Below are 55,944 nucleotides of genomic sequence, written 5' to 3'. Positions count from 1 at the left end.
ACCTCGCGATGGTGGTCGACGAGTACGGCGGCATCGCGGGCCTGGTGACGCTCGAGGACCTGATCGAGGAGCTCGTCGGCGACATCTCCGACGAGTACGACCGCGAGGTCGACCTCTTCGAGGAGACGGCGCCCGGGGTCTACCGCGTCTCGGCGCGCCTGCCGGTGGACGAGCTCGGCGAGCTGTTCGAGCTCGACCTCGAGGACGACGACGTCGACTCGGTCGGCGGACTGCTGACCAAGGCCTACGGGCGCCTCCCCGAGCGCGGCGCGACGGCGCGGATCGGCGGAGTGCTGCTCGAGGCCGAGCAGGCGGACCCGCGCCGTGGGACCATCTCCACGGTGATCGTCCGCCGCGATCCCGATCTGGACACCGCCGGCGAGCCCGGCACCGGCCCCGTCGCGATCATCGCGGACGGCGGCACCACTACCCCCAGCCCGAGCACGGCTCCCACCCGCGGAGCCACGGGCGATCAGCACGAGGACGCACGATGACCGACACCACTCCCGCCGCCGCTCCCTACCGGGCGGGCTTCGTGTCCTTCGTCGGCCGCCCGAACGTGGGCAAGTCGACGCTCACGAACGCCCTCGTCGGCGAGAAGATCGCCATCACGAGCTCGAAGCCCCAGACCACGCGGCGCGCTATCCGCGGAGTGGTGCACCGCACCGACGGCCAGCTGATCGTCGTCGACACCCCCGGCATCCACCGGCCGCGCACGCTTCTCGGCGAGCGGCTGAACTCGCTCGTCACCTCGACCCTCGGCGACGTCGACGTCATCGGGATGCTGTTCCCGGCGGACGAGCCGATCGGCCCCGGAGACCGCTTCATCAACGAGCAGCTCGACTCCTTCCCGCGCGCCCGGAAGGTCGCGATCGTCTCGAAGGTCGACCTCTCCTCGAAGAAGTCCGTGGCGAAGCAGCTGCTCGCCGTCTCGGAGCTCCGCGAGTGGGACACGATCGTGCCGATCTCGGCCGTGACCGAGGAGCAGCTGGACGTCCTGGCCGTCGAGCTCCTGCGCCTGATGCCGGTCTCGCCCGCCCTCTACCCGGAGGAGGCGGTGACCGACGAGGACCTGTCCTCGCGGATCGCCGAGTTCATCCGCGAGGCCGCCCTCGAGGGCGTCTCGGACGAGTTGCCGCACTCCCTCGCCGTGACGCTCGACGACATGGTCGAGCGCGAGGACGGCTCGCTGGTCGACATCTACGCCAACGTCTTCGTGGAGCGCGACAGCCAGAAGGGCATCATCATCGGCAAGGGCGGCCAGCGCCTGCGCGAGGTGGGAGCCGTCTCCCGCGAGCAGATCGAGCGCCTGCTGGGCCGCCGCGTGTTCCTCTCGATCCGGGTGAAGGTCGCCAAGGAGTGGCAGCGCGACCCGAAGCTCCTGGGGCGCCTGGGCTTCTGACGCCGGAGGGACGACGGCGGTCACCCTCCAGGACGACGCCCCCGGGCGCACGGACCCGTAGCGTGGTCCTCATGCGCGCCCTCCTCGACCGACCGGCGGCCCTGCCGATCGCCGGGGCGGTGCTCGCCGCGCTCCACCTGCTGCTCGGGCTCACCGGGGTCACTCCGACCGAGCGGATCGCCGGCGGCCTCGTGCTGGCGCTGGCCCTCGCGGTCGCGGGCTTCCTGCCCGCGCTCGCCCCCTCGCTCGTCGCGGTCGGCGCGCTCGCCGACGGGGGCGTCCTCCTGGGCGGCATCCCCGTCGACGGGGTGCTCGTCGGCCTGGTCGTCCTCTGGCAGACGACCCGCCGCGTGGGGCCCTGGACCCGTGCCCTGGCGCTCGCGGGCGGCCTCATCCTCGCCGGGATCGGCGGCGTCACCGTCGCGCTCGGCCTCTCCGGTCCGCTCGATCCGTCCGGGCTCCCCGCCCGCGTGGAGTTCGTGGTCCTCGCCCTGGTCGCCCTCGCAGTCGCCTCCGTGCTCGGTGCGGCGAAGGTCCTCGTGTACCTCAACGCGCTGCGGGCGCCGGTCCTCGCGGGCGATCGGATCGACGCGCTGCTGACCCGGGTCGCCGGCCCGCAGGACCCCTTCGCGGTGGGGGTCGCCGGCGGTCAGGCGCTGGTGCTCCTCCTCGTCGCCGGCCTCCCGTTCGCCGGGGTGGACGGCGCGATGCAGCTGCTGGTCGCGGGCGTGCTCGCGGTCGCGCTGGTACTGCACCGGCGGTCACCGGTCCTCGCCCTCTCGATCGCCTGGGCCGGTGCCGCCCTGCAGATGAGCGCGAGCCTCACTCCCGGACCGGCGGATCTGGCCATCCTGGCCGTCCTCTTCGGCGCCGGCGCGTCGGAGTCGCGACGGGTGCGGATCGCGGGCGCGGTGTCGGCCGTCCTCGGCGCCGTGGTCGCCGTGGTCTACCTCGTCCTCGTCTTCGACCTCGTCGCGAGCGCCTACGACGGCCTGCTGTCGGCCGGAGCCACCTTCGGCGGGATCCTCGCGACGCTCGGCCTCTCCTGGACCATCGGCCTGCTCTCGCGGGCGGTCCGCCGGGCCCGGGAGGGCCAGACCCTGCGCGCGCAGGCCGAGCAGGAGCGCGCCCGAGCGCAGCGCGAGCTCGACACCGTGGAGGAGCGCAACCGGATCGCCCGCGACATGCACGACGTCGTCGCCCACTCCCTCGCCGTGGTGATCGCGCAGGCCGACGGCGCGCGCTACCTCGGCGCCACGAGTCCCGAGCAGACCGACGCCGCCCTGCTCACCATCTCCTCCGTCGCGCGGGACGCCCTCGGTGACGTCCGCGTGCTCCTCGCGCAGCTGCGGCACTCGCAGAGCGACGGTCCGCAGCCCGGCGCACGCGATCTGCCGGCCCTCCTCGACAGCGTGGGCGGCGCCGGCGCCCCCGTCCGCGCCGAGCTCGACGTCGACCTCGAGGCCGTGCCGCGCGCCGTCGGGCTCGCCCTCTACCGCATCGCCCAGGAGGCGACCACGAACGCGCTCCGGCACGGGCGCCCGGGCTCCCCGCTCGACATCGCCCTGCGCCAGGACGGCGGCCAGCTCGCCCTGACGGTGCGGAACGCCCGGTGCGCCGACGCCGAGCGCGACTCCCTGCCCGGTGAGGGCCACGGCCTGGTCGGCATGCGCGAGCGCGCCGCGCTCGTCGGGGGAGTGCTCGCCGCCGGCCCGGTCGGGGACGACTTCGTCGTCGACGCGCGCCTGCCCTCCTCCCCGTCCCTCGCCCGCACCGCCCTACCCCTCGCCTCCGGAGGCAGCCCCGCATGACCGACACCATCCGCCTCGTCCTCGTCGACGACCAGGCCCTCTTCCGCGCCGGCATCCGCATGCTGCTCGGCTCGCAGCCCGACCTCGAGGTGGTCGGCGAGGCCTCGGACGGGGCGGAGGGCGCGGAGCTGGTCGCGCGGCTGGCCCCCGACGTCGTGCTGATGGACATCCGGATGCCGGGCGTCGACGGGATCGAGTCGACGCGGCGGATCCTCGCGGACGCGCAGGAGCGGCGGGTCGAGCCTCCGCGCATCCTCGTGCTGACCACCTTCGACCTCGACGAGGCCGCCGCGCGCGCCATCCGGGCGGGTGCGAGCGGCTTCCTCCTGAAGGACACGGAGCCCGGCTTCCTCCTCGCCTCCGTCCGCACCGTGCACGCGGGGACCGCCGTGGTCGCCGCCTCCGCGACCCGCGAGCTCTTCGAGCACTTCGGAGCGGCGGGCAGCGGACGCGAGACCCCGCCCGCCTTCGCGACCCTCACCGACCGCGAGCGCGAGATCTTCCACCTGGCCGCGCGGGGGATGAGCAACACCGAGATCGCGCGCGCCGAGTTCCTGAGCGAGGCGACGGTGAAGACGCACATCAGCCGCACCCTCGGCAAGCTCGGCCTGCGCGACCGCGTGCAGCTGGTGGTCTACGCCTACGAGAACGGCCTGGTCTCCTAGAGCGGGACGCCGGGGTGACGCGCCGCGGGGGCGGTGCTACCCTGACCGGGTGCGCTTCGGACAGCTCCTCCTTCTCCGCCGCGACGAGATCTGATCCTCAGGCCATCCTCGTCGCGGAGTCCGTCGTCGGCTGAACCATCCCTCGCCCGCGAGGTCGATCCGCATCCGGATCCCCGCGAGACCGCCCGACCGGCACCGCCCACCAGCGGAGCCGCACGCGAGCGGGATCGGTCACGAGCGAGAACAGACACGTGCGCACCACTGCGCCGGGAGAGCACCTCATGCTGAACAACCAGAAGCCGTCGCCCATGCCGATCGGCAAGTACCGTCCCTTCCACGAGCTGATCGCCGTGGACCTGCCCGACCGCACCTGGCCGTCGAAGCGCATCACGACCGCGCCCCGCTGGTGCGCCGTGGACCTCCGCGACGGCAACCAGGCGCTCATCGACCCGATGAGCCCCGAGCGCAAGCGCATCATGTTCGATCTGCTGGTCCGGATGGGCTACAAGGAGATCGAGGTCGGGTTCCCGAGCGCGAGCCAGACCGACTTCGACTTCGTGCGCAGCCTCATCGAGGAGGGCGCGATCCCCGAGGACGTCACCATCCAGGTGCTGACCCAGGCCCGCGACCACCTGATCGAGCGCACCTACGAGTCGATCCGCGGCGCGCGCCAGGCGATCGTGCACCTCTACAACTCCACGAGCGTGCTGCAGCGCGAGGTCGTGTTCCGCAAGGACCGTCAGGGCATCATCGACATCGCGCTGGCCGGCGCCCGCAAGTGCCGCGAGATGGAGTCGACCGTCCCCGGCACGGCCGTCTACTACGAGTACTCGCCCGAGAGCTACACCGGCACCGAGCTCGACTTCGCCCGCGAGATCTGCGACCGGGTCGTCGAGGTCTTCGAGCCGACTCCCGAGCGCAAGGTCATCCTGAACCTGCCCGCCACCGTCGAGATGGCCACCCCGAACGTCTACGCAGACTCGATCGAGTGGATGAGCCGCAACCTCGCGCAGCGCGAGAACATCGTGCTGTCGCTGCACCCCCACAACGACCGCGGCACGGCCGTGGCGGCGGCCGAGCTGGGCTACCTGGCCGGTGCCGACCGGATCGAGGGCTGCCTCTTCGGCAACGGCGAGCGCACCGGCAACGTCGATCTGGTCGCGTTGGGCGTGAACCTGTTCACCCAGGGGATCGACCCGCAGATCGACTTCAGCGACATGGACGGCATCAAGCGCACCGCCGAGTACTGCAACCAGCTGCCCGTGCCCGAGCGCAGCCCCTGGGCGGGCGACCTGGTCTTCACCGCCTTCAGCGGCTCGCACCAGGACGCCATCAAGAAGGGCTTCGAGGCGATGCAGGCTGAGGCCGAGCGGACCGGCCGCAGCGTCGACGAGCTCACCTGGGCCGTGCCCTACCTGCCGGTGGACCCGAAGGACCTGGGCCGCTCCTACGAGGCGGTCATCCGCGTCAACTCGCAGTCCGGCAAGGGCGGAGTCGCGTACCTGCTGAAGACGGACCACGCGCTCGACCTGCCGCGCCGGCTGCAGATCGAGTTCTCGGGCGTCGTGCAGGCCAAGACCGACGCCGAGGGCGGCGAGGTCACGAGCGAGCAGATCTGGACGGTGTTCCAGGACGAGTACCTGCCCGCGCCCGCCGAGCGCGCCGACGAGAAGTGGGGCCGCTTCGAGCTGCTGCGCACGAACACGTCGAGCGATCTGGGCGGCAGCATCGCGCTGGACGCGGTCCTCCGGGTGGGCGACGAGCGCGTCTCGGCCAGCTCGCGGGGCAACGGCCCGATCAACGCCTTCGAGGCCGTGCTGGAGCAGCAGGGCGTCGAGGTCCGGGTCCTCGACTACGTCGAGCACGCGCTCAGCGCCGGCGGCGACGCGCTGGCCGCCTCGTACGTCGAGTGCACGGTGAACGGCCGCACCCTGTGGGGCGTGGGCGTGGACGCCGACATCTCGACCGCCTCCCTCAAGGCCATCGTCTCGGCCGTCAACCGCGCCCTGCGCGAGGAGGTCCCGGTCCGCGAGCTGGCCGGCGCCTCCGCCTGATCGGGCCCGATCCCCGCCGGGGGAGCCGTGATGCGTCGCGGCTCCCCCGGCGTTCCCGTGCGCGGACCGCGCGGGACTCCGCTCCCTGCGTCCGGGTCGGCCGCCGCTAGGTCCGGCGGCGCCAGCGCAGGCGCGGCACCCCGCTGAGCGCGCGCTGCTCCGGCAGGCTCCAGCCGTAGCGGACCGCGAGCAGGCGGATGACCGTGGTCACGCCCACCGCGAGCGGCGCGGCGAAGTCGATCGTCACTCCGAAGCGCAGCGCGAGGACCAGGACGCCCGTGCCCACCGAGGCGGCGACCGCGTAGAGCGAGCCGACGTGCATCAGCGCGATCGGCCGGTTCAGCAGGATGTCGCGGACGACGGATCCGCCGACGGCCGAGACGGTGCCGACGAACACGGCCGGCACCTCCGGCACGCCGAGCGACAGGGCCTTCGTGGTGCCGATCGCGCCGAAGAGTCCGAGGGTCAGCGCGTCGAGGGCGGTGATCGTCCCGTCGACCCGGTTCAGCAGGTGCTGGAGCAGCATCCCGAGCAGGGAGGCGGTCACCGCGACGATCAGGTACGCGTCGGTGTGCAGGGCCACCAGGGGCGTCTGGAGCAGCAGATCGCGGAGCACGCCGCCGCCGAGGCCGGTGGCCGTGCCGATGATCGTGACGCCGAGCAGGTCGATCCGGCGGTCGCGGAACTCGCCCGCGAACATCGCGCCCTGGAGGCAGCCGATGGCGATCGCGAGCAGGTCGGCCCAGGCCGGGATCTCGAAGAGGGAGGCTGCCACCCGGACATCGTTCCACGGCGCGGGCCCTGCTCCGGCCGGGCTGCCAGCCGGGTGTCGGGGGTCGGGGGGATAATCGGAGGATGCCCACCTATCGCGACGAAGCCGTGGTGCTCCGCACGCACAAGCTGGGCGAGGCCGACCGCATCGTGACGCTGCTCTCGCGCAGCCACGGCAAGATCCGCGCGGTGGCGAAGGGCGTGCGCAAGACCGGCTCCAAGTTCGGCTCGCGGCTCGAGCCGTTCATGGTCGCCGACCTCCAGCTCTACGAGGGCCGGAGCCTCGACATCGTCACGCAGGCCGAGTCGCTCGGCGCCTACGGTGCGCTGATCGCGGCCGACTACGACAGCTACACGGCGGCGAGCGCGATGGTCGAGACGGCGGACCGCCTCACCGACGCGGACGCCTCCCTGCAGCAGTACCTGCTGCTCGTCGGGGCCCTGCGCTCGCTCTCGAAGCACGAGCACGAGCCGGTGCTGACGCTCGACTCCTACCTCCTGCGGGCGCTCTCGATCGCGGGCTGGGCGCCCAGCTTCGAGGACTGCGCGCGCTGCGGCGCCCCCGGGCCCCACGGCGCGGTCGTGGTGCAGCTCGGAGGCGTCGTCTGCGCCGACTGCACGCCGCCCGGAGCACCGCGGGTCGCTCCGGAGGTCGTGGTCCTGCTGGGTGCGCTGCTCACGGGAGACTGGGCCCACGCCGAGACCACCGAGCCGACCACGCGGTCGCGGGCGAGCGGAGTGGTCGCCGCCTACACGCAGTTCCACCTCGAACGCGGTCTGAGATCCCTGGAGCACGTCACCCGATGAAGCCCTTCACCCACAAGGACGCCGAGCCGTACCGCCCTCTCGACTGGACCGGGATCCATCCGCCCGCGATCCCGCGGAAGGCCGTTCCGGGGCACGTCGCCATCGTGATGGACGGCAACGGCCGCTGGGCGAACTCCCGCGGCCTGACTCGGATCGAGGGGCACAAGCGCGGCGAGACGGCGCTGCTGGACGTCGTGGCCGGAGCGATCCAGATCGGCGTGAAGCACCTCAGTGTCTACGCGTTCTCGACCGAGAACTGGAAGCGCTCGCCCGAGGAGGTGCGCTTCCTGATGGGCTTCAACCGCGACGTGCTGCACCGCCGCCGCGATCAGCTCAACGAGTGGGGCGTGCGCATCCGCTGGGCCGGCCGGAAGCCGCGCCTGTGGGCGTCGGTGATCAACGAGCTGCAGTTCGCCGAGCGGATGACCGCGGACAACGACGTGCTCACCCTCACCATGTGCGTCAACTACGGCGGGCGCACCGAGATCGCCGACGCGGTGCAGCGGCTCGCCGCCGAGGTCCAGGCAGGGCGGCTCAAGCCCTCCGGCATCTCCGAGAAGACGATCGCCAAGGCGCTCTACGTGCCCGAGATGCCGGACGTCGACCTCTTCGTGCGCTCCTCCGGCGAGCAGCGCACCAGCAACTTCCTGCTCTGGCAGAGCGCCTACGCCGAGATGGTGTTCCTCGACCGGCTCTGGCCGGACTTCACGCGGACCGACCTCTGGGACGCGATCGAGCACTACTCCGGCCGCTCCCGTCGCTTCGGCGGCGCGGTCGACGTGCCGGGGGCCTCCTCGTGATCCGGGCCGGGATCGTCGGCTTCGGGCTCGCCGGCAGCGTCTTCCACGGTCCGTTCCTCGCGGCCGACCCGGCGTTCGAGGTCGTCGCCGTCTCCACCCGCGACGCCGGTCGGAGGGCCGCGGCCTCCGCCGCGCATCCGGAGGCCCGGATCGTGCCCGACCTCGACGCGGTGCTCGCCGAGCGGCCGGAGCTGGTCGTGCTCGCCTCGCCGCCGTCGGTGCACCGGGAGCAGGCCGTCCGGGTGCTCGAGGCCGGGGTCGCCGTCGTGATCGACAAGCCCTTCGCACCGAGCACGGCCGACGCGGACGCGATCATCGCCGCCTCCGAGCGGAGCGGTGCGCCCGTCTTCGTCTTCCAGAACCGGCGCTGGGACGCCGATCTGCTCACGCTCCGCCGCCTCCTGGGCGAAGGGGTCCTCGGCGAGGTCCTCCGCTTCGAGTCGACCTTCGAGCGCTGGAGCGCGCCGAAGACGGGCCGGTGGCAGAGCGAGACGGGTCCGGCCGAGGGCGGCGGGATCCTCTTCGATCTCGGCAGCCACCTGGTCGACCAGGCGCTGCTGCTGTTCGGCCCGGCGGTCGTCACGGCGGCCGAGACCCGGACCGTCCACGAGGGCTCGGCGAGCGAGGACGACGCGTTCGTCTCGCTCCTGCATCACAGCGGCGTCCGCTCCCACCTCACCATGAGCCGCGTCGCCCGGGCGACCGGCCCCCGCTTCCGCGTGCTCGGCACCCGCGCCGCCTTCAGCGTCGACGGTCTCGATCCGCAGGAGACCGCGCTCCGCACCGGCGGCGCCCGACCGGACGACGACGGCTTCGGCGAGGTCGCGCCGGAGGGATGGGGCGTCCTCGTCGACGACTCCGGCGCACACCCCGTGCCGAGTGAGCGGGGACGCTACGCCGCGTTCCTCGAGCAGGTCGCGCGGTCGCTCCAGGACGGCGCTCCCTCGCCGGTCGACGTGCGCGAGGCCCGCGAGGTCGTCGCCGTGCTCGAGCAGGCGCACGCCCTCGCCGCCCGCTGACCGGGCCCGCCGCCGACGCGCCCGGTCGCTCCCCGGTCTTGGCGATCCGGCTCCGGAGCGTCATCCTCGAGAGGTGAGCACCGCACTGCCGAACTCCGCCGACCTGCGCGCGCGCTTCGCCGGTGCCCGCGGCTACCACAACGCCTGCACCCTCGGCCTGCCGCCGCGGGAGACCGTCGAGGCGCTGCGGGCGGACCTCGACGGCTGGTCGTCCGGGGAGAGCACGGCCGCCGCCTACGGCGCTGTCGCCGAGCGCGCGCGTGCCTCGTTCGCCGCGATCGCCGGCGTCCCGGTCGACCGTGTCGCGATCGGCTCGCAGACCTCCGCCATGGCCGCCGTGCTCGCCGCCTCGCTGCCCGACGGGGCCCGCGTGCTCTGCGTGGACGGCGACTTCTCCTCCATCGTGTTCCCCTTCCTCGCCCAGGCGCACCGCGGAGTGACCGTGCGCTCCGTCGCGCTCGAGGCGCTGGCCGACTCCGTCGAGGACGGGGACGACCTCGTCGTCTTCTCCGCCGTGCAGTCCAGCAGCGGAGCGCTCGCCGATCTCGACGCCGTCCTCGAGGCGGCCGCGCGCCACGGAGTGCGGACCGCGTGCGACCTCACGCAGGCGGCCGGCGTCCTGCCGGTCGACGCCTCCCGCTTCGACGCGACCCTCACCCACGCCTACAAGTGGCTGTGCTCGCCGCGCGGAGTGGCGTTCCTCACCGTCTCGCCCGCCTACGCGGCCGAGCTCGTCCCCGTGCAGGCGGGCTGGTACTCGGGGGAGGACGTGTGGTCGTCCTGCTACGGACCGGCCATGCACCTGGCCGAGAACGCCCGCCGCTTCGACGTCTCGCCGGCCTGGCAGGCGTTCGCCGGCGCCGAGGCGTCGCTCGCTCTGTTCCGCTCGCTCGACCTCGACGCGGTCTGGGCGCACGCCTCCGGCCTCGGCGACCTGCTGTGCGAGCGGCTGGACCGGGAGCCTCAGCACCGGGCGCTCGTGTCCTGGCCGGACGAGGGGGGAGCGGACCTGGAGCTGCTGCAGGCCGCGGGTCTGCGCGTCTCGGGCCGCGGCGGCCGGCTCCGCATCGCCTTCCACCTCTGGAACGACGAGTCCGACGTGGACGAGCTCGTCCGCGTGCTGCGGGAATAGCGGGGCGCCCCCTCCGTTGTCCTGGGGGTGAGTGCTGAGCCGAGCCCCCTGTCCGTCGACGTCTGGTCCGACATCGCCTGCCCCTGGTGCTACATCGGGAAGCGCCGGTTCGAGCGCGGTCTCGAGGCCTTCCGCGCCGCGCACCCCGAGGCTCCGGAGGTCGTCGTGGAGTACCGCAGCTTCGAGCTCTCGCCGGACACGCCGGAGGACTACCGCGGGGGAGAGGCGGCGTTCCTCGCCGAGCACAAGGGGATCCCGGAGGCGCAGGCGCAGCAGATGCTCGACTCCGTCACGGCGATCGCGGCGGGCGTCGGCCTCGACTACCACTTCGAGTCGGTGCGCCACGTCAAGACGGTCACCGCCCACCAGGCGCTCCACCACGCCAAGGAGAACGGACTGCAGCTCGAGCTCGTCGAGCGTCTCCTGAGCGCGTACTTCGTCGAGGGCCGCGACCTGGCCGATCCGGAGGTGCTCGCCTCGCTCGCCGGCGAGGTCGGGCTCGACCCGGCGGAGACGCGTCGCGCTCTCGAGGACCGGCGCTACCTCGGGCGGGTGCAGTCCGACATCGCCCAGGCCCGCGAGTACGGGATCTCGGGGGTGCCGTTCTTCGTCCTCGACGGGCGCTTCGGCGTCTCCGGCGCCCAGGAGCCGGCGGCGTTCACCGAGGTCCTCGAGCACGTGCTGGAGCAGCGGGCGGCCGTCGCGTGAGCGGGCCGTTCGAGATGCTGGGCGACTCCGGCGGGCCGTTGTGCGAGGACGGCGTCTGCGCCGTGCCGCCGGCCACGGAAGCGGAACCGCAGGCCGAGGTGCCGCCGATCAGCGCGGAGGCTCCTCCACGGTGATGTCGGCCACGGTCGCGCCGTAGGCGGCCACGAGGGCGTCCGCGTCGACGAAGGCGCTGCGCCCGTCGGCGCCGGCTCCCATCGCGACGCGGCGGCCGAGGATCCGCTCGTCGGCGTAGACCGGCCAGGCCGTCGTGGAGCCGATCGGGGTGATGGTGCCGCGCCGGTAGCCGGTCGCCTCGAGGGCGGCCGTCTCGTCCGGGAGGCGGAGCTTGTTCACTCCGACCACCGCGCGCAGCTTCGGCCACGCGATCTGCCGCCCGCCGGGGACGAGGGCGAACAGGTAGCCGCCGTCGTGGCGCTTCACCACGAGCGACTTCACGATGTCGCCGGGCTCGATGCCCAGCAGCGCGGCCGCCTCGTGCAGGCTGCCGGCAGCGGGCCTCTCCACGATCTCGACCGCCAGGCCGCGGGCGGACGCGTCCGCCTCCAGCCGCTGCGAACCGTCCTCCACAGGTGTGCTCCCGTTCATCTCTCCACCTCTCTGCTCGTCACTCCGCCTTCCCCAACACAGGATCTGGGAGAATCGATACCGATGTCCTCCACTCTCACGGCCGCCCCGCCCGCGCGCACCGCGCCGGCGCTCCGGATCGGCCCCCTCGAACTCGACGCGCCGGTGGTGCTCGCCCCCATGGCGGGCATCACCAACACGGCGTTCCGCCGCCTCTGCCGCGAGTTCGGCAACGGCCTCTACGTGAGCGAGATGATCACCTCCCGCGCGCTCGTCGAGCGCACGCCGGAATCGATGCGCCTCATCCGCCACCACCCCAGCGAGTCGGTGCGCTCGATCCAGCTCTACGGAGTGGACCCGGTCACCGTCGCCGAGGCGGTCACCATGCTCGTCGCCGAGGACCGGGCCGACCACATCGACCTCAACTTCGGCTGCCCCGTGCCCAAGGTCACCCGGAAGGGCGGGGGAGCGGCCCTGCCGTGGAAGCTCCCGCTGTTCCGGCAGATCGTCGAGGGCGCCGTGAAGGCCGCCGGCGACGTCCCGCTCACCGTCAAGATGCGCAAGGGCATCGACCCGGACCACCTCACCTACCTCGAGGCCGCCCGTGCCGCCGAGGGCGCCGGAGTCGCGTCGATCGCGCTGCACGCGCGCACCGCCTCCGAGTTCTACAGCGGGCACGCCGACTGGTCGGCGATCGCCACGCTCAAGGAGACGGTCACAAGCGTGCCCGTGCTGGGCAACGGCGACATCTGGTCGGCCGAGGACGCGCTGCGGATGATGGCCGAGACGGGCTGCGACGGAGTCGTCGTCGGTCGCGGCTGCCTCGGGCGCCCCTGGCTCTTCGGCGACCTCGCCGCCGCGTTCGCCGGCTCCGACGAGCGGTTCCGCCCTTCGCTCGGACAGGTCGCCGAGGCGTTCCGCCGCCACGCGGAGCTGCTCGTCGACTTCTTCGAGAGCGAGGAGCGCGGCTGCCGCGACATCCGCAAGCACGTCGCCTGGTACTTCAAGGGCTACGCCGTCGGCGGCGACCTCCGCGCTCGCCTGGCCACCGTCGAGTCGCTCGCGCAGCTCGACGAGCTCCTGGCGACGCTCGACTGGACGCAGCCCTATCCGGGCGAGGCGGCCGAGGGGCAGCGGGGCCGCGCCGGCTCGCCCAAGGTCCCCTCCCTCCCGGACCGCTGGCTCGAGTCCCGCGAGCTCGACGCCGGGCAGCGCGACGCGGTCTCGGCCGCCGAGATCCACAACAGCGGTGGATGACCGCGCGCTCTGGGGGTATTCGCTCGTCGACACCGAGCGATTCCTGCCGGAGGACCACTCGACCCGCCGCTCCGACTTCGCCCGCGACCGCGCCCGGCTCTTCCACTCCAGCGCGCTCCGCCGCCTGGCCGCGAAGACCCAGGTGCTCAGCCCCACGGCGGGCGTCGACTTCGCGCGCAACCGCCTGACCCACTCGCTCGAGGTGGCGCAGATCGGCCGGGAGCTCGCCACGAGCCTCGACCTCGACCCCGACGTCGTCGACACGGCCTGCCTCGCGCACGACATCGGGCATCCGCCGTTCGGGCACAACGGCGAGCGCGCGCTCAACACCTGGGCCGAGGGGATCGGCGGCTTCGAGGGCAACGCGCAGACCTTCCGGCTGCTCACGCGGCTCGAGCCGAAGGTGTTCGGCGACGACGCCCGCCCCTACGGGCTGAACCTCACCCGCGCCAGCATCGACGCGAGCTGCAAGTACCCCTGGCCCGACACGCGCTCGGTCGCGGACCCGTCGGGGCGCGCCAAGTTCGGGTTCTACGCCGACGACGCCCCCGCGTTCGCCTGGATGCGCGAGGGCGCCCCCGAGGGGGTGCGCTGCATCGAGGCCGAGGTGATGGACCTCTCGGACGACATCGCGTACTCCGTGCACGACTTCGAGGACGCGGTGGTCTCCGGCTACATCGACGTCGAAGCACTCGGCTCCCGCGCCGACCACGAGGACCTCGTGCAGTCGATGCACTCCTGGGTCGGCGGGGAGGTCGGCCACGACGAGCTCGTCGCCGCCTTCGACCGTCTCGACTCGCTCGACGTGTGGGTCTCCTCCTGGGACGGCTCCCGCCGCGACCAGGCCCGGCTCAAGAACCTCACCAGCCAGCTCATCGGCCGCTTCGCCGCCGCCGCCACCGAGGCCACCCGCGAGGCGTACCAGCACCCCGACCTCGTCCGCTTCGGCGGCCACGTCGTCGTCCCCCGCGAGCAGCAGGCCGAGATCGCCGTGCTCAAGGGGATCGTCGCGACGTTCGTGATGTCGCGGAACACCCGCCAGCCCATCTACGCCCAGCAGCGCGAAGTCCTCACCCGCCTCGCCGACACCCTCCTCGACCGCGGCCCGGGAACCCTCGAGCCCGGCTTCGCCGAGGATTGGCACGCCGCCCCCGACGACGACGCCCGCCGCCGCGTCGTCGTCGACCAGGTCGCCAACCTCACCGACCAGAGCGCCCTCGCCTGGTTCGAGAGGCTGTGCTGATGCGCTGAGCCGGGCGGCGCCCGGCTCAGCTGTGCCGCCGGTCCCTGCCCGGCGTCACCGCGGTCGGCTTGTCGAGGTGGTGCGTTCCAGGGAGCGGGGTGCGTCCGCCTAGGGCGATCCGCTGTTGCGCGGATCGGCCGTTCGGCGGTGCTCGATCCCACGCCGGTCCTCGCCCGGCGTGGCGCGGTCGGCTTCTCGGGGTGGTGCGGTTCGTGGAGCGGGGTGCGTCCGCCTAGGGCGATCCGCTGGCACGCGGATCGGCCGTTCGGCGGTGCCGGTGGCACGCCGGTCCCTGCCCGGCGTGGCGCGGTCGGCGGTGCTCGATTCCACGCCGGTCCCTGCCCGGCGTGGCGCGGTCGGCGGTGCTCGATTCCACGCCGGTCCCTGCCCGGCGTGGCGCGGTCGGCTTGGCGACGTGGTGCGTTCCGTGGAGCGGGGTGCGTCCGCCTAGGGCGATCCGCTGGCACGCGGATCGGCCGTTCGGCGGTGCCGGTGCACGACGGTCACCGCGAGGCGTCACCGCGGTCGGCTTGTCGGGGTAGTGCGATTCGTGGAGCGGGGTGCGTCCGCCTGGGGCGATCCGCTGGCACGCGGATCGGCCGTTCAGCGGTGCCGGGGCACGCCGGTCACCGCCAGGCGTCACCGCGGTCGGCTTGTCGGGGTGGTGGGTTCCAGGGAGCCGGGTGCGTCGTCTGAGGCGATGTGCTGGTGTGCGGGTCGGCCGGTCGGCTCGGAGGGCGGGGAGGGCACCGCACCGCGAGGCGCGGAGGGGCGCGGGGCGGCGGGTACGGTGAGGGCGTGGGAGCGGAGCGGACACGGCAGCGGATCCTCGAGGCGGCGACGGAGGAGTTCGCGGCGGACGGGCTGGCGGGAGCGCGGGTCGACCGCATCGCGGCACGGTCGGCGATGAGCAAGCCGATGCTGTACTCGCACCGGCCGACGGCGCGCGACGCCGTCGCCGCCGTCGTCCGCGTCAGTGCGGAGGGGTACTCCGCGCCCGGCACTCCTGCCGGCTGCTTCGTGCTGAGCGAGCCGCGGCTCGAGGCCCGTCGCCGCGAGATGGAGGCGCTCGTCGCCGCACGAGTCGAGCGCGGGATCGAGGAGGGCGACGTGCCGCCGGAGACGGACGCCGGATCCGTCGCCGCCTTCGTCGTCGTCGTGCTCAGCGGGATGTCGACGCAGGCCCGCGACGGAGCACCGGCGGACCGCATCGCGGCCATCGGCGAGCTCGCACTCGGCGCGCTGCCGGAGGCCACGGGCGTGCGAGCCGCAGGGCGCACGCCGGGAGCTCCCGGATGAGGCCGCGTCGGCCCCGTCTCGGCCTCCTCGCCCTGGTCGTCGCGGGGCTGCTGCTGATCCAGCCCGCCGCGGCCTCGGCGGCACCGCTGCTCCCTCCCGCGAACGGCGTCCTCGACTACCAGCTGGGAGGCGCCTACGCTCCGGCGTCGAGCGTCACCATCGTCGACCGCGACCGCACGGACGCGCCCGCCGCCGGCCGCTACAGCATCTGCTACGTGAACGCCTTCCAGACCCAGCCCGGCGAGAGCGCCGCCTTCGCGAAGCGGCACCCCGAGCTCCTGGTGACGCGAGCGGACGGGAAGCCCCTCGCCGATCCGGGCTGGCCGGACGAGTACCTCTTCGACGTCTCGACCGCCGCGAAGCGGACCGCTCTGCTCGCGATCGTCGGCGCCTGGATCGACGGCTGCGCCGAGGACGGCTTCGACGCCGTCGAGGCCGATAATCTGGACAGCTACACCCGCTCGGGTGGGAGGCTGACCAAGTCGCAGGCGCTGGCGTTCGCCACCCTCCTGACGGCGCGCGCTCACCGCTCCGGCCTGGCGATCGGCCAGAAGAACGGAGCCGATCTCGCCGCTGCCGGGAAGGGGACGGTCGGCTTCGACTTCGCCGTCGTCGAGGAGTGCCAGGTCTACGACGAGTGCGCGGCGTACACGGACGTCTACGGGCGGCAGGTCTACGAGATCGAGTACACCGACAACGGCCGGTCCGCCTACTCCGAGGCCTGCGCCGCGCAGGGCCGGAGCATCTCGGTCACCCTCCGCGACCGCGACGTCGTCCCCCGTGGCGCACCGGGCTACGTGAACCGGCACTGCTGACGCCGGGCGGACGCTACCGCAGGGCTCCCAGCACGACGGCCGCGGCGCGGGCGACCAGCGCGTCGTCGTAGTCCGCCTCGGGGTCGTTGCGCGTCGAGAGGATCGACAGCACGACCGCGTCCCGCCCGGGAGGCGTCACCACGGCGACGTCGTTGCGGATCCCGCCGGCGCCCCCGGACTTGTCCGCGACGCTCCAGCCGGCCGGAGCGCCCGCCCGGACGAGAGTGTCGCCGGTCGCGTTGCCGCTCATCCAGTCGAGCAGGAGTGCCCGGTCCTCCGCGGACAGCACGTCACCTGTGGCGACAGCGGCGAGGTCGGCCGTGAACGCGGCCGGGGTGGTGGTGTCGTCGATGCTGCCGGGCTCGATCGTGTTCAGAGCGGGCTCCTCGCTCACCACCTCGGTGGTGGTGTCGCCGAGAGCCTCGAGTCCACGGTCGAGGGCGGAGGGTCCGCCGAGGCGCCGGAGGACAAGATTCAGCGCTGTGTTGTCGCTCCGGCGGACGGCCGCCTCGGCGAGCTGCGACAGCGGCAGGCCGGTGGCGGTGGCCTCCTCCGTGACGGGGGAGTAGCCCGCCGCCTCGACGTCGGCCACGGTCCAGGTGACCACCTCGTCCCGCTCGGCGGCGGGGACGGTGCGCAGGAACTCCGCCGCGGCGAGGGCTTTGAGGCTCGAGGCGAAGCCGAAGCGCTCGTCGGCCCGGTGATCGACCCGGCGACCCGAGCCGGTGTCGACGGCGCTGACGCCGATCCGGGCGTCGAACTCGTTCTCGAGCACGGCCAGCTCGGCGGAGACGTCGATCGGAGGAGGGGTGGCGGAGGACGCCGACGACGGCACGGAGGCGGACGACGGCGGCGCGACCGGGGCGTCCGCGGTGGTGGTGCATCCGGCGAGGGCCAGGAGGAGGGCGGAACCCGCGAGTGCGCGGAGGGTCCGCGACGACCCTCTCGAACGCTTCACAGCGCGGAGTAGACGACGAAGAAGGCGACGGCGGCCGCCGCGGTGACGCCGAGCGCCGCGAGCGAGACGAGTGCGCGCGGCCTCTTCCGCACGACGGCCAGGACGAGGAAGCCCGCGCCCAGGACGATCTGGAGCCACCAGTACACCGGACTCGTGGTGTCGGCGACCGCGCCCAGCGCCCAGACGCCCTCGCCGATCAGCACGCCCGAGAGCGGCGCGACAGCCAGGACGCGCCACGTCCTCGAGCCGTGGAGGGTGAGCGCGGCGGCGGCGCCCAGGATCGGCCCCGCGGGGACGGCGAGCAGCCAGAAGACGTCCGTGAAGGGAGGCGCGTAGCCGAAGCCGCGCGCCGCGGTCACCAGGTCGTAGCCCTCGAGCAGCGCCCAGAAGCTCAGCAGGCCGAGAGCGGTCGCCGCCGCCGGTCGGGCGCCGCCGAGGCGCGAGAGCGCGAACACGAGCATGGACCAGCCCCCGGAGGAGTTGGCGAACGAGCTCACCGACGGCGGGAGGGAGCCCTGCAGCAGGCTGGTGAGCCCGCCCAGGACGAGACCGCCGAGCAGGGCGACGAGCAGAGCACGCAGGAGAGGCGGGCGGGAGGCGGCAGGGGGCATGGGTCGATTCTCGGAGACGGCGGGCGGGTGCGGATCAGGGATGACCCTGATCTCGGGGTGCGGGTGGATCACAGGTCTCGGGGTGATCCGCGCCGCCCTGGTGCAGTTCTCCCCACCCCGGCTCGGCGGCCCCGGCGGCCGATACGATGGACCCCATGCCTCGGATCCGACAGTCAGATGTCGAGGAGGTCAAGGCGCGGGTGAACATCGGCGACGTGATCGGCGAGTACGTCACGCTGAAGTCGGCCGGCATCGGCTCGCTGAAGGGCCTCTGCCCCTTCCACGACGAGCGCAGCCCCAGCTTCCACGTCCGCCCGCAGGCCGGCTTCTACCACTGCTTCGGCTGCCAGGAGTCGGGCGACGTCTACAGCTTCATCATGAAGATGGACCACAGCTCGTTCAGCGAGACCGTCGAGCGCCTCGCCGGTCGGATCGGCTTCCCGCTGCAGTACGAGGACGGCGACGGCCGCGCGCCCGAGACCGGCGGGCGAGCGCGCCTCCTCGCCGCGAACGACGCCGCGGAGGAGTACTTCCGCGAGCAGCTCGCGACCCCGGGCGCCGACGTCGGCCGGCGCTTCCTCGGCGAGCGGGGCTTCGACCGCGCCGCCGCCGACCGCTTCGGCGTCGGCTTCGCACCCGACGGCTGGGACGGGCTCACGACCGCGCTCAAGCGCCGCGGCTTCTCGGAGGAGGAGCTGACCACGGCCGGCCTGGTCAGCAGCAACAACCGCGGCGGCGTCTACGACCGCTTCCGCGGCCGCCTCGTCTGGCCGATCCGCGACGTGACCGGCCAGACCGTCGGCTTCGGCGCCCGCCGCCTCCTCGAGGAGGACAAGGGCCCCAAGTACCTCAACACCCCCGAGACGCCCGTCTACCACAAGTCCCAGGTGCTCTACGGGCTCGACCTCGCCAAGCGGGACATCTCCCGCGGGCACCGGGTGGTCGTCGTCGAGGGCTACACGGACGTCATGGCCTGCCACCTCGCCGGCGTCACCACCGCGGTCGCCACCTGCGGCACCTCCTTCGGCGTCGACCACATCAAGGTGCTGCGCCGGGTGCTGGGCGACGACAGCGGCGTCGGCGAGGTCGTCTTCACCTTCGACCCCGACGCGGCGGGCCAGAAGGCGGCGATGCGCGCGTTCCAGGAGGAGCACCGCTTCGCCGCGCAGACCTTCGTCGCCGTCGCGCCCGAGGGCCTGGACCCCTGCGACCTCCGCCTGAACCGCGGAGACGACGCCGTCCGCCGCCTCATCGACGACAAGAAGCCGATGTTCGAGTTCGTTATCAGGCAGCTGCTGGACCGCTACGACCTCGAGACGGTCGAGGGCCGGATCGCGGCCCTGCGCGCGGCCGCCCCGGTCGTCGCCGAGATCCGCGACCCGGCGCTGCGGCCCGGCTACTCCCGCGAGCTCGCCCGGATGCTCGGCCTGGACATGGCCGAGGTCAACTCCGCCGTGCGCTCCGCCGGATCCCGGCCCCGCTCCTCCGGACCCGAGGGCCGCGACCAGCAGGGCGGGCGGGGCGGCGGCGAATCGTCCGCGGCCGAGGCGCCCCTCGGCGCGCGCATCGCCGACCTCCCCGTCGACGTCGTCACGCGCATCGAGCGCGAGGCGCTGATGGCGATGCTCCAGCTTCCGCAGGCGATGGGTCCGGAGCTCCTGGCCCGGGCGGCGCACGCGGCGGTCACCAACGAGACCCTCCGCGTGGTCCGCGACGCCGTGGTCGCGAACCTCGAGCGGGCGGAGGACCGCGACTGGGTCGAGCACGTCGCCGACGACGTCCCCGGCCCCTTCGCCTCGCTGGTGCACCAGCTCGCGGTGGCGCCGATCCCGGCCGCCGACGAGGAGGGGCTCGCCCGCTACTCCCGCGACGTGGCGATCTCGCTCATCGAGCGCGACCTGCTCCGCGAGATCGCCGAGCTGCGCGGGGCGCTCCAGCGCGCGTCCGCCGATCCGGTGATGGCGCGCGCGGTGCAGGTGCGCCTGGTCGAGCTCGAGCGCGAGAAGCGGGCGCTGCGCACGGAGTGAGCGTGTTGCGGTCGTGTGAAGAAATCGGCCGCACGCCCGTGCCGGTTCGGAGAGCGCTTCCAACTGTGTTACCTATGAGGAACAGCAATGCGGGCGTCCAGTGTCGTGACGCCACAGCCCACAGGAGATCTGTGCGCCGAGAGTCCGCGCGCCCGGAGCGCGCCCGCATCCCATCCTTGACAGGAAGAGGCAGACGGAGATGAATTCCGCATCCACTCGCGGCACCCGTGCACTGGCCGCCGCCGCAGGCTTCGCCGCGGTCGCGCTCGTGCTGACGGGCTGCGCCGCCGGCGGGAACGACTCGTCCGGCGGCAGCGCCGGAGGGGCCCTGACCATCGGCACCACCGACAAGATCACGACGCTCGACCCCGCGGGCTCCTACGACAACGGCTCGTTCGCCGTGATGAACCAGGTGTTCCCGTTCCTGATGAACACCCCGTACGGCAGCCCGGACGTCGAGCCCGACATCGCCGATTCGGCGGAGTTCACCGCTCCCACGGAGTACACCGTGAAGTTGAAGGAGGGACTGAAGTGGGCCAACGGCCACGACCTCACCTCCTCCGACGTGAAGTTCTCCTTCGACCGCCAGGTCGGCATCGCGGCCGAGAACGGCCCGTCCTCGCTCCTGGCGAACCTCGACAGCGTCGCGGCTCCGGACGACACGACCGTGGTCTTCACGCTGAAGTCCGAGAACGACCAGACCTTCCCGCAGATCCTCTCGAGCCCCGCCGGCCCGATCGTGGACGAGGAGGTCTTCTCGGCCGACGAGCTGACCGCGGACGCCGACATCGTCTCGGGCGACGCCTTCGCCGGCCAGTACACGATCGCGAACTACGACGTGAACAACCTCATCCAGTACAAGGCCTACCCGGACTACCAGGGCGTTCTCGGCGAGGCGAAGACGGACACCGTCAACGTCAAGTACTACGCGGACTCGTCCAACCTCAAGCTGGACATCCAGGAGGGGAACATCGACGTCGCGTTCCGCAGCCTCTCGGCGACGGACATCGACGACCTCCGCGGCAACGACACGGTCAAGGTCGTGGACGGCCCCGGCGGCGAGATCCGCTACATCGTCTTCAACTTCGACACCCAGCCCTTCGGCGCGACGACCGGTGAGGCCGACAGCGCCAAGGCCCTCGCCGTGCGCCAGGCCGTCGCCGACCTGATCGACCGCGACGAGATCGCCGACCAGGTCTACAAGGGCACCTACACCCCCCTCTACTCCTACGTCCCCGCCGGCCTGACGGGCGCGGTCGAGCCGCTCAAGTCGCTCTACGGCGACGGCAACGGCGCGCCCGACGCGGACAAGGCGAAGGCGACCCTCGAGGCCGCAGGCGTCACCGCTCCGGTCACCCTGAACCTGCAGTACTCGAACGACCACTACGGTCCGTCCTCGGGCGACGAGTACGCGCTGATCAAGGACCAGCTGGAGTCGACCGGCCTCTTCACCGTGAACCTGCAGACCACGGAGTGGGTGCAGTACTCGAAGGACCGCTCGAGCGACGTCTACCCGGCGTACCAGCTCGGCTGGTTCCCCGACTACTCCGACGCCGACAACTACCTCTCGCCGTTCTTCATCAAGGAGAACTTCCTCGCGAACCACTTCGACGACGCCGAGGTGCAGAGCCTGATCGCGCAGCAGGTCTCGACCACCGACGCCGACGCGCGCACCGCGCTGATCGAGCAGATCCAGGAGAAGGTCGCGGCGCAACTCTCGACCGTCCCCTACCTGCAGGGCTCGCAGGTCGCGGTCGTCGGCAGCACCGTGAGCGGAGCCGAGGACACCCTCGACGCCTCGTTCAAGTTCCGCTACGCGGCACTCAGCAAGGGCTGATCCACCCCCTCGCGGCCGGCGCCTCCCCGACAGGAGGCGCCGGCCGTTCTCCACGAAAGGCATCACGTGACGACAGCCACGACGGCTGCGGCGACGGCGCCCACCCGGCGACCGCGCGGCTCCGGGGGCGGACTCGGGCGCTACCTGCTCGTCCGCTTCCTGCTCATCATCCCCACCGTCTTCATCCTCGTGACGCTGGTGTTCCTCCTCATGCGCTCCACGGGCGACCCGATCACGGCGGCCCTCGGCGGCCGCCTGACCGCGGACCAGCTCGCCGAGCGTGTGGCCGCCGCCGGCTACGACCGGCCGCTGATCGTGCAGTACCTCGAGTACCTCGGCAAGCTGCTGACCGGCGACTTCGGCACCACTCTGAGCGACAACCGCCCCGTGACCGAGGTGCTCCTCACCTACGGCGCCGCGACGGTCGAGCTGGCCTTCTACGCCCTGATCGTGGCGTTCCTGGTCGGCATCCCGCTCGGGATGCTCGCCGCCTACCACCGCGACCGCACGCCCGACGCGGTGCTGCGCATCTTCGCGATCCTCTGCTACGCGACCCCGGTGTTCTTCGCGGGCCTGCTGCTGAAGCTGGTGTTCTCCGTCTGGCTGAAGTGGTTCCCCGTCGCCGGGCGCGCCTCGACGAGCACCGAGCTCTCGCTCCAGTTCCTCGAGAACAAGACCGGCATCTACCTGATCGACGCGATCCAGACCGGCGACCCGGCCGCGATCTCGGACGTGCTCTCTCACGCGGTGCTCCCCGCCGTCGCGCTGGGCCTGCTCACCGCGGGCATCTTCCTGCGCCTGGTGCGCACCAACGTGATCGGCACGCTCGGCACCGATTACGTGGACGCGGCGCGCTCGCGCGGCGTCAGCGAGTTCCGGCTCGTCCGCACCCACGCCTACCGGCCGGCGCTCATCCCGATCATCACCGTGATCGGCCTGCAGATCGCCCTGCTGCTCGGCGGCGCCGTCCTCACCGAGACCACCTTCGAGTGGAAGGGCCTCGGCTTCCAGCTCGCCGAGTACCTCCAGGCCCGCGACTTCGTGGCCGTGCAGGGCATCGTCGCCCTGCTCGCCGTCATCGTGGCGCTGACCAACTTCATCGTCGACGTCATCGCGGCGCTCATCGACCCGCGAGTGAGGTACTGAGCATGAGCACCACCTCCCCGGCGCGTCCGCGCCGCCGTCTCGTCGACCATCTGCCGGTCGTCCACCAGCTCCGGCAGAGCGTCGGCCTCCAGCGAGGGATGCTCGTCACCGGCCTGATCATCACCGGCGCGTTCCTGCTGGTGGCCCTGTTCGCGCCCCTCATCGCGCCCTACGGATACTCGCAGCTGCGCTCGGGCGGCGAGTCGTTCGGCGCGCAGGAGCCGCCGAGCGCGGAGCACCTGCTCGGCACCACCGTCGGCGGCTACGACGTCCTCTCGCGAGTGATCTGGGGAGCGCAGACCGCGTTCCTCGTGATCGTCGTCGCCGTGGTCCTGTCGATCTTCCTCGGCGTCTTCCTCGGCCTCGTCTCCGGCTACCTCGGCGGCTGGCTCGACCGCGTGCTCGTCGTGATCTGCGACGCGATCTACGCGTTCCCGACCCTGCTGCTGGCGATCGTGATGTCGATCGTCATCTCCGGCGGGCAGTCGAACCTCTGGGCCGGCATCTTCGCCGCGGCGGTCTCGATCACCGTGGTCTACATCCCGCAGTACTTCCGCGTGATCCGGGCCGAGACCGTGCGGATCAAGGGCGACGCCTTCGTCGAGTCGGCGAAGGTCATCGGAGCGTCGACGCCCCGGATCATGTTCCGCCACGTCCTGCGGAACGCGACGCGCACGCTGCCGCTGATCTTCACACTGAACTCCTCCGAGGCGATCCTGACCCTCGCCGGCTTGGGTTTCCTCGGCTTCGGCATCGAGCCGACGTCGGCCGCGGAGTGGGGCTACGACCTCAACAAGGCGCTGTCGGACGTCACGAGCGGCATCTGGTGGACCTCGGTCTTCCCGGGCCTGGCGATCGTGCTCGTGGTGCTGGGCATCACCCTCGTGGGCGAGAGCCTGAACGACCTCGCCGACCCGCGCCTGCGCGGTCGGCGCGCGGTGGCCGCCGGTGCCGGCGACGTCGCCGCGACGTCCGTCGTGCCGGGCGGCGTCCTCGCCGCCGACGGCCTGGAGACGCCGGGGCACGACCCCGTCGCCGGAGTGGAGGAGACGCGATGAGCGACCAGCGCATCGTCCGGGACGCCTCAGCGCGTCCGATCGTGGACATCACCGACCTCGAGGTCGCCTTCGCGAGCGACCGCGGCGCCGTCCGCGCCGTCGCCGGGGTGAGCCTGCGCGTCGAGCGCGGCGAGGTCCTGGCGATCGTCGGAGAGTCCGGCAGCGGCAAGACCGTGACCGCGAAGACCATCCTCGGCCTCCTGCCCGAGACGGCCACCGCCTCCGGAGTGGTCCTGCTCTCGAAGAAGGACGGCAGCGCGGCGACCGACGTCGTCTCCGTGCCCAAGGCCCGCCTCCGGGAGCTGCGCGGCACCGACGTCGCCATGGTCTTCCAGGAGCCGGGCACCGCCCTCAACCCGGTCTTCACGGTGGGCTGGCAGATCGCGGAGGGACTGCGCGCTCACGGCTCCGTCTCGAAGAAGGAGGCGCGCAAGCGCGCGATCGACGTCCTGCGCACCGTCGGCATCCCGGAGCCGGAGAAGCGGGTCGACTACTACCCGCACCAGTTCTCGGGCGGCCAGAAGCAGCGCGTGGTCATCGGGATGGCGCTGGTCCTGGATCCCGGCCTGATCGTCGCGGACGAGCCGACCACCGCGCTCGACGTGACCGTGCAGGCCGAGATCCTCGACCTGCTCCGCCGGTGCCGCGACGAGTTCGGCACCTCGATCGTGCTGATCACCCACAACATGGGCGTCGTCGCCGATCTGGCCGACCGCGTCGCCGTGATGTACCAGGGCGAGCTGGTCGAGGAGGCGACGGTCTCCGAGCTGTTCTCGGCGCCGAAGGCCGAGTACACGAGAAAGCTGCTCGCCGCCGTCCCGCACGTGGGCCAGGGCGTCGAGCGCGCCCGCGTCCGCGCCGTCGAGCGCGCCGAGGCCCCCGAGGCCGAGACGCTCGTCGCCGCCGAGGGCCTGCGGATCCAGTACCCCGGCCGGCTCGGCCGTCCCGGCTTCGTCGCGGTCGACGGCGTCTCGCTGCGCATCCGCGCGGGCGAGGTGCTCGGCCTCGTCGGCGAGAGCGGCTCGGGCAAGACCACCATCGGGCGCGCCATCGCGGGCCTGACGCCGGTGACCGGCGGGTCGCTGAAGGTCCTCGGCAAGGAGATGCGCGGCATCCGCGAGCGCGCCTTCCGGCCGGTCCGCGGCGACATCGGCTTCGTGTTCCAGGACCCGGCGTCGAGCTTCAACCCGCTGCTCACCATCGCGGAGTGCGTGGCCGAGCCGCTGATCGTGCACGGACGGGCCGGCGACGCCGCCGGGGCGCGCTCGCGCGTCGACGAGCTCCTGGAGGCGGTTCAGCTGCCCCGCTCCTACGGCGACCGCTACCCGCACGAGCTCTCCGGCGGCCAGCGCCAGCGCGCCAGCCTCGCCCGGGCCCTCGCCCTCGAGCCGAAGCTGCTGATCGCCGACGAGCCCACCTCGGCGCTCGACGTGTCGGTGCAGGCCCGCGTGCTCGAGCTGTTCGCCGAGCTGCAGCGCGAGTTCGGCTTCGCCTCGCTGTTCATCAGCCACGACCTCGCCGTGGTCGACCTGCTCGCCGACCGCATCGCGGTGCTCTACCGCGGCGAGCTGGTCGAGGAGGGGACGGGGGCCGAGGTGCTCGCCGCGCCGAAGCACCCCTACACGCAGCGCCTGCTCGCCTCCCTGCCCGTGCCCGACCCGGTCGAGCAGGCCTCGAGGCGCGAGCTCCTGCGCAGCATCGTCGAGGCGGAGCGCCGGGCGTGAGCCGGACCGCCGAGGATCCGGCCCCCATCGTCGTCGACGACCTCAGCGTCGAGTACCCGCCGCGCGGCATCAGCCGCCGGTGGACGGCGCTGCGGGGAGTGAGCCTCCGCGTGGAGCCGGGGGAGGTGCTCGGCATCCTCGGCGGCAGCGGCTCGGGCAAGTCCACGCTCGCGCGCGTGCTCGGCGGCGACGGCCTGGGGCACGACGGCGGCCGCACGCGTCCGGTGATCATCGGAGGGGACGCGACGGTCGCGGGGCACCGCCTCCGCTCGCTCCCCGCCCGCGAGCTCAAGCGCTTCACCGTCGACGTCGCGCATCTCGCGCAGGACGCGGGAGCGACCCTCCGCCCCGAGCTGACCGTCTCGGAGCTGATCGCCGAGCCGATCTTCCTCCGCGACCGCCACTACGACCCGAAGGCCGCGGCGGTGCGGGTGGCGACGCTGCTCGACTCCGTGCACCTGCCGCTGTTCCTGCTGGACCGCTACCCCTACGAGCTCTCCAGCGGCCAGCGCCAGCGCGTGGCCGTGGCCCGCTCGCTCGTGCTCGGGCCGAAGGTGCTGATCGCCGACGAGCCGACCTCGGGCATCGACGCGACGGTGCGCGAGTCGATCGTCGACCTCCTCGCCGACCTGCGGCGCCGGGAGGGATTCGCGGCCGTCGTGGTCAGCCACGACATCGACGTGCTGAGCCGGGCGACCGACCGGATCGCCGTGCTCGTCGGCGGCGAGGTCGTCGCGTACGGGCCGCTGCTGGACGTGCTGATCGAGGGCCGGCACCCCTACGTGCGCGAGCTCGGAGCGGCCTTCGCCGAGTACGAGCGCTTCGACGCCTCCCGAGCGCAGCGCGTCGAGGCGGCCGACCAGTGACCGTCCCGCGCGTCGCGGTGCTCCCGCGGCCGAAGCCGGTGTTCGCCGAGGCGGTCGAGTCGGGCGGGGGAGTGGTCGTCGGACTCGACGGGAGTCCGGACGCGCTGCTCTGGCTGTCCTACGGCCGCACGGACGAGCTGGCCGCTGTGCTGGAGGAGCACCCGTCGATCCGCTGGGTGCAGTTGCCCTGGGCCGGCGTCGACGTCTTCGCGCCCGTGCTCGCCGCGTCCCGCGCGGACGTGGTCTGGACCAGCGCCAAGGGCGCCTACGCGGAGCCGGTGGCGGAGCACGCGCTCGCGCTGGTGCTCGCCCTCCTGCGCTCGCTGCCGGAGCGGGCGCGCGCCGCGTCGTGGGGGCCGAAGAAGGCGGTCACGCTGCACCGCGCCTCCGTGGTGATCGTCGGAGCAGGAGGGATCGCTCGCGAGCTCCTGCGGCTGCTCGCCGTCTTCGACTGCCGGGTGACGATCGTCCGCCGCGGAGACGAGCCGGTGGAGGGCGCCGCCCGCACCCTGCCGGCGTCGCGGCTCGCCGAGGCCGCGGCGGACGCCGACGTGCTGGTCCTGGCCGCCGCCGCCACCGCGGGCACGGAGCGGATGGTCGACGCGGGTCTGCTCGCGCGGCTCCCCGCCCACGCCGTGCTCGTCAACGTCGCCCGGGGGAGCCTCGTGGACACGGACGCGCTCGTCGCTGCCCTCGCCCAAGGCCGTCTCGCGGGCGCCGCGCTCGACGTGACGGACCCCGAGCCGCTGCCGGACGGGCATCCGCTCTGGAGCGAGCCCCGGTGCCTGATCACGCCCCACAGCGCGGACACCCCCGAGATCACCGCGCCGCTCCTGGCCGAGCGCGTGCGCGCCAACGTGGCCGCCTGTGCCGCCGGCGGGCCGTTCGTCGGCCGCGTCGACCCGGGCTCCGGCTACTGAGTGCGCGCCCGATTTTGCGTTCGCGGAGAGTTTGCTAAAGTAGTACCGCGCTGATCGCCTCCGGGTGGTCGGATGATCCTCGATAGCTCAATTGGCAGAGCAATCGGCTGTTAACCGGTAGGTTCTTGGTTCGAGTCCAAGTCGGGGAGCGAAGGGTCCGGGACTCCACTCTCGGGCCCTTTTTTCGTGCCCGCGAGCGGTCGCCCTCGAGGGCCCACCCGCTCGGACCGGCGATCGGAGGCGCGATGCGCGAGGATGTGCTCGCTCTCCTGCGCCGCCGCCCCGACGTCGAGGCGCCGGATCTCGTCGCCGTCGACGCCAGTGACCGTCTGCTGCTCGACCTCGCCGCCGATCGCGGCCGCGTCGCCGTGATCGGGGACGCCTACGGGGCGCTGAGCCTCGGCCTCGCCGCCGACGGCCGTGCCGTGCGGGTCGTGCAGGACTCGATCACCGCCGAGCGCGCTCTCGCGCAGAACCTCGAGACGGTGCGCGGGTCGGGCGTCGACCTCGCGCCGATCGAGATCGTCGACTCCGTCGCGGAGGTCGTCCGCGACGCCGACGCGGTGCTCCTGCGCCTGCCGCGCTCGCTCGACGCCCTGGCCGCCGTCGCGGCCGGGACCGCACTCGCGAACCCGGCGGCGACCCTGATCGGCGCCGGCCGCATCAAGCACATGACGCGCACGATGAACGACGTGCTCGCCGTGCGCTACGAGCGGATCGACGTCTCCCTCGCCCGGCAGAAGTCGCGCGCCCTGCTCGCGAGCGGCGCGCTCCCCGACCAGCCGCCCGCGCCCGGGCCCGAGCGGCGCCGTCTGGACGAGCTCGACCTCGAGGTCGTCGCACTGCCGGGAGCCTTCGCAGGTGCACGACTGGACCTCGGCACCCGCGCCCTCCTCGCCGCCCTCGATCTCGACTCCCTCCCCGCGGGCACCGCACTCGACCTCGGCTGCGGAACCGGCGTGCTCGCCGCCGTGGTGGCTAGGGCCCGCCCCGACCTCGCCGTGATCGCGACGGACACCTCGCGTGCCGCGGTCGAGTCCGCCCGGGCGACCGCGGCGGCCAACGGGCTGGCCGTCCGCGTCCTCCGCGACGACAACGCCTCGACTCTGGAGGCGTCCTCCGTCGACGTCGTGCTCTGCAATCCGCCGTTCCACTCCGACGGTGCCGTCACCGACCTCGTCGCCCGGCGCATGCTGCGCGCGGCCGGCCGCGTGCTGCGCCCCGGAGGCGTGCTGTGGACGGTCTTCAACTCCCACCTCGCGCATCCGGCCGAGCTGCGCCGCGCGGTCGGGCCGACCTCGGTGGTGGCGCGCGACCGCCGCTTCACCGTCACCCGCTCCGTGCGCTCCGACGGCTGAGTACGGCTCCGCAACCCCCTCCGCGGCCTCAGGTCCGCTGTCCACGGCGCGGGTACGATCTCTCTCCGGCGCTCCTGTGCCGAACCCGTCCCGTCACCCCGGAGGCCGTCGTGCTCGAAGTCGTCCTCGTCCTCGCCCTGATCGCCCTGGTCGCGGTCGTCGTGCTGTGGCGTCGCGCCGTCGGCGCCGAGCGCCGTGCCGCCGAGAGCCGTGCGGAGGAGGCGGCGCGCGTCGTCCGCCTCGAGCTGGCGGTCGGCGAGCAGGAGGCGAGGCTCCGCATCGTCGGCGAGCTCGAGCAGCTCGCGGTCCGCAGCGCCGCGCACGTCGTCGAGGAGGCCGAGAGCGTCCGTCTCACGATCGACCGCGACCCCGCCGCAGCCGCGCGGTCGGCGCAGCGTGCCGTGCGGGCGGCCGAGGCCTCGCTGGCGCAGCTGCGCCGCATCGCGACCGTCGCCTCCGTCGATCCGGGGGAGCTGCCGCGCACCGGCGGCTCCGTCCCCCTGATCGAGGGCGCCCGCGAGCGAGGCCTGAGCGTCCGCGAGGAGTCGTTCGGCGAGCCGTTCCCGCTGCAGGACGGCGCCGAGGTGGCCGTGCTCCGGGTGCTCGAGTACGCCTTCGACTCGGCGCTGGAGACCGGCGGCGCGGGGACCGAGGTCCGCATCAGCTCCCGATGGACGACCACCGGCCTCCGGGTGGAGGTCGACGACGACCGCGAGCAGCACGGCGCTGCGGAGCAGGACGCCAGCGCTCTCGAGGCGGACCTGCGCTCGCTCACCGAGCGCATCGACAGCCCCGCGCTCGCCGAGCTGCGCGAGCGGGCCGCCCTCTTCGGCGGCGACGTGACCGAGAAGCGGACGCCCGGCGTCGGCCGGAGCGTCACCGCCTCGTTCCCCGCGATCCGCCACCACAACGGCGTGCACGGGGTCGACCTGGCCTGAGTCAGTCCTCGAGGTGCTCCACGCCGGGCAGCCACGAGACGCCGGGGCCGCCCCAGCCGCGCTTGCGGGTGATCTTCGCGACCGGCTTGTGGTAGTCGTGCTCGAGGCGGTCGATGTAGAGCACGCCGTCGAGGTGGTCGAACTCGTGCTGGAACACGCGGGCGAACCAGCCGTCCGCGACGATCTCGAACGGCTCCTGCTCGAGGTCGACCGCGCGGAGGATCGCGCGCTCGGAGCGGCGGAGCGGGAAGCGCTCGCCGGGGAAGGAGAGGCACCCCTCCGACTCCGTGTCCTCGTCCGCCTCGCCGAGCGGGGTCGGCGTGACGAACAGCTCGGGGTTGATCGCGACGCCGCGGCGGGGGGTGCCGTCGTCGTCGGCGTAGTCGTAGACGAACAGGCGCAGCGGGACGCCGACCTGCGGGCCTGCGAGGCCGACTCCGGGGGCGGTGTCCATCGTCTCGAACATGTCGGCGACGAGGGTGCGCAGCGCATCGTCGAACTCGGTGACGGGGGCGGCGGGGGAGTGCAGGACGGGGTCGCCGGCGATGCGGATGGGGAGGACGGCCATGGGGGACAGGGTACCGCGGGGCCGCCGACCGGGTCCGCGAGGATCATCCGCTGGGCTCAGCCCCTCACCCGTGCGTCGGAGGACTCCCGGAGGCGTTCTGGGTAGGGTCGACCCCATGCCCGCCGATCTCGCCGAACTCCTCAACGACCCGGCGAAGTTCATCGGCATCCCGATCGCTCTCGTGGGCGCGGTGTTCCTCTCCCTCGGCGCGCAGTTCCAGCACCGGGGAGTGGCGAAGGTGGAGCGGTTCTCGAAGCGCTCCGGCTCCTCCGGGCTCAGCGGCGGCCAGCTGGTCGCGCTGCTCTCGCGCCCCTCGTGGGTGATCGGCACCCTGCTCCTGGGTCTCGCGATCGTCTTCCAGCTGACGAGCCTCGGCTTCTCCCCGCTCATCGTGGTGCAGCCGCTCGGAGCGGTGGCGCTCGTGATCACCGCGGTCGTCAACGCGCGGGTCAGCCGGGTGCGCTTGAACGCGGCGTCGATCCGGGCGATCGTGCTCTGCGTCGGAGGCGTCGGCACGTTCGTCCTCGTGGCGGCGTTCAACGCGGTCGACAAGTCCATCCAGACGCCCGAGCTCATCACGATCCTCGTGATCCTCGCCGTGGTGCTCACGGTCTTCGTCGTCGCCTTCCGCGTCTTCCGCCGCGGAGCGAAGGCGATCTTCTACATCGTGGGCGCCGGAGTGGTCTACGGCTTCGTCGCGACTCTCGCGAAGGTCGTGCTCAACCGCATCAAGTACGGCGAGTTCGACCCGCTGACGGTGGTCTGCATCGTGGCGCTCCTGGCCGCGACCGCGCTCGGCGGGTACTTCGTGCAGAACGCCTACTCCTCCGGCCCGCCGGACCTCGTCGTCGCGGGCCTCACCGTCATCGACCCGCTGGTCGCCGTCGCGATCGGCATCGTCGTGCTCGGGGAGGCGCAGTACGCGGCCCCGTGGGCGATCCCGCTCTTCATCGCGGCCGGGGCCGTCGCCATCTACGGCGTCTTCCTCCTCGCCAAGCACCACCCGCAGGCGCGCTGACGGCGCGGGATCCCGAGTGGTGAGGAGTCCTCTGCCTACAATGGGTCCGCGCCGAGAGCCACGAAACCGACCGACCTCCGCCGATCGCTCCCTTCTCTCCCCGAGCGGCACGACACCGATAGGACCTCCCGTGTCAGATCCCCGCGACGCGTCCCGACCGGGATCGCCCGACTCCCGACCGCTGACGGTCGTGATCGGCTGCGACACCTTCGCTCCCGACGTGAACGGAGCCGCGAAGTTCGCCGAGCGCCTCGCCGCCGGTCTCGCGCAGCGCGGCCACGAGGTCCACGTCGTCGCCCCCTCGGCCGACGGCTGGAGCGGCACCCGGGTCGAGACGCACGAGGGCCAGCGGATCATCGTGCACCGGCTCTACAGCTGGCGCTGGTACCCGCACGACTGGCTGCGCTTCGCGATGCCGTGGCGCATCCGGCAGAACAGCGCGCGCATCCTCGACGAGGTGAAGCCCGACGTCGTGCACTTCCAGTCGCACATCATCGTCGGCCGCGGCCTCGGGATCGAGGCGGCCAAGCGCGGCATCCGCATCGTCGGCACGAACCACTTCATGCCCGAGAACATGCTCGAGTTCACCCTCCTGCCGAAGGCCGTGCAGGCCAAGGCCGTGGCAATGGCGTGGCGGGCCGCGCGTCGCACCTTCGGCCGGGCGGAGGCGGTCACCACGCCGACCCGCAAGGCCGCGCAGTTCCTCGAGAAGTACACGGGCCTCCGGGGCGTCCACGCCATCTCCTGCGGCATCGACGCCGACAACTACACGCCCGACTTCTCGGCCCGCGCCGGCGACTCGATCCTCTTCGTCGGCCGCGTGACCGGCGAGAAGCACATCGACGTCCTGCTCCGCGCGGTCGCCCTGCTCGATCCGGCGCTCGACGCGAAGCTCGAGATCGTCGGCGGCGGCGACCAGATGCGCAACCTCCAGCAGCTCGCCGCGACCCTCGGCATCGCCGACCGCGTCCGCTTCACCGGCTACGTCTCGGACGCCGAGCTCAAGGAGGCGTACACCCGCGCCACCGTGTTCGCCATGCCGTCCATCGCCGAGCTGCAGAGCATCGCGACCATGGAGGCGATGGCCTCGGCCCTCCCCGTCGTCGCCGCCGACGCGATGGCCCTCCCGCACCTCGTGCACGACGGCGAGAACGGCTACCTCTTCGCTCCGGGCAGCGCCGAGGCCCTCGCCGAGCGCCTCACCGCCGTGCTCACGGCCGATCAGGAGGACCTCGAGGCGATGAAGCGCGCCTCCCTCCGCATCGTCGCCTCGCACGACATCAACCGCACGATCAGCACCTTCGAGAGCCTGTATCGTGGGGAGCCGGTGGCCGATCCGGCCTCCGACGCAGCGTCCGCACCCGCCGCCACCTGACGGCCGCTCGGACGGCCGCCGCGGGGCGTTAGCTCAGCCGGTCAGAGCAGCGGACTCATAATCCGTCGGTCACGGGTTCAAGTCCCGTACGCCCTACTCCGCTCCACCCGCGGTCGTTCCTCCTCTCCAGCGCCGGGTCGGGCGTCCACCTGATGCCGGTCTCGTCGGAGCGGGCGGTCCGCTCCTGTCGGACCGGCGTGCCGTGCCTCAGGGCGCCGCCGACGCGGTCCTCGCCGGCACGCCGACCGCGGACGAGTCGGAGGCGACGTCGCGGACGACGACGGCGCCGGCTCCGATCCGCACACGGTCGCCGACGGTCACGTCCCCGACGATCGTCGCGCGGGCGCCGATGTAGACGTCGTCGCCGATGACGGGCGTCCGACCCTTCGACTCGCCGATGGTGACGCCGTGGTAGATGAACGCGTTCCTCCCGATGACCGTGCGCGGGTGCAGGATCACGCCGCGGCCCCAGTGGGGGAGCCGCAGGCCGGGCCCGACCTGAGCGGTCGGCGGCAGCTCGGCTCCGACGATCATGCGGGTCCAGACGAGATCGACGAGGCGGTAGACGAGGTGGAAGGGGAGCCGGGTCCAACGAGAGCTCGAGTACTGCCCGAGCCGGAGGACGAGGACGGTGAGCCGGTCGGAGGCGTGGCCCTTGGCGGCCAGGTCCGCTCGGACGACGGCTCGGAGGTCAGCGAGATCCATGCTCCCAGTCTGAGTGGGAGCCTCGAGGGTGAGGCCGGGCCGTCGGAGATCGTCCGGGGCGTGGCGAGCATCCGCGAGCGGACGACACGGTGGCTCGATGCGCTAGCACGTCCCGACGCGCCGCGCCCGTACTGGCCGCTCTCCGCTCGACGTGATTGCCTGATCCTGTGCCTGATCTTCCGATGTTCCCGCTCGGCTCCGTGCTCCTGCCGCACATGCCGCTCCCGCTCCGGCTGTTCGAGCCGCGGTACCTGCGGATGCTCGGCGACGTCCTCGAGGACGAGACCCTCGCGTTCGGCGTCGTGCTCATCGAGCGCGGCCAGGAGGTGGGCGGCGGCGACCAGCGGTTCGCGGTCGGCGCCCGCGCGCGCATCCTGAACATCGACGGGGCGGAGTCGTTCGTCACGCTCGACTCCGTGGGCGAGGAGCGCTTCGAGGTCGTCCGCTGGTACGAGGACGACCCGTACCCGCGCGCCGAGGTCCGCCTGCTGCCCGATCTGGAGTGGGACGAGAAGCACGCCCCCGCGCTGGCTGCGGCGGAGTCGGCGGTCCGCACGGCACTGGCGGTCGCGAGCGAGTTCGTCGAGCAGCGCTACGGCGCGGTCGTCGAGCTCGCCGAGGATCCGGCCGCGCACGCCTGGCAGCTCGCCGGCGTCGCACCGGTCACCGAGCTCGACCGCCTCGCGTTCCTCCGCAGCTCCACCATGGAGGAGCTGCTGGAGTCGGTCCGGGAGCGCTCCGCCGAGGCGACCGAGTCGTTCCGCGCCGGCTGGGCCTGAGCCCCGTCCCGGCGTCCCACGACGAGCCCGTCAGTCCTCGAGGCTGACGCCGCGCTCCTCCGCCAGCTTGACCAGGTCGTCGACGACCACGAGCGCCATCCGCACCGAGCGGTCGCGGCGGTACTCCTCGTCGTCCGGGTCGATCCGCGAGGTGCGGTCGAGGGTCTCCTCGATCGACTGCGCGAGCTCGCGCCACGCGTCCTGACGGGCGTCGTCGACGAGCGTCGCGAGGTACTCCTCGTCCTGCGCCCGCCTGTGGAGGGAGTCGGCGACCAGGAGCGAGAGCCGCTCGCGGTGGTCGAGGTTGTCGACGTCGGCCGAGCGGTAGTCGTGCACGTGGTCGGAGCGGCCGCCCACCGAGGTCACGTCGGCGGCGATGCCGCGCAGGCGCTCGGCGGCTGCCTCGGACTCGCGCGCCAGCTTCTCGAGCTCCTCCGCGGCGACGACGGAGTAGCGGCCCGAGTCGAAGGGGACGTCGGCGCCGAGGCCGTCCATCAGCACCCGGTTCTTCACGGCCATCCGGCTGGCGTACTGCGCGAGCATCAGGCCCTCCTCGGCGGCCTCCTCGACGGAGGCGGGCTCGCGCGACGGGTTCTCATCGGGGTCGTACGGCTCCATCTTGAACCTGCGTCGACGCCGGAACCACACGTGCGTCACCTACATCCCGGAGCAGGCGCCCCGCCCGCCGGAGCACCTCTTCGAGAGTACCCGGCGGGCGGGCGCCGTGGTCGGCGGCTCAGGCCTCGCGCCAGTCGTCCCGCCGGAGGTGGGAGCCGGCCTGCGGCCCCATCTGCAGCATCCCGCCGTCCACGACGTACGAGGATCCGGTGATGTAGGAGGCGGCGGGAGAGGCCAGGAAGGCGACCACCGCCGCGATCTCGCGGGCGTCGCCGGGGCGGCCGAGGGGGATGCCGGGGCGGTCGATCGTGACGGGGTCCACGTCCTCGGCGTCGTTCATCGGCGTGGCGATCTCTCCGGGGGCGACGGCGTTGACGGTGATGCCGAGGGAGCCGAGCTCGAGTGCGGCGACCTTCAGCAGGCCGCCCAGCCCGTGCTTGGCGGCGGTGTAGGCGACGGAGCCGACCCGCGGCTGGTGTTCGTGGACGCTGGTGACCGCGATGATCCTGCCGCCCGTGCCCTGGGCCGCCATGCGCCGCGCGGCGCGCTGGAGGCAGACGAACGCTCCGTCGAGGTTCAGGGCGACGGTCGAGCGCCAGCTGTCGAGGCTCTGCTCGAGGAAGGGCTCGCCCCCGCCTCCGCCCGCATTGCTGACGGCGACGTCGAGCCCGCCCAGTCGATCCGCGAGGTCGTCGATCACGTCGCCCGCGCCCTCCAGATCCGTCGTGTCGAGGCGCGCGATCTCGGCGCGCCGGCCGAGGGAGCGCACCTCCTCCACCGTGCCCTGCGCGCCCTCCTCGTCGCTGTGCCAGGTGATGCCGACGTCCATGCCCGCCTCGGCCAGTGCCACCGCGGTCGCCCGGCCGATGCCGGAGTCCGAGGCGGTCACCAGTGCACGGGTGGGCCGGAAGTCTCGAGGTCCCTGGGTCATGTCGTCTCCTGTCTCGATCGGGCCGCCGGTCCGGCGGACACGGGTCGATCCCATCAGGGGATCCGACGCGCTCGGGAGCCGGTTGACAGGTCCGGGCTCGCGCGAGACGCGTGGCGGTGTCCCCGCTGAGCGCCCCGATCGCGTTGACTGGGCGGATGGATCACCGGCGCATCTCGGTCGTCGTCCCCGTGAAGGACGACGCCCGCCACCTCGAGCAGCTGCTCGAGCTCCTCCGCGAGCAGACGCTCGCTCCGTTCGAGATCGTCGTCGTCGACGACGGGAGCACCGACGACAGCGCCGCCGTCGCGCGAGCGGCGGGCGCGCGGGTGGTGCGGCACGACGGAGCCGGGATCCCGGCGAGCACGGCGCACGGCTTCGACGAGGCGCACGGCGACGTCCTCGCACGGCTCGACGCCGACTCCCGCCCGGGACCCGACTGGCTGGCGCGCCTGGCCGGCCACTTCGCCGACCCCGAGGTCGGAGCGGTGACCGGTCCCGGACGCTTCGACGAGCTCGGCCCGATCGCCCGGGTGATCGCGCGGGTCGCCTACATGGACGCCTACTTCGTGCTGATGGGGTCGGCGCTGGCCAACTGGCCGCTCTTCGGCTCCAACTGCGCCGTCCGCCGGTCGGCGTGGGAGGAGATCGCGGAGGAGATGCACCGGCACGACGCCTACGTGCACGACGACGTCGAGATCAGCGTGCACCTGGGACTCCGGCACCGGATCGTGCTCGACCGCCACCTCGAGGTCGGCATCTCGGCCCGCCCCTTCGGCGCCTTCGCGGACATGCTCCGCCGGTTCGACCGCGCTCTCCACACGCTGGCGCGGCACCCCGGGATGGGGTCGTCCCTGCAGCGCTGGACGCACCGGGTGCGCCGCACCCACCGCGACCGACTGCGAGCGACGGCCGCGGCGCGCCGCTCCGGCTGACGACGAGAACCGACGGCGCCGCCTGACGGCTAGGGCTGGGCCGCGTCCGGCCGGGCCGCGTCCGGCCGGGCCGCATCGGGCTCGGCCTCCGCCGCCCGATCCTCTCCCGGCACGGGGCGCCCCTCCTTCGGCATCGCCCAGACCGCGGCGAGCATGCCCACGGCGAGGACCGTGAGCGCGATGCAGACGAAGCGGGTGCCCTCGGCGAGGTCCGCCGGTGCGGGGACGCCGCCGCCCGCCTTCGCGTTCACGATCGCGCCGAACACGGCGACGGCGACGGCGCTGCCTATGTTGCGGGCGAAGAAGTTGGTCGAGGAGACCACTCCGCGCTCGTTCCAGTCGACGCTCGACTGCGCCCGGATCAGCGTCGGAGTCGCCACGAGCCCCATCCCGGCGCCGATGAGCACGCAGAAGCCGGCGATCTCCCACAGCGTCGAGGAGGCGCCGAGCAGGACGGTCAGCGCCGTGCCGATCACGACGAGCCCCGCTCCGAGGAAGCCCGTGTTGCGGAAGCCGATGCGCAGGTAGAGCCGGCCCGACAGGCTCGCCGCGACCGGCCAGCCGAGCGTCATCGCCGCGACGGCGAAGCCCGCGCCGAGAGCGGAGCTGCCGAGCACGCCCTGCGCGAAGGTCGGGAAGTACGAGGTGACGCCGAGCGTGATCGCGCCGACGGTCACCGAGACCAGGCTGGTCGAGATCAGCACGCGCCGCGTGAGGACCCAGAGGGGGAGCACCGGGGCGGCCGCGCGCCGCTCGATCGCGACGAAGCCGGCGAACGCGAGGGCCGAGACGACGAACACGCCGACTCCGGCGGGGGAGAGCCACGGCCAGGCGCTGCCGCCCTCGAGCAGTCCGAGGATGAGCAGCGCGGTGCCCACGGCGAGCACGGAGGCGCCCGCCACGTCGATCCGCTGCTTCTCGCCCCGCGTGGTCTCGCGGAAGCTGCGGATCAGGAGGAACGCCGCCAGGAGGCACAGCGGGATGTTGACGAGGAAGATGCCGCGCCAGGCGCCCAGGTCCGAGAGCACGCCGCCGAGCGTCGGCCCGACGACCGAGGAGATGCCCCAGACGCTCGCGAGGTAGCCCTGGGTCTTCGCACGCTCGGCGACCGTGTAGATGTCGCCGGCGATGGTGATGCCCATCGGCTGGATCGCACCGGCCCCCAGGCCCTGCAGGGCTCGGAACGCGATCAGCGCGGGCATGCTCCAGGCGAGGCCGCACAGGAGCGAGCCGACCAGGAACAGGGCGATGCCGATCAGCATGATGGGCTTGCGCCCGATCACGTCGGCGAGCTTGCCGTAGAGGGGGACCGAGACCGCCTGGGCCAGCAGGTAGATCGAGAACAGCCAGGGGAACTGCTCGAAGCCCCCCAGATCGGCGACGATGGACGGCACGGCCGTCGAGAGGATCGTGGCGTCGAGGGCGACCAGAGCGGTCGAGATCATCAGGGACAGCAGGATCGGGCCGCGCTCCGAGCGCAGTCCGACACTCGCGCGGGTGGGGGCGTCGGTCACTCTGCCCAGGCTATTCCATAGCCGGGGGATGGAAGCGGGGCGGAGAGGATCCGCTCCGGGGCTCGGTAGACTGGCGGCATGGAACTCGTTCTCTGGCTCGTCGTGTCCGCCATCGCCGGTGTCGGCCTCGTCTCCGGAGTCGCGGCTCTCATCGCCATGACGCGGGCGCCCTGGTCGGCCGACAAGTAGCCGCCCGGCCGGCCTCGCGCCGGCACTACTCGTAGATCCGCACCACGCTCCACTGCGGCTCCGTCGACGCGACCACGTCGAGCACGAACGCTCCGCCGGTCGCGGGGTCCGTCGCCTGGAAGCGCCAGCCGCCGATGCTCACCGGTGTGCGCCCGAACGTCGGCGGGAACCCCTCGAGGGGCGCCCACCACTCGCTCGTGCAGGTCCACACCGTCGGCCGGTCGGTCACCCGGTAGCTCCCGCCCCGCCACTCGAGCGCGATCGGCACTCCCTCGCCGTCGGTCGAGACCAGCGCCGTCTCGTCGATCACCGCCATCGTCGTGCTCCCGTTCACTCGCCGGACCCGGTTGGCCGTTCGAACATGTGTTCGATAGTCTGCGAGTGTACGCCGCGGCGCTCGTGCTCGCCACGGCCGCGGATCGACCGGTGGGAGGCGCGATGATCGAGTGGAGTCCGCTCCAGATGCTGCGCAGCAGCGGGCAGGACGAGTGGGTGATGGTCGACGCCCTGCGCACCGGCCGGATCGGCCTGGTGCGCCGCATCGAGACCGGCCCGTACCGCGAGACCTGGTTCCGCGCGGTGACCTGGGCGGCCGAGCCGGAGAGGCGGACGCTCGTGGGCTACTCCCGCTCGATGGACACCATCGCGGCCGCCCTGTGGGCCCATCAGCCGCCGACGGCGCAGGAGAAGCCCTTCCCCGGCTACCCGCCCTCGCGGCCGTCGCCGTGACTCCTTCAGCGAGAGGGGGCCCTGCCGTCTTCGCGACGGCGGCCTCCGTGTCCGCCACGGGGGAGAATGGCCCGATGCTCCTCGCACTCGTCGGCGGCCCCACGGGGGCGTGGCGGGCGGTCGACCCCGTCGGCGGCGCCGAGGCCGGGAGCGGCAGGGGGCCGGCCGAGCTGGCGGCGTTCGTCCGGGAGCGGGAGCCGGAGCGCCCGCGCTGGGTCTGGGACGACACCGCGCGCTGGTACCCCGCACTGCTGTCGGCCGGGGTGGTCGTCGCCCGGTGCCACGACCTCCGGCTGGCCCGCGCGATCCTCCGCCGCTCGGTCTCCGCCGCCTCATCGGCTCTCGCGCGCTCGCCCCTCGACCCGTGGGACGCGGGAGCCGCGGCCCCCGCCGCGCAGGACACGCTGATCGGGTTCGAGGAGGCGGCGGGCGGCTCCGACGACCTCGACCCCGTCCTCGAGCTGGCCCTGCAGGAGGAGGCGCTCTCCGGCGCCGCCGAGGCCGGCCGGCTCCGCCTGCTGCTCGCCGCCGAATCCGTCGGCGCCCTGATCGCTCGCGAGATCGCCCACGCGGGGCTGCCGTGGCGAGCCGATGTGCACGACCGGGTGCTCACCGGGATGCTCGGCCCCCGCCCGCTCTTCGGCGGCCGCCCGGCCCTGCTGGAGGCGCTGGCCGTCCGTCTGCGCGACGAGCTCGGCGCGCCCGAGCTCAATCCCGACTCGCCGGCCGAGCTCCTCAAGGCGCTGCGGCGCGCGGGGCTGCCGGTCGAGTCGACGCGCTCCTGGGAGCTGCAGTCCCTCGAGCACCCCGCGGTGCCGCCCCTCCTGGAGTACAAGAAGCTCTCCCGGCTGCTCACCGCCAACGGCTGGGCCTGGCTCGACGCGTGGGTGCGCGACGGCCGGTTCCGGCCGGAGTACGTGGTGGGCGGCGTCGTCACCGGCCGCTGGGCGACCTCGGGCGGAGGGGCGCTGCAGCTGCCGCGGCAGATCCGCGCCGCGGTCACCGCGGATCCGGGCTGGAGCCTCGTGGTCGCGGATGCCGCGCAGCTCGAGCCGCGCATCCTCGCCGCGCTCTCGGGCGACTCGGCCATGGCCGCCGCCGGGCGGGGCCGCGACCTCTACCAGGGCATCGTCGACGCCGGCGTGGTCCCCGATCGGCCGCGGGCGAAGGTCGCGATGCTGGGGGCGATGTACGGGGCGACGAGCGGCGAGGCCGGGCGGCTGCTCCCGAGGCTCGCCCGTGCCTACCCGCGCTCGGTCGCGCACGTCGAGGCGGCGGCTCGGGCGGGGGAGCGCGGCGAGAGCGTCTCGACGCGGCTCGGGCGCAGCTCGCCTCCCGGACCCGAGGGGCTCTCGGCGGATGCGGCGCGAGCGCGCGAGTGGGGACGCTTCACCCGCAACTTCGTGGTGCAGGGGACCGCGGCCGAGTGGGCGCTCTGCTGGATGGGCGAGCTGCGGGCGCGACTGCGCGCCGAGGGCGGCGCGGTCGGCCGGGCGCACCTCGTCTACTTCCTGCACGACGAGGTGATCGTGCACGCTCCCGCCGACGTCGGCGAGCGGGTCGCCGCGATCGTCCGCGAGGCGGCGGTGCGCGCCGGACGCTCGCTCTTCGGAGAGGGCGAGGTCGACTTCCCGGTCACCGTCGCCGTCGTCGACTCCTACGACCAGGCGAAGTGAGACGCGGGATCAGTACCAGTGCGGCGAGCGGTTGTTCCAGCTCGACCACGCGTTGCAGGGCGAGCCGTAGGCGCTCTTGATGTACGAGAGCCCCCAGTCGACCTGCGTCGCCGCGTTCGTCTGGTAGTCGGCTCCCGAGTTGGCCATCTTGCTCGCCGGGAGGGCCTGCGGGATGCCGTAGGCGCCGGAGGAGCGGTTCAGCGCGTTCCAGCGCCACCCCGACTCGCCGTTCCACAGCGGGATGAGGCACCGGTCGACCTGGTCGGCGCCCCAGCCGAAGCGGCCGACAGCGGTGCGGGCGTAGGCCTGGGCCTGCGCGGGGGAAAGGCCGTCCGTGCGTCCGGCGTAGGTGCCGAGGGCGGCGATGGTCTTGGCGGAGCTGTTGCGCGCGCCGGTCGGGTCGTCGTCGCCGAGTTCGACCGGGCCGCCTCCGCCACCTCCGCTGTTGGAGGGCGCTGCCGGAGCAGCGGCCGCGGCGGGAGCCGACGCGGCGCGCTGGCGGGCGGCCTCGGCCTCGGCGGCGAGGCGGGAGAGGCGCTGCTGCTCCTCGAAGGCCGACTTCGCGTCCTGGCCGTCGGCGTACTCCCGCTCGATCTCGGCGGTGGTGTTCTTGAGCGAGGCGAGCTGGGTGTAGAGCTCCTGGCTGTACTTCTCCTGGTCGGCGACCTTGGCGTCGGCCTCGGCCTGCGCGGAGCGGGCGGCCGAGAGCGCGTCGGCCGCGGCGGTGGCGAGGGAGACGCGCTCGCCCCGGGCCTGCTCGGCCTGCGCGGCGAGGGAGACGGCCTGATTCTCGGTCGACTGTGCCGCGGTCTGGAGCCGGCTGGTCTGCTGGGTGAGCTGCGTCATGGTGCCGAGGCGGTAGAGAAGCTCGCTCGACTCGTCGCCGCCGATGAGGAGGTTGAGCGTCGCATCGGTCCCGCCGTTGCGGTAGAGCTGGGCGGCGAGACGGCCGGCCTGCTCCTTCGCGGCGTCGGCGTCCGAGCGGGCGGCGGAGGCGCGCTCCTCCAGGGCGCTCACGCGCTGAGTCGCCTCGTCGAGAGCGCTCTGCGCGGCGTCCGCCTCGGCGGCCCGGCTGATGGCGGCGTCGGTGAGGGCGGCGGCCTGGTCGCGCAGGTCGGCGAGGAAGGCGGTGATGCGGTCGACCTCGGCGGCGGTGGCGCTCTCGCTCGACTTCGCGGCCTCGACATCGGACCACGAGGGGTAGTCGGACGGGTCGTAGGCGGCGGACGCGGAGAGCGGGGCGGCGAGGGCGGCGCACAGGACGAGGACCGTGCCCGCTCCGGCGGCGACGAGGCGCCGGCGCGCCCGGGAGGGGACGCGGAGACCGAGGGGGGTGCGGGACATGCGAACCACCCTAGGCGACGGCACCCGCGCCTGTCTCGTCCTAGCTCGAGGCTCGACGGCCCCGGCGGGGACGCTCGAGAGCGTATCCGCGGACGCCCCGACCCGGCCCGTCGCCCGTGAGCTCGTCGCGGGCCGCCTCGAGGAGGCGCCGCAGGGCCTCCTCCCGCACGCGGGCGGCGATCGCGGCGAGGCGGCGCTGCGGGTGCGCGTCCTCCTCCTCCTCCGCCTGCTCGTCGGCGGTGGCGGGCAGCGAGCTCTCGTACGCGTCGAGGACGGCGGCGAGGTCGGCGCCGGACAGGCTCGAGGCCAGCAGCACCCGGTCGAGGACGTCGTCCCAGTCCTCCTCGGGGGACGCTCCGTCACCCGTCAGCCAGGCGGCCGCCTCCGCGCGGCCCTCGTCGGTGAGCGCGTGCAGGGGGAGGCCGTCGTCGGTGGACCCGGCCGAGACGACGAGGCCCCGCTCGCGCAGGCGGTCGAGCGTCGAGTAGATCTGGCCGACGTTGACCCGGGGCCGGTGCGCGGCACGGTCGAGGAGCTCGGCGTGCAGCTGGAGGCCGTAGGCGGGGCCGAGCGTGAGCAGGGCGAGCAGGCCGTCGCGGACGGACACGGTGCTCCTCCCGGCGGGCGTCTGGCGGTGTGCGGCGTCCGGCGGCGCGGACGACCCGAGTATAGGCAGGAGCCGCCCACGGCCGGTCGAGCAGGCGCGGCGAGCCGCCTTGACGGAGGTCCGCCGCTCCTGCATGATCGGGCGTGGTGGCACGTCCACCGTCATAATCGAAGAAGGCGCACCGCAGAGTGTTCCGTGGTCCGGGTCGTTGGGGAAGACGCACCGGGACGAACGGAGGACACCATGGTGGCGCAGCAGACTCGGGGTGTGCTCTTCGTGCACTCCGCCCCCCGCGCGCTCTGCCCCCACCTCGAGTGGGGGACAGGTCGCGCCCTTGGTCGTGCCGTGAACTTCGCCTGGATCGAGCAGCCCGTGCTCCGCAGCACACTGCGCGCCGAATTCGCCTGGGAGGGCCCGGTCGGAACCGGTGCCGTCATCGCGTCCGCTCTCCGCGGCTGGGCCGACGTCCGCTACGAGGTCACCGAGGAGCCCTCTCCCGGCGTCGACGGCGGCCGCTGGATGCACACGCCCGAGCTCGGCATCTTCTACGCGCAGACCGACAGCGCGGGCAACACCGTCGTGCCCGAGGACCGCATCCGCTCCGCCATGGAGCTCGCCGGCGCCGACCCCATCGAGCTGCACCGTGAGCTGCGCCTCGCCCTCGGCCAGGCCTGGGAGGACGAGCTCGAGCCCTTCCGCTACGGCGGCGACTTCGCCCCCGTCGTCTGGATGCACGGGGTCGGCTGAGCTCATTCGACGCCGCTCCTCGCGCGGCGTCGCGCAGTCGGCTCGGTCGGGTGGTCGGGTTCCGTGGAGCGGCTTGCGTCCGGCGACGCCGATCCGCTGGCACGCGGATCGGCGGATGCGCCTCGCGGGGACCGCTCGCTCCCGCCTCCCTGAACCGGGCGGCCAGCGGACCCCCGTTCCGGCAGAGGCCCGCCTCGAAGTCGCGTCGTCGCCTCACGGTTGCCGCTCGCTGGCACGTCGACCAGACGGTCGGCGGAGCACCGCGTTCCGGCGGAGGGCGTCGGAAAGCTCGTGGAGCCGCCCGCACCTCTGTTGCGCACGACACCGACGGCCCGAGTAATGGCGAGTCGCACGCTCCCGACGAGCGCAGCCGCCCTGATCCGAGCATCCGACCCGAGTCGCGGCGAAGCCCGCGCTCCCACCCGGACAGGTTCCGTGATCGGAGCATGCGACCCGAGTCGCGGCGAAGCCCGCGCTCCCATCCGGACAGCTTCCGCAATCGGAGTATCCGACGCGAGTCGCGGCGAAGCCCGCGCTCCCCACCAGCACGGCGTGCTCACCAGCCCGCACCAGACGGCGGCGCAGATCCCTCGCGGCACGAGGCGTATCCGGGGATCCGCGTTCCAGCGGATCACCGTCGCCGCACCGCACCGGCCCTCGGGAACCCCGCCCCCCTCCCCAGCGGACGCGCCTGCGCCGCGCAAGGAGCGGCGCAGCCCGCTTTCCGCACGGTGGAGCGGGGCTACGCCCCGCTACACCGTCCGGAAAGCGGCAACAGCATTGTGCCCCCCGAACCCGAACGAGTTCGAGATGGCGACCAGCGGTCCGTCGCCGAGGGCGCGGGGGCTGGTGACGACGTCGAGGGGGATCTGGGGGTCCTGCTCGAAGAGGTTGATGGTGGGGGGTGCGGTGCGCTCGTGGAGGGCGAGCACGGTGAAGATGGCCTCGAGCGCGCCGGTGCCGCCGAGGAGGTGGCCGGTGGACGCCTTGGTCGCGGAGACGGCGATGTTCGGGAGGTGGTCGCCGAAGACGCGCAGCAGGGCGCGGTACTCGGCGATGTCGCCGACCGGGGTGCTCGTCGCGTGGGCGTTGACGTGGGTGACGTCGGTGAGCGCGGCTCCGGCCTGCTCGAGGGCGCCGATCATGGCGCGGGCGGCGGCGGAGCCCTCGGGGTCCGGCGCCGTGATGTGGTACGAGTCGCTGGTGACGGCGCCGCCGGCGAGCTCCGCGTAGATGCGGGCTCCGCGGGCGAGGGCGTGCTCCTCGGTCTCGAGGATGAGCGTCGCGGCGCCTTCTCCGAGGACGAAGCCGTCGCGGGAGACGTCGTAGGGGCGTGAGGCGGTCGCCGGGTCGTCGTTGCGGCGCGAGAGGGCCTGCATCGACGCGAAGGCGGCGATCGGGAGCGGGTGGACGACCGACTCCGTGCCGCCGGCGACGACCACGTCGGCGAGGCCGAGCTGCATGTGCTCGTAGGCGTTCGCGAGGGCCTCGGTGCTGGAGGCGCAGGCCGACACGTCGGTGCGGGCGTAGGCGCGGGAGGGGATGGCCATGCTGATCGCGGCGGCGGCCGCGTTGGGCATGAGCATCGGGATGGTCATCGGGAGGACCCGGCGGGGTCCGCGCTCGCGGAGGGTGTCCCACGCGTCGACGAGGGTCCAGAGGCCGCCGATGCCGGTCGAGTAGTCGACGCCCACGCGGAGCGGGTCGACGTCGATGATGCCGGAGTCGGCCCAGGCCTCGCGGGCCGAGATGAGCGCGAACTGGCTGGAGGGGTCGAGGCGCTTCGCCTCGGGGCGGGAGAGCACCTCCTCCGGGCGGACCTTGGCCTGGGCGGCGAAGGTGACCGGGATGTCGTACTGAGCGACCCAGTCCTGCTCGAGGGAGCGGACGCCTGATTCGCCGGCGAGGAGTGCGTTCCAGGACTCCCGGGCGGTCCCGCCGAGGGGAGTGCTGGCACCGATTCCGGTGACGACGATCTTCTTGGTCATGACGAGCTTCTCTGTTCCGTGTGGGTGGGTGCCGGGCTCACCCCGGCCGACGGTCGCCGGCCGGGGTGTCCGCCACGAGGACGGGGTGCGCGGGCGACGACTACTCGGACGCCTTGACGATGAAGCGGACCGCGTCGCCGACCGTCTTGAGGTTCTTGACCTCGTCGTCGGGGATCTTCACGTCGAACTTCTCCTCGGCGTTGACGACGATGGTCATCATCGAGATGGAGTCGATGTCGAGGTCGTCGGTGAACGACTTGTCCATCTCGACGGAGTCGGTGGCGATGCCCGTCTCGTCGTTGACAAGCTCGGCCAGGCCGGCGAGGACTTCTTCGTTGGACAGTGCCATGGTTCTCTCCTTGGGGGTTCTTCGGGTGTTCGTCAGTGACCGTAGGTCAGTTTAGGGGTGGGGTAGCGCCGGTCACGGGAGCACCACGACCTGCGCGCCGAACACCAGTCCGGCGCCGAAGCCGATCTGCAGCGCGAGTCCGCCGTGCAGCTCCGGGTGCTCCTCGAGCAGGCGGTGGGTGGCGAGCGGGATCGACGCGGCGGAGGTGTTGCCGGTGGTCTCGATGTCGCGGCCGATAGCGACGGTCTCGGGGAGCTTCAGCTGCTTCGCGAGCTCGTCGATGATGCGCATGTTCGCCTGGTGGGGGATGAACGCGGCGAGGTCCTCGGGCTGGACGCCCGCCTCCGCGAGCGCCTGCTTGGCGACCTTGGCCATCTCCCAGACCGCCCAGCGGAAGACCGACGGGCCGTCCTGGCGGAGGGTGGGCCATTCGGCGGTGCCGTCGCGGTAGGCCGCGAGCGGGTTGTCCATGCCGACGGTGTCCCACTTGGAGCCGTCGGATCCCCAGACGGTCTTCGAGATGCCGGCGGTGTCGCTGGGGCCGACGACCGCGGCGCCCGCGCCGTCGCCCAGGAGGAAGGAGATGCTGCGGTCGGTCGACTTGACCAGCTCGGACAGCTTCTCGGCTCCGACGACGAGCACGTACTCGGCCAGGCCGGAGCGGATGAAGGAGTCGGCCTGGGCGATGCCGTAGGTGTAGCCGGCGCAGGCGGCCGAGATGTCGTACGCCGGGGCGGGGTTCGCGCCGATGCGGTCCGCGAGGAGCGCGGCCAGCGACGGGGTCTGCACGGTGTTGCTGATCGTGGAGACGAGCACGACGCCGATCTGGTCCGGGCGGATGCCCGCCTTCTCGATCGCCTCGAGGGAGGCGGTGGTCGCGAGGTCGACCGCGTGGATGTCGGCGGAGGCCCGGCGGCGCTCGATGATGCCGGTGCGCTGGCGGATCCACTCGTCGGAGGAGTTGATCGGCTCGATCAGGTCGTCGTTCGGGACGACGAGGTCGCCGCGGGCCGCGCCGATGCCGAGGATCCGGGTGTACGCGCTGCCGCTGGACTGGGTGAGGGAAGGGGTCGTCATGGGGTCTCTCCTGCTAGGCGGCGTGCTCGTCGAGGAAGGCGCGGGCGGCGTCCACGTCGTCGGGGGTCGTGATGGCGATGCTCGGCACGCCCTTGAGGCCGCGCTTGGCGAGGCCGACCAGCGCGCCGGCGGGTGCCAGCTCGATGATCCCTGTGACGCCCGCGTCGGCGAAGGCCGCCATGCAGAGGTCCCAGCGGACGGGGGACGCGACCTGGCCGACGAGCAGCTCGAGGAACGCGGCACCGGAGTCGACGACCGACCCGTCGCGGTTCGTCCAGAGCCGGAGCGTCGGGTCGGAGGGGGTCAGCCCGGCGGCGACGCCGGCGAGGGAGTCGCGGGCGGGCGCCATGTAGCGGGTGTGGAAGGCGCCGGCCACCTGCAGGGGGATCACGCGGGTCCCGCGGAGCGGCTCCGCCTTGAGGGCCTCGAGCGCGTCGACCGCGCCGGCGACGACGATCTGACCGCCGCCGTTGTAGTTGGCCGGCGCGAGGCCGAGCTCGTCGAGACGGGCGATCAGGGCCTGCTCGTCGCCGCCGAGGACCGCGCTCATCGCGGTCGGCTCGGCGGCGGCCGCAGCGGCCATGGCACGGGCGCGCTCGCGGACGAACACCAGCGCGTCGGCCTCGGTGAGGACCCCGGCTCCGGCAGCCGCGGTGATCTCGCCGACGGAGTGGCCGGCGATGCCCGCGATGCGCTCGCGCCGTCCGCCCTCGAGGAGGGCGGCGAGGCTCACGAGTCCCGCGGAGACGATCAGGGGCTGGGCGACCGCGGTGTCGCGGATGGTGTCCGCGTCCGAGACGGTGCCGTGCGCGGCGAGGTCGATGCCGACCGCCTCCGAGTGCGCGGCGACCTGCTCGGCCACGGAGGGGATCTCGAGCCAGGGGGCGAGGAATCCGGGGGTCTGGGAGCCCTGACCCGGGGCGACGACGACGATCACGGTATCCAGTCTTCCGATCTGCGCTCGCACGTGCGGCGCGTGGAGCCACTGACAAAGCACAAAGAGCTTGTCGCGGGTCTACAAGTGTTCAGGGGCGGGAGGGGTTCGGCGAGCAGACGGCCTCAGCGGCGGGACGGCTTCCGGCGGACGGCGCCGTCCGGGTCGCTCATGGAGCCGAGGATGAGGGCGGACTGGAGGATGAGCGCCTCGCGGGCGCCCGTCGCGTCCCAGCCGATCACCTCGGCGACCCGCTTGAGGCGGTAGCGCACCGTGTTCGGGTGCACGAACAGCTCGCGGGCGGTCGCCTCGAGGGAGCGGCCGTTGTCGAGGTAGGCCCACAGCGTGGTCAGCAGCTCGGTCGAGTGCTTCTGCAGGGGCCGGTAGATCTGCGTGATGAGGCTCTGGCGGGCGAGCGGGTCGCCGGCGAGGGCGCGCTCGGGAAGGAGGTCGTCGGCGTTGACCGGACGCGGCGCGTTCCGCCAGGAGCGGGCGACCGCGAACCCTGCGAGGGCCGCGCGGGCGCTGCGGGACGCCTCGACCAGGGTCGGCACCTCGTGGCCGAGGACGAGGTGGCCCGTCCCGAAGCCGGGCTCGAGCGCCTCCGCGATCTCGAGGAACGCGACCGGCGGGCCGGTCTCCTCCGTGGCGTTCTCGCTCGGCTCGGCGCGGCCGATGACCAGGACGAGCCGGCTGCCCTGCACGCCGATCAGCACGTCGGCGTCCATGTGCCGCGCCGTGCGGCGCAGCTGGTCGACGTCGAGCATCTTGGGGGCGGTGCCCACCAGGACGGCGACCTCGCCGTGGCCGTGCCAGCCGAGGGCGGCGATCCGGCTGGGCAGCTCGTCGTCGGCCTCGCCCGTGAGGATCGAGTCGACGACCAGCGCTTCCAGGCGCGCGTCCCAGAGACCTCGGGCCTCGGCGGCGCGCGCGTAGACGTCGGCCGCGGCGAAGGCGATCTCGCGCGAGTAGAGGAGGATCGCCTCGCGGAGGTCCTCCCCGCCGTTCTTGATCCGGTCCTCGACGACCTCGACCGTCACCTTGATCAGCTGCAGCGTCTGCGTCAGCGAGACGGAGCGCAGCAGCTCGCGGGGAGCGGCTCCGAACACGTCCGCCGCGATCCACGGCGTGGCCGACGGGTCGTCGAACCACGAGATGAACGAGGTGATGCCGGCCTGGGCGACGAGGCCGACCGCCGAGCGCCGACCGGGGGGCATGCTGCCGTACCAGGGCAGCGTGTCCTCGAGGCGCTTGATCGTCTGCGTCGAGAGCTCACCGGCGAGGGTGCGCAGCCAGGCGAGGGTCTGCTCCTTCGTGCGGGGAGCGCCCGGCCGGGTGGCCGGACGCTCCGCCGCAGGAGCAGGACCCCGCGCACTCGACGGTGCGGGTTCCTGCGAGAGCACGGACTCGTCCGTCAGCTCTCGCCGCCCGCGTTGCCGGTGGTGCCGGCGTTGACGTCGAGGAGGCGGTACTTCTCGATCGCCTGGACGGCGAGCGAAGGGTCGACCTCGCCGCGCTTGGCGAGCAGCTGCAGCGTCCGCACGACGACCGAGGGGCCGTCGATCTGGAAGTAGCGCCGCGCCGCCGCACGGGTGTCCGAGAAGCCGAAGTCGTCCGCGCCGAGCGTCGCGAAGTCGCCCGGGATGAACTGGCGCAGCTGGTCGGGGACCTGGTGCGAGAAGTCCGAGACGGCGACGAAGGGGCCCTTCGCGTCGGCCAGCTTCTGCGTCACGTACGGCACCTGCTCGGCGTCCTCGGGGTGGAGGAAGTTGTGCTGCTCGGCCTTGATGCCGTCGCGGCGCAGCTCGTTCCACGAGGTGACCGACCAGACGTCCGCCGAGACGCCCCAGTCCTCGGCGAGGAGCTTCTGCGCCTCGATCGCCCACGGCACCGCGACGCCCGAGGCGAGGAGCTGGGCCTTCGGACCGTCCCACTGGCCCCACGAGATGCGGTGGATGCCGCGGACGATGCCCTCGACGTCGACGTCCTCCGGCTCCTTCGGCTGCACGATCGGCTCGTTGTAGACCGTGATGTAGTACATGACGTTCGGGTCGGTGTGCTTCCCGCCGTACATGCGCTCGAGTCCGGACTGCACGATGTGCGCGATCTCGTACCCGTAGGCCGGGTCGTAGCTCACGACGGCGGGGTTGGTCGCCGCGAGGATCGGGGAGTGCCCGTCCGCGTGCTGAAGGCCCTCGCCGGTCAGCGTGGTGCGTCCTGCGGTGGCGCCGATCATGAAGCCGCGCGACATCATGTCGCCGGCCGCCCAGATCGCGTCGCCCGTGCGCTGGAACCCGAACATCGAGTAGAAGACGTAGACCGGGATGAGCGGCTCGCCCTGCGTCGAGTACGAGGTGCCGATCGCGGTGAACGCCGCGAGGGCGCCCGCCTCGTTGATGCCGACATGGAGGATCTGTCCCTGCGGGCTCTCCTTGTAGGCCAGGAGGAGCTCGCGGTCGACCGACGTGTAGTGCTGGCCGCGCGGGTTGTAGATCTTCGCGTTCGGGAAGAACGCGTCCATGCCGAAGGTGCGCGCCTCGTCCGGGATGATCGGGACGACGCGGTTGCCGAAGTCCTTCGAGCGGAGGATGTCCTTCAGGATGCGGACGAACGCCATGGTGGTGGCGATCTCCTGTGTCCCGGAGCCCTTCTTGCCGACCGCGTAGGCCGAGTCCTCGGGGAGGTTCAGCTGCGTGTACTTCGAGCGGCGCTCGGGGAGGTAGCCGCCGAGCGCGCGGCGGCGCTCCTGCAGGTACTCGATCGCCTCGTCGTTCTGACCGGGGTGGTAGTACGGCGGGAGGTAGGGGTTCTCCTCGAGCTGCGCGTCCGTGATCGGGATGCGCATGGTGTCGCGGAACGACTTGAGGTTGTCCAGCGTCATCTTCTTCATCTGGTGGGTCGCGTTGCGGCCCTCGAAGCTGCGGCCGAGACCGTAGCCCTTGATGGTGTGGGCGAGGATGACGGTGGGCTGGCCCTTGTGCTCCGTCGCGGCCTTCATGGCCGCGTAGATCTTGCGGTAGTCGTGGCCGCCGCGGCGCAGGCCCCAGATCTGCTCGTCGGAGTAGCCCTCGACGAGCTTCTTGGCGCGCGGGTCGCGGCCGAAGAAGTTCTCGCGGACGTAGGCGCCGTCCTCCGTCTTGTAGGTCTGGAAGTCGCCGTCGGGCGTCTTGTTCATCAGGTCGAGCAGCGCGCCCTCGGTGTCGCGGGCGAGCAGGTCGTCCCACTCGCGGCCCCAGATGAGCTTGATGACGTTCCAGCCCGCGCCGCGGAAGTACGACTCGAGCTCCTGCACGATCTTGCCGTTGCCGCGGACGGGTCCGTCGAGGCGCTGGAGGTTGCAGTTGACGATGAAGTTCAGGTTGTCGAGGCCGTCGTTCGCGGCGACCTGGAGCTGACCGCGCGACTCGACCTCGTCCATCTCGCCGTCGCCGAGGAACGCCCAGACCTGCTGGTCGGAGGCGTCCTTGATGCCGCGGTTGGTGAGGTACTTGTTCGCCTGCGCCTGGTAGATCGCGTTGATCGGGCCGAGGCCCATCGACACGGTCGGGAACTGCCAGAACTCCGGCATGAGCCGCGGGTGGGGGTAGCTGGAGAGCCCGCCGCCCTGATGCGACTTCTCCTGGCGGAATCCGTCGAGCTGGTGCTCGCTCAGGCGTCCCTCGAGGAAGGCGCGCGCGTACGGGCCGGGGGAGGCGTGGCCCTGGATGAAGACCTGGTCGCCGCCGCCCGGGTGGTCCTGGCCGCGGAAGAAGTGGTTGAAGCCGACCTCGTACAGCGAGGCGCTCGACGCGTACGTCGAGATGTGGCCGCCGACCCCGATGCCGGGACGCTGCGCGCGGTGCACGAGGATGGCCGCGTTCCAGCGGATCCACGCGCGGTAGCGGCGCTCGACGTCCTCGTCGCCCGGGAAGTCGGGCTCGTTCTCGGGCGCGATGGTGTTGATGTAGTCCGTAGTGGGCACCATCGGCACGCCGAGGTGGAGCTCCTTGGAGCGCTTGAGGAGGCTGAGCATGACGTCGCGCCCGCGACCCCGGCCCCGCTCCTCGACGAGCGCATCGAGCGACTCGTTCCACTCCGACGTTTCCTCGGGGTCCGAGTCCACGTGACCGACGGAATACGGGTCCTGATCGTTAACAGTCACCCTCGACCTCTCTCTGGGGGCAGATCGTGCCCGAGACATCACTCTCATGAAGCGGTGCGGATCCGCGGATCCGGGGCTCGGATGACGAGCCGCGCGCGGGCACCTCCGTCAGCCTAGCGATTCCCGTGCCCCGAACCTGGAATCGCACTGTGGTGATCCACGAGGGATGTGCGCCGACGACTGTAGGAGAGCGCCAGACGGGACGCGTCGACCGGCCCGTGATCGGGGGAGACGGGCCGTTCCTTGGAGTCTGCGCGGAGCGGGTCTAGCATTGCCCCTCGTGCTCGCGCGACTCTCGTGCGCACGGAAGGACATCGGACCGATGGCTCTCGAGAAGCTGACCCTGGCTCCCGACTTCGAACTCGCGAACCAGTACGGCGAGCGCATCCAGCTGGGCGACTTCCACGGGCGGCGCAATGTCGCCCTGGTGTTCTTCCCCCTCGCCTTCTCCGGCACCTGCACGGGCGAGTTCTGCGCGCTGCGCGAGAACCTCTCCCTCTTCGAGCACGCCGACGTGGAGCTGATCGGCATCTCGGTCGACTCCAAGCACACGCTGCGCGCCTGGGGCGAGAAGCAGGGCTACGACTTCACGCTCCTCTCCGACTTCTGGCCGCACGGCGACGTCGCCAAGCAGTACGGCGTGTTCACCGAGGCGAAGGGCTACGCGACCCGCGCGACCTTCCTCATCGACAAGGCCGGCGTCATCCGGGACACGTTCATGACCGCCCCGGGCGAGCCTCGCTCGATCGACGCCTACCGCGCCGCGATCGACGCGCTCGCCCCCGCGCACGTGTGACCCTCCGGAGGCGGACCGCCCCGGTCGTCAGCTGAGGATGTTGACGGCCCGCGAGATCACGAGAGCCAGCAGGACGAATCCGGTGAACGCCTCGGCGATCATCAGGAGCTTCATCCGGCTCGACAGCGGCATCGTGTCGGTCGGGCTGAACGCCATGGTGTTCGTCGTCGAGACCGAGAGGTAGTCGACGAAGCCGGGCCGCCAGTCGGCGCGCTCGGAGGAGGTCGCGGCGACCTCGGGCGCGGTGTCGCGGTAGGTGTCCTGCGGGAAGGCGAAGTCGGCCGCCGGCAGCTCGGTGCGGGGAAGCGTTCCGCGGGCGACCGGACCGCCGCGGTCGAGCTCCCAGAACAGCAGCGCGTACGCGACGACGTTGGTGACCCAGACCTGGAGTGCGGTGAGCAGCAGCGGCGGGCCGTCGGCCGTCCCGTCGACGAGGTCGATCACCACGGCGACCACGTTCACCTGGTTCGCCACGGCGAGCACGACCGCCAGGGCGATGGAGACCCCGCGCGACCAGCGCGTCTCGCTGTCGAGCCGGTGCGGGTTGACGACGAACAGCGGCACGAGCAGCGCGAGCGTGATGCCGGCGGCGACGAGGCGGACCACCGAGGTGTCGGCGCTGTGGCCGGCCACGTTCAGTGCGACGGCCACCAGGATCGCGGCGGAGGCGGGCCAGCGGCTCTCGGCGCGCCGCCTCGCCCGGGAGTCGCTGTCGGCGGTCATGTGCCGAGGCTAGTGCCCGCAGGGGGCCGCTCCGCCTGCCGTAGGATCGAGTCGATCGTCCGCGGGTGCTCCCGCGACGGGGGCCTTTAGCTCAGTTGGTAGAGCGCCACGTTTACACCGTGGATGTCATCGGTTCGAGCCCGGTAGGGCCCACCACATCCGACGATCGGACACTGCGCGTCAGCGGGACTGGCGGCGCTTGTAGGGCTTCGGCTGGCCCTTGACGATCGGGGCGCGCCCGGTCCCCTTGGAAGCCTTGGCCTTGCCTCCCGACTTCGGGGCCGCCTCCGGCTCGTCGCCGAGCGCGGCGAGCTCCTCGCGGGCCGAGGCGAGGCGCTGCCGCCCGGCCGCGGTGAGGGTCGTGGCGGCGGCACCGGGCTCGAAGAGCGGCTTGCCGAGGTCGAGCTCGACGGCGGCGACGGAGGAGTCGAGCTTCTGCCGCGAGATGCCGAGGCGCTCGGCGGCGCGCACGAAGTGCAGCTCCTCGGCGACCGCCACGAAGTGGCGCAGCTGGCTGATCTTCATCCCGAACCCTTCACGGCCGCTCCCTGCGGCACGACCACGGTACGCGGTCCGGAAGGGGGCGCCGACCGCCGGGAGCGCCGGCGGGAGCGGCATCGACCCGTCGATCCGCGCCAGAGGACCCGGCGGACATTGCCGGACGGAGGCGGGAGGCCTACGGTCGCGCCCGTGGGCGGTCCCGAAGCCGGCCACGGAGAGAGGCCGACGTGGGCGCGCTCATCTACAGCTCGATCGCGTCGCTCGACGGCTACGTGAACGACGCGGACGGCGGATTCGCCTGGGCGGAGCCGCGACCCGCCGTGCACCGCTTCATCACGGAGCGCGAGGGGCGGGTGCGCACGTACCTGTACGGGCGGCGCATGTACGAGGTCATGCGCGCGTGGGAGCAGACCTGGGCCCTCGCGGAGGAGTTCGCGTTCATCCGGGACTTCCAGGAGATGTGGCGGGCGGCCGACAAGGTCGTGTACTCGACGACACTGGAGTCGGCCGAGACCCGCCGTACCCGCGTCGAGGGCGGGTTCGACCCGGTCGTCGTCGCCGCGCAGGTCAGCGCCGCCGACCACGACGTCTCGATCGGCGGGCCGACCCTCGCCCGGCACGCGCTGCTCGCCGGGATCGTCGACGAGGTGCAGGTCTACACGGTGCCGGTGGCGGTGGGCGGCGGGACCCACTTCCTCCCGTGCGGGTTCCACGCGCGCCTCGACCTGCGCGAGGAGCACCGCTTCGCCGACGGCACCGTCTTCACGCGCTACAGCGTGCGGCGCTGAGACGGCCTACGCGGCACCGACCAGCGCGGCGATCCGCGAGGCGAGCCGGGCGCCCTGAGCGCGTCCGGCCCGGGCGGAGGCGGCGCGGACGGCCGGGTCGAGCGAGTTCGGGCCGAAGGCGCGCACCGACTCCTCGTCGGCGTAGAGCACCTCGACCCGCGAGTCCGCGAGGGCGTCGAGCTCGCCGGTCGGGATCAGGCCCGCGCCGGGCGTGCCGACTCCCGGCAGCGGAGTGACGATCAGGACCCAGTCGGCTCCCGCGGCGAGGTCGGCGTTGCTGCCGGAGCGCACGCCGCCGTCCATGTAGCGGACGCCGTCGATGCTGACGGGAGGCCAGACCCCGGGGACGGCGCAGCTGGCGGAGATCGCGTCGACGAGGCCGACGCCGCTCTCGCGGTCGAACACGCGCAGCTCCCCGGTGGCCGTGTCGACCGCGGTGATGAGCAGACGCTGCTCGGGCCAGTCGGCGTCGCCCACGCGGGCCGAGATGACGGCCCGGCGGGTGTCCTCGGGGAGCGTCTCGGCCTCGAGCGCGAGGGTGCCGATGCGGCGCCGCGCGTCCTGGGGCGAGGTCGCGCCCTCGACGGCCGCGGCGAAGAGGGCCTGGAGGCGCTCGCCGTCGACGTCCGCTCCGATCTCGGCGGACTCCTCCTGGAGCTGGGCCTCGTACGACTCGTCGAGGCCGGTGCCGGTGCTCAGCTGGGCGGCGACCGCGGAGCCCGCGGAGGTGCCGATGAAGGTCGTCGACGGATCGAGCAGGAGGCGGGCCGCCTCGGGGGAGGCGTCGGCGAGGCCGCGGAGGACGCCGAGCTCCCAGGCGATTCCGGCGAGGCCGCCGCCGGCGAGGACGAGTGCACCAGGCATGGAGGAGGTCCTTTCGATCAGGATCAGGAGGGGGCGGGCGCTGCGGAGCGCCGCAGCACCAACGCTGTCACATCGTCGTGCGCGTCGTCTGCGAGAGCGTGCAGACGCTCGAAGAGAGCGGGGTCGTCGTTGCTCCGCACCAGCTCGGCGAGACGGTCGAGCGCGTCGAGGCGCCCGCCGAAGACGTCGAGCAGGCCGTCGCTGCAGGAGAAGAGCGCGTCGCCGGGGGCGAGCACGCGC

General features: G+C 72.8%; 54 protein-coding genes and 3 tRNA genes (2 of these 57 only partly in view). 35 read left to right on the top strand and 22 right to left on the bottom strand.

Annotation, left to right across the window (positions count from 1 at the left end):
* From C5C49_RS02090 to leuA, 5 genes are all read left to right on the top strand, one after another.
* Positions 1-494: the end of a hemolysin family protein gene (locus C5C49_RS02090; protein ID WP_104223425.1), read on the top strand. The gene continues 883 nt to the left of window position 1, outside the view; the window shows 494 of its 1,377 coding nt (coding positions 884-1,377); its start codon lies beyond the left edge, outside the window; its stop codon occupies positions 492-494.
* Positions 491-1,402 (top strand): GTPase Era, encoded by a 912-nt coding sequence (gene era / locus C5C49_RS02085; protein WP_104345292.1) that lies wholly within the window; start codon positions 491-493, stop codon positions 1,400-1,402. Before C5C49_RS02090 ends, era begins: the two co-directional genes overlap by 4 nt.
* A gap of 71 nt (positions 1,403-1,473) precedes the next feature.
* Positions 1,474-3,213 (top strand): sensor histidine kinase, encoded by a 1,740-nt coding sequence (locus C5C49_RS02080; RefSeq protein ID WP_146084818.1) that lies wholly within the window; start codon positions 1,474-1,476, stop codon positions 3,211-3,213.
* Complete coding sequence (locus tag C5C49_RS02075; protein WP_104234459.1) at positions 3,210-3,878, top strand: response regulator transcription factor; 669 nt, start codon at positions 3,210-3,212, stop codon at positions 3,876-3,878. The genes C5C49_RS02080 and C5C49_RS02075 overlap by 4 nt, the downstream gene beginning before the upstream one ends.
* A gap of 281 nt (positions 3,879-4,159) precedes the next feature.
* Positions 4,160-5,932: a 2-isopropylmalate synthase gene (leuA, locus tag C5C49_RS02070; RefSeq protein WP_104238221.1), complete on the top strand. Its 1,773-nt coding sequence runs from the start codon at positions 4,160-4,162 to the stop codon at positions 5,930-5,932.
* Between the two features lie 106 nt (positions 5,933-6,038).
* Here the strand turns inward: leuA and C5C49_RS02065 are convergent, their stop codons facing one another.
* A complete protein-coding gene (locus C5C49_RS02065) occupies positions 6,039-6,707 on the bottom strand; it encodes a trimeric intracellular cation channel family protein (protein ID WP_104223430.1) in 669 nt (222 codons plus the stop codon).
* A gap of 80 nt (positions 6,708-6,787) precedes the next feature.
* On the opposite strand from C5C49_RS02065, the gene recO reads away from it, so the two are divergent.
* From recO to C5C49_RS02040, 5 genes are all read left to right on the top strand, one after another.
* Positions 6,788-7,510, top strand: coding sequence for a DNA repair protein RecO (gene recO, locus C5C49_RS02060; RefSeq protein WP_104223431.1), 723 nt, complete (start codon positions 6,788-6,790; stop codon positions 7,508-7,510).
* On the top strand, positions 7,507-8,310 hold the full coding sequence (locus C5C49_RS02055; protein WP_104234456.1) for an isoprenyl transferase: 804 nt from the start codon (positions 7,507-7,509) through the stop codon (positions 8,308-8,310). Before recO ends, C5C49_RS02055 begins: the two co-directional genes overlap by 4 nt.
* The gene (locus tag C5C49_RS02050; RefSeq protein ID WP_104335068.1) at positions 8,307-9,329 is read left to right on the top strand and encodes a Gfo/Idh/MocA family oxidoreductase; all 1,023 of its coding nucleotides are present in this window, start codon (positions 8,307-8,309) and stop codon (positions 9,327-9,329) included. The genes C5C49_RS02055 and C5C49_RS02050 overlap by 4 nt, the downstream gene beginning before the upstream one ends.
* Positions 9,330-9,402: 73 nt before the next feature.
* Positions 9,403-10,461 carry an aminotransferase class V-fold PLP-dependent enzyme gene (locus C5C49_RS02045; RefSeq protein ID WP_104283503.1) on the top strand — a complete coding sequence of 353 codons (1,059 nt, stop codon included), beginning with the start codon at positions 9,403-9,405 and terminating at the stop codon, positions 10,459-10,461.
* Between the two features lie 27 nt (positions 10,462-10,488).
* A complete protein-coding gene (locus C5C49_RS02040; protein WP_104226692.1) occupies positions 10,489-11,169 on the top strand; it encodes a DsbA family protein in 681 nt (226 codons plus the stop codon).
* A 108-nt stretch (positions 11,170-11,277) separates the two neighbouring features.
* On the opposite strand, the gene C5C49_RS02035 is transcribed toward C5C49_RS02040, so the two are convergent.
* The gene (locus C5C49_RS02035; protein WP_104223436.1) at positions 11,278-11,775 is read right to left on the bottom strand and encodes an aminoacyl-tRNA deacylase; all 498 of its coding nucleotides are present in this window, start codon (positions 11,773-11,775) and stop codon (positions 11,278-11,280) included.
* Positions 11,776-11,838: 63 nt separating this feature from the next.
* Between C5C49_RS02035 and dusB the strand changes: the two genes are divergently transcribed.
* The 4 genes from dusB to C5C49_RS02015 all read left to right on the top strand — a co-directional run bounded on the left by dusB (position 11,839) and on the right by C5C49_RS02015 (position 16,368).
* Positions 11,839-13,011 (top strand): tRNA dihydrouridine synthase DusB, encoded by a 1,173-nt coding sequence (gene dusB / locus C5C49_RS02030; protein ID WP_104223437.1) that lies wholly within the window; start codon positions 11,839-11,841, stop codon positions 13,009-13,011.
* Entirely contained in the window at positions 13,004-14,254 is a 1,251-nt protein-coding gene (locus C5C49_RS02025; RefSeq protein WP_104223438.1) for a deoxyguanosinetriphosphate triphosphohydrolase, read from the top strand. Before dusB ends, C5C49_RS02025 begins: the two co-directional genes overlap by 8 nt.
* Before the next feature lie 798 nt (positions 14,255-15,052).
* Positions 15,053-15,553, top strand: coding sequence for a TetR family transcriptional regulator (locus tag C5C49_RS17240; protein ID WP_181135685.1), 501 nt, complete (start codon positions 15,053-15,055; stop codon positions 15,551-15,553).
* Positions 15,550-16,368 carry an endo alpha-1,4 polygalactosaminidase gene (locus C5C49_RS02015; RefSeq protein ID WP_104345289.1) on the top strand — a complete coding sequence of 273 codons (819 nt, stop codon included), beginning with the start codon at positions 15,550-15,552 and terminating at the stop codon, positions 16,366-16,368. Before C5C49_RS17240 ends, C5C49_RS02015 begins: the two co-directional genes overlap by 4 nt.
* 13 nt (positions 16,369-16,381) lie before the next feature.
* Here C5C49_RS02015 and bla read toward each other — a convergent pair whose 3' ends face one another.
* Entirely contained in the window at positions 16,382-17,326 is a 945-nt protein-coding gene (bla, locus tag C5C49_RS02010) for a class A beta-lactamase (RefSeq protein WP_104345288.1), read from the bottom strand.
* Positions 17,323-17,937, bottom strand: coding sequence for a DUF6518 family protein (locus C5C49_RS02005; protein WP_181135684.1), 615 nt, complete (start codon positions 17,935-17,937; stop codon positions 17,323-17,325). The genes bla and C5C49_RS02005 overlap by 4 nt, the downstream gene beginning before the upstream one ends.
* A 155-nt stretch (positions 17,938-18,092) precedes the next feature.
* On the opposite strand from C5C49_RS02005, the gene dnaG reads away from it, so the two are divergent.
* The 10 genes from dnaG to C5C49_RS01955 all read left to right on the top strand — a co-directional run bounded on the left by dnaG (position 18,093) and on the right by C5C49_RS01955 (position 29,811).
* Positions 18,093-19,964: a DNA primase gene (gene dnaG, locus C5C49_RS02000; protein ID WP_104345287.1), complete on the top strand. Its 1,872-nt coding sequence runs from the start codon at positions 18,093-18,095 to the stop codon at positions 19,962-19,964.
* A gap of 199 nt (positions 19,965-20,163) precedes the next feature.
* On the top strand, positions 20,164-21,801 hold the full coding sequence (locus tag C5C49_RS01995) for an ABC transporter substrate-binding protein (RefSeq protein WP_104345286.1): 1,638 nt from the start codon (positions 20,164-20,166) through the stop codon (positions 21,799-21,801).
* A gap of 66 nt (positions 21,802-21,867) precedes the next feature.
* Entirely contained in the window at positions 21,868-22,947 is a 1,080-nt protein-coding gene (locus C5C49_RS01990) for an ABC transporter permease (RefSeq protein ID WP_104223444.1), read from the top strand.
* A 2-nt stretch (positions 22,948-22,949) separates the two neighbouring features.
* Entirely contained in the window at positions 22,950-24,005 is a 1,056-nt protein-coding gene (locus tag C5C49_RS01985) for an ABC transporter permease (protein WP_104345285.1), read from the top strand.
* Positions 24,002-25,729, top strand: a complete 1,728-nt coding sequence (locus C5C49_RS01980; protein WP_104345284.1) for an ABC transporter ATP-binding protein — start codon at positions 24,002-24,004, stop codon at positions 25,727-25,729. The genes C5C49_RS01985 and C5C49_RS01980 overlap by 4 nt, the downstream gene beginning before the upstream one ends.
* A complete protein-coding gene (locus C5C49_RS01975) occupies positions 25,726-26,595 on the top strand; it encodes an ATP-binding cassette domain-containing protein (protein WP_104345283.1) in 870 nt (289 codons plus the stop codon). Before C5C49_RS01980 ends, C5C49_RS01975 begins: the two co-directional genes overlap by 4 nt.
* Positions 26,592-27,515, top strand: a complete 924-nt coding sequence (locus tag C5C49_RS01970) for an NAD(P)-dependent oxidoreductase (protein WP_244230629.1) — start codon at positions 26,592-26,594, stop codon at positions 27,513-27,515. The genes C5C49_RS01975 and C5C49_RS01970 overlap by 4 nt, the downstream gene beginning before the upstream one ends.
* A 76-nt stretch (positions 27,516-27,591) precedes the next feature.
* Positions 27,592-27,664: transfer RNA gene (locus tag C5C49_RS01965), tRNA-Asn, on the top strand.
* A gap of 96 nt (positions 27,665-27,760) precedes the next feature.
* Positions 27,761-28,873, top strand: coding sequence for a class I SAM-dependent methyltransferase (locus C5C49_RS01960; protein WP_104345282.1), 1,113 nt, complete (start codon positions 27,761-27,763; stop codon positions 28,871-28,873).
* 110 nt (positions 28,874-28,983) lie between these two features.
* Complete coding sequence (locus tag C5C49_RS01955; RefSeq protein WP_104223449.1) at positions 28,984-29,811, top strand: hypothetical protein; 828 nt, start codon at positions 28,984-28,986, stop codon at positions 29,809-29,811.
* A gap of 1 nt (position 29,812) precedes the next feature.
* Here the strand turns inward: C5C49_RS01955 and def are convergent, their stop codons facing one another.
* Positions 29,813-30,379 (bottom strand): peptide deformylase, encoded by a 567-nt coding sequence (def, locus tag C5C49_RS01950; RefSeq protein ID WP_104223450.1) that lies wholly within the window; start codon positions 30,377-30,379, stop codon positions 29,813-29,815.
* Positions 30,380-30,494: 115 nt separating this feature from the next.
* Between def and C5C49_RS01945 the strand changes: the two genes are divergently transcribed.
* The 3 genes from C5C49_RS01945 to C5C49_RS01935 all read left to right on the top strand — a co-directional run bounded on the left by C5C49_RS01945 (position 30,495) and on the right by C5C49_RS01935 (position 32,868).
* Positions 30,495-31,397, top strand: a complete 903-nt coding sequence (locus tag C5C49_RS01945) for a DMT family transporter (protein ID WP_104234188.1) — start codon at positions 30,495-30,497, stop codon at positions 31,395-31,397.
* A 130-nt stretch (positions 31,398-31,527) separates the two neighbouring features.
* On the top strand, positions 31,528-32,772 hold the full coding sequence (locus C5C49_RS01940) for a glycosyltransferase (protein WP_258060483.1): 1,245 nt from the start codon (positions 31,528-31,530) through the stop codon (positions 32,770-32,772).
* A 22-nt stretch (positions 32,773-32,794) separates the two neighbouring features.
* A tRNA-Ile gene (locus C5C49_RS01935) sits at positions 32,795-32,868 on the top strand.
* Between the two features lie 111 nt (positions 32,869-32,979).
* On the opposite strand, the gene C5C49_RS01930 is transcribed toward C5C49_RS01935, so the two are convergent.
* Positions 32,980-33,477, bottom strand: a complete 498-nt coding sequence (locus C5C49_RS01930) for a serine acetyltransferase (RefSeq protein ID WP_104345281.1) — start codon at positions 33,475-33,477, stop codon at positions 32,980-32,982.
* A gap of 167 nt (positions 33,478-33,644) precedes the next feature.
* Between C5C49_RS01930 and C5C49_RS01925 the strand changes: the two genes are divergently transcribed.
* A complete protein-coding gene (locus C5C49_RS01925) occupies positions 33,645-34,256 on the top strand; it encodes an LON peptidase substrate-binding domain-containing protein (protein WP_244229436.1) in 612 nt (203 codons plus the stop codon).
* A 30-nt stretch (positions 34,257-34,286) separates the two neighbouring features.
* On the opposite strand, the gene C5C49_RS01920 is transcribed toward C5C49_RS01925, so the two are convergent.
* Both C5C49_RS01920 and C5C49_RS01915 read right to left on the bottom strand, forming a co-directional pair.
* Positions 34,287-34,874 carry a hypothetical protein gene (locus tag C5C49_RS01920; protein ID WP_104223455.1) on the bottom strand — a complete coding sequence of 196 codons (588 nt, stop codon included), beginning with the start codon at positions 34,872-34,874 and terminating at the stop codon, positions 34,287-34,289.
* 118 nt (positions 34,875-34,992) lie between these two features.
* Complete coding sequence (locus C5C49_RS01915) at positions 34,993-35,805, bottom strand: SDR family oxidoreductase (RefSeq protein WP_104345306.1); 813 nt, start codon at positions 35,803-35,805, stop codon at positions 34,993-34,995.
* Positions 35,806-35,960: 155 nt separating this feature from the next.
* Here C5C49_RS01915 and C5C49_RS01910 point away from each other — a divergent pair, with 155 nt between their 5' ends.
* A complete protein-coding gene (locus tag C5C49_RS01910) occupies positions 35,961-36,737 on the top strand; it encodes a glycosyltransferase family 2 protein (RefSeq protein WP_104223456.1) in 777 nt (258 codons plus the stop codon).
* 29 nt (positions 36,738-36,766) lie between these two features.
* Here C5C49_RS01910 and C5C49_RS01905 read toward each other — a convergent pair whose 3' ends face one another.
* The gene (locus C5C49_RS01905) at positions 36,767-38,182 is read right to left on the bottom strand and encodes an MDR family MFS transporter (protein WP_104345305.1); all 1,416 of its coding nucleotides are present in this window, start codon (positions 38,180-38,182) and stop codon (positions 36,767-36,769) included.
* A gap of 283 nt (positions 38,183-38,465) precedes the next feature.
* A complete protein-coding gene (locus C5C49_RS01900; protein ID WP_146084817.1) occupies positions 38,466-38,774 on the bottom strand; it encodes a hypothetical protein in 309 nt (102 codons plus the stop codon).
* Between the two features lie 104 nt (positions 38,775-38,878).
* On the opposite strand from C5C49_RS01900, the gene C5C49_RS01895 reads away from it, so the two are divergent.
* Together C5C49_RS01895 and C5C49_RS01890 are read left to right on the top strand one after the other, a co-directional pair.
* Positions 38,879-39,169, top strand: a complete 291-nt coding sequence (locus tag C5C49_RS01895; protein ID WP_146076962.1) for a hypothetical protein — start codon at positions 38,879-38,881, stop codon at positions 39,167-39,169.
* Positions 39,170-39,243: 74 nt separating this feature from the next.
* A complete protein-coding gene (locus tag C5C49_RS01890) occupies positions 39,244-40,845 on the top strand; it encodes a bifunctional 3'-5' exonuclease/DNA polymerase (protein ID WP_104345279.1) in 1,602 nt (533 codons plus the stop codon).
* A gap of 9 nt (positions 40,846-40,854) precedes the next feature.
* Here the strand turns inward: C5C49_RS01890 and C5C49_RS01885 are convergent, their stop codons facing one another.
* Positions 40,855-42,189 (bottom strand): hypothetical protein, encoded by a 1,335-nt coding sequence (locus C5C49_RS01885; protein ID WP_104267569.1) that lies wholly within the window; start codon positions 42,187-42,189, stop codon positions 40,855-40,857.
* A 40-nt stretch (positions 42,190-42,229) separates the two neighbouring features.
* Positions 42,230-42,796, bottom strand: a complete 567-nt coding sequence (locus C5C49_RS01880) for a PadR family transcriptional regulator (RefSeq protein WP_181132637.1) — start codon at positions 42,794-42,796, stop codon at positions 42,230-42,232.
* A gap of 243 nt (positions 42,797-43,039) precedes the next feature.
* Between C5C49_RS01880 and C5C49_RS01875 the strand changes: the two genes are divergently transcribed.
* Complete coding sequence (locus tag C5C49_RS01875; protein WP_104226674.1) at positions 43,040-43,543, top strand: DUF3145 domain-containing protein; 504 nt, start codon at positions 43,040-43,042, stop codon at positions 43,541-43,543.
* A gap of 752 nt (positions 43,544-44,295) precedes the next feature.
* Here C5C49_RS01875 and C5C49_RS01870 read toward each other — a convergent pair.
* From C5C49_RS01870 to aceE, 6 genes are all read right to left on the bottom strand, one after another.
* Positions 44,296-45,531 (bottom strand): beta-ketoacyl synthase, encoded by a 1,236-nt coding sequence (locus tag C5C49_RS01870; RefSeq protein ID WP_104345277.1) that lies wholly within the window; start codon positions 45,529-45,531, stop codon positions 44,296-44,298.
* A 100-nt stretch (positions 45,532-45,631) separates the two neighbouring features.
* The gene (locus C5C49_RS01865; RefSeq protein WP_104223463.1) at positions 45,632-45,880 is read right to left on the bottom strand and encodes an acyl carrier protein; all 249 of its coding nucleotides are present in this window, start codon (positions 45,878-45,880) and stop codon (positions 45,632-45,634) included.
* A gap of 72 nt (positions 45,881-45,952) precedes the next feature.
* A complete protein-coding gene (locus C5C49_RS01860) occupies positions 45,953-46,957 on the bottom strand; it encodes a beta-ketoacyl-ACP synthase III (RefSeq protein ID WP_104223464.1) in 1,005 nt (334 codons plus the stop codon).
* 13 nt (positions 46,958-46,970) lie between these two features.
* On the bottom strand, positions 46,971-47,894 hold the full coding sequence (locus tag C5C49_RS01855) for an ACP S-malonyltransferase (protein WP_104345276.1): 924 nt from the start codon (positions 47,892-47,894) through the stop codon (positions 46,971-46,973).
* Between the two features lie 122 nt (positions 47,895-48,016).
* On the bottom strand, positions 48,017-49,183 hold the full coding sequence (locus C5C49_RS01850) for a CdaR family transcriptional regulator (RefSeq protein ID WP_181027189.1): 1,167 nt from the start codon (positions 49,181-49,183) through the stop codon (positions 48,017-48,019).
* A gap of 122 nt (positions 49,184-49,305) precedes the next feature.
* On the bottom strand, positions 49,306-52,032 hold the full coding sequence (aceE, locus tag C5C49_RS01845; RefSeq protein WP_104238204.1) for a pyruvate dehydrogenase (acetyl-transferring), homodimeric type: 2,727 nt from the start codon (positions 52,030-52,032) through the stop codon (positions 49,306-49,308).
* A gap of 322 nt (positions 52,033-52,354) precedes the next feature.
* On the opposite strand from aceE, the gene C5C49_RS01840 reads away from it, so the two are divergent.
* Complete coding sequence (locus C5C49_RS01840; RefSeq protein ID WP_104238203.1) at positions 52,355-52,828, top strand: peroxiredoxin; 474 nt, start codon at positions 52,355-52,357, stop codon at positions 52,826-52,828.
* A gap of 27 nt (positions 52,829-52,855) precedes the next feature.
* Here the strand turns inward: C5C49_RS01840 and C5C49_RS01835 are convergent, their stop codons facing one another.
* The gene (locus C5C49_RS01835; RefSeq protein ID WP_104226669.1) at positions 52,856-53,551 is read right to left on the bottom strand and encodes a hypothetical protein; all 696 of its coding nucleotides are present in this window, start codon (positions 53,549-53,551) and stop codon (positions 52,856-52,858) included.
* A gap of 80 nt (positions 53,552-53,631) precedes the next feature.
* Between C5C49_RS01835 and C5C49_RS01830 the strand changes: the two genes are divergently transcribed.
* Positions 53,632-53,707 (top strand) — tRNA-Val (locus C5C49_RS01830).
* 24 nt (positions 53,708-53,731) lie between these two features.
* Here C5C49_RS01830 and C5C49_RS01825 read toward each other — a convergent pair.
* On the bottom strand, positions 53,732-54,076 hold the full coding sequence (locus C5C49_RS01825; protein ID WP_104223469.1) for a LysR family transcriptional regulator: 345 nt from the start codon (positions 54,074-54,076) through the stop codon (positions 53,732-53,734).
* A 203-nt stretch (positions 54,077-54,279) separates the two neighbouring features.
* Between C5C49_RS01825 and C5C49_RS01820 the strand changes: the two genes are divergently transcribed.
* Entirely contained in the window at positions 54,280-54,840 is a 561-nt protein-coding gene (locus C5C49_RS01820) for a dihydrofolate reductase family protein (protein ID WP_104226668.1), read from the top strand.
* Positions 54,841-54,846: 6 nt separating this feature from the next.
* Here the strand turns inward: C5C49_RS01820 and C5C49_RS01815 are convergent, their stop codons facing one another.
* Both C5C49_RS01815 and C5C49_RS01810 read right to left on the bottom strand, forming a co-directional pair.
* Positions 54,847-55,704, bottom strand: a complete 858-nt coding sequence (locus tag C5C49_RS01815) for a patatin-like phospholipase family protein (RefSeq protein ID WP_104345275.1) — start codon at positions 55,702-55,704, stop codon at positions 54,847-54,849.
* A gap of 23 nt (positions 55,705-55,727) precedes the next feature.
* Positions 55,728-55,944, bottom strand: the final stretch of a protein-coding gene (locus tag C5C49_RS01810; protein ID WP_181135683.1) for a PP2C family protein-serine/threonine phosphatase. The gene runs 950 nt beyond the window's last position; only the last 217 of its 1,167 coding nucleotides appear in the window; the start codon falls outside the window, past its right edge — the gene reads right to left on this strand; it ends in the stop codon at positions 55,728-55,730.

It is taken from the genome of Rathayibacter sp. AY1E2 (genome assembly GCF_002932325.1).
In the GTDB taxonomy this organism is placed as follows: domain Bacteria; phylum Actinomycetota; class Actinomycetes; order Actinomycetales; family Microbacteriaceae; genus Rathayibacter.
This window is presented reverse-complemented; position numbering and strand designations above follow the sequence as displayed.

Bases quoted from the DNA above. Each gene is read 5' to 3' on its own strand.
- era (WP_104345292.1), top strand. From the start codon at position 491: ATGACCGACACCACTCCCGCCGCCGCTCCCTACCGGGCGGGCTTCGTG.
- C5C49_RS02080 (WP_146084818.1), top strand. From the start codon at position 1,474: ATGCGCGCCCTCCTCGACCGACCGGCGGCCCTGCCGATCGCCGGGGCG.
- C5C49_RS02075 (WP_104234459.1), top strand. From the start codon at position 3,210: ATGACCGACACCATCCGCCTCGTCCTCGTCGACGACCAGGCCCTCTTC.
- leuA (WP_104238221.1), top strand. From the start codon at position 4,160: ATGCTGAACAACCAGAAGCCGTCGCCCATGCCGATCGGCAAGTACCGT.
- recO (WP_104223431.1), top strand. From the start codon at position 6,788: ATGCCCACCTATCGCGACGAAGCCGTGGTGCTCCGCACGCACAAGCTG.
- C5C49_RS02055 (WP_104234456.1), top strand. From the start codon at position 7,507: ATGAAGCCCTTCACCCACAAGGACGCCGAGCCGTACCGCCCTCTCGAC.
- C5C49_RS02035 (WP_104223436.1), bottom strand. From the start codon at position 11,775: ATGAACGGGAGCACACCTGTGGAGGACGGTTCGCAGCGGCTGGAGGCG.
- dusB (WP_104223437.1), top strand. From the start codon at position 11,839: ATGTCCTCCACTCTCACGGCCGCCCCGCCCGCGCGCACCGCGCCGGCG.
- C5C49_RS02015 (WP_104345289.1), top strand. From the start codon at position 15,550: ATGAGGCCGCGTCGGCCCCGTCTCGGCCTCCTCGCCCTGGTCGTCGCG.
- C5C49_RS02005 (WP_181135684.1), bottom strand. From the start codon at position 17,937: ATGCCCCCTGCCGCCTCCCGCCCGCCTCTCCTGCGTGCTCTGCTCGTC.
- dnaG (WP_104345287.1), top strand. From the start codon at position 18,093: ATGCCTCGGATCCGACAGTCAGATGTCGAGGAGGTCAAGGCGCGGGTG.
- C5C49_RS01995 (WP_104345286.1), top strand. From the start codon at position 20,164: ATGAATTCCGCATCCACTCGCGGCACCCGTGCACTGGCCGCCGCCGCA.
- C5C49_RS01985 (WP_104345285.1), top strand. From the start codon at position 22,950: ATGAGCACCACCTCCCCGGCGCGTCCGCGCCGCCGTCTCGTCGACCAT.
- C5C49_RS01980 (WP_104345284.1), top strand. From the start codon at position 24,002: ATGAGCGACCAGCGCATCGTCCGGGACGCCTCAGCGCGTCCGATCGTG.
- C5C49_RS01960 (WP_104345282.1), top strand. From the start codon at position 27,761: ATGCGCGAGGATGTGCTCGCTCTCCTGCGCCGCCGCCCCGACGTCGAG.
- def (WP_104223450.1), bottom strand. From the start codon at position 30,379: ATGGCCGTCCTCCCCATCCGCATCGCCGGCGACCCCGTCCTGCACTCC.
- C5C49_RS01945 (WP_104234188.1), top strand. From the start codon at position 30,495: ATGCCCGCCGATCTCGCCGAACTCCTCAACGACCCGGCGAAGTTCATC.
- C5C49_RS01930 (WP_104345281.1), bottom strand. From the start codon at position 33,477: ATGGATCTCGCTGACCTCCGAGCCGTCGTCCGAGCGGACCTGGCCGCC.
- C5C49_RS01920 (WP_104223455.1), bottom strand. From the start codon at position 34,874: ATGGAGCCGTACGACCCCGATGAGAACCCGTCGCGCGAGCCCGCCTCC.
- C5C49_RS01915 (WP_104345306.1), bottom strand. From the start codon at position 35,805: ATGACCCAGGGACCTCGAGACTTCCGGCCCACCCGTGCACTGGTGACC.
- C5C49_RS01910 (WP_104223456.1), top strand. From the start codon at position 35,961: ATGGATCACCGGCGCATCTCGGTCGTCGTCCCCGTGAAGGACGACGCC.
- C5C49_RS01905 (WP_104345305.1), bottom strand. From the start codon at position 38,182: ATGATCTCGACCGCTCTGGTCGCCCTCGACGCCACGATCCTCTCGACG.
- C5C49_RS01895 (WP_146076962.1), top strand. From the start codon at position 38,879: ATGATCGAGTGGAGTCCGCTCCAGATGCTGCGCAGCAGCGGGCAGGAC.
- C5C49_RS01890 (WP_104345279.1), top strand. From the start codon at position 39,244: ATGCTCCTCGCACTCGTCGGCGGCCCCACGGGGGCGTGGCGGGCGGTC.
- C5C49_RS01885 (WP_104267569.1), bottom strand. From the start codon at position 42,189: ATGTCCCGCACCCCCCTCGGTCTCCGCGTCCCCTCCCGGGCGCGCCGG.
- C5C49_RS01875 (WP_104226674.1), top strand. From the start codon at position 43,040: ATGGTGGCGCAGCAGACTCGGGGTGTGCTCTTCGTGCACTCCGCCCCC.
- C5C49_RS01870 (WP_104345277.1), bottom strand. From the start codon at position 45,531: ATGACCAAGAAGATCGTCGTCACCGGAATCGGTGCCAGCACTCCCCTC.
- C5C49_RS01865 (WP_104223463.1), bottom strand. From the start codon at position 45,880: ATGGCACTGTCCAACGAAGAAGTCCTCGCCGGCCTGGCCGAGCTTGTC.
- C5C49_RS01860 (WP_104223464.1), bottom strand. From the start codon at position 46,957: ATGACGACCCCTTCCCTCACCCAGTCCAGCGGCAGCGCGTACACCCGG.
- C5C49_RS01840 (WP_104238203.1), top strand. From the start codon at position 52,355: ATGGCTCTCGAGAAGCTGACCCTGGCTCCCGACTTCGAACTCGCGAAC.
- C5C49_RS01835 (WP_104226669.1), bottom strand. From the start codon at position 53,551: ATGACCGCCGACAGCGACTCCCGGGCGAGGCGGCGCGCCGAGAGCCGC.
- C5C49_RS01825 (WP_104223469.1), bottom strand. From the start codon at position 54,076: ATGAAGATCAGCCAGCTGCGCCACTTCGTGGCGGTCGCCGAGGAGCTG.
- C5C49_RS01815 (WP_104345275.1), bottom strand. From the start codon at position 55,704: ATGCCTGGTGCACTCGTCCTCGCCGGCGGCGGCCTCGCCGGAATCGCC.